This window comes from Pantoea sp. PNT03, assembly GCF_014852515.1.
Classification (GTDB): Bacteria; Pseudomonadota; Gammaproteobacteria; order Enterobacterales; family Enterobacteriaceae; genus Pantoea; species Pantoea leporis.
In genome coordinates this window covers 977,445-1,035,115 of the sequence record NZ_JACVBT010000001.1, presented here as the reverse complement: position 1 = coordinate 1,035,115, position 57,671 = coordinate 977,445, and the positions used below count along the sequence as shown (strand labels likewise).

54 protein-coding genes (2 of these 54 cut by a window edge) are annotated in these 57,671 nt (G+C 56.1%); 26 read left to right on the top strand and 28 right to left on the bottom strand.

Annotation, left to right across the window (positions count from 1 at the left end):
- Positions 1-679, top strand: partial view of a DNA-binding transcriptional regulator YciT gene (locus IB226_RS04870; protein ID WP_192233877.1) — the 3' portion only. It extends 62 nt beyond the left edge of the window; only the last 679 of its 741 coding nucleotides appear in the window; the start codon falls outside the window, past its left edge; its stop codon occupies positions 677-679.
- Between the two features lie 13 nt (positions 680-692).
- Here the strand turns inward: IB226_RS04870 and IB226_RS04865 are convergent, their stop codons facing one another.
- The 6 genes from IB226_RS04865 to IB226_RS04840 form a co-directional block, all read right to left on the bottom strand.
- Positions 693-1,940, bottom strand: coding sequence for a type II toxin-antitoxin system HipA family toxin (locus IB226_RS04865; protein WP_192233875.1), 1,248 nt, complete (start codon positions 1,938-1,940; stop codon positions 693-695).
- Complete coding sequence (locus IB226_RS04860) at positions 1,930-2,277, bottom strand: helix-turn-helix domain-containing protein (RefSeq protein ID WP_192233872.1); 348 nt, start codon at positions 2,275-2,277, stop codon at positions 1,930-1,932. The genes IB226_RS04865 and IB226_RS04860 overlap by 11 nt, the downstream gene beginning before the upstream one ends.
- 165 nt (positions 2,278-2,442) lie before the next feature.
- A complete protein-coding gene (locus IB226_RS04855; protein ID WP_192233870.1) occupies positions 2,443-3,396 on the bottom strand; it encodes a sugar-binding transcriptional regulator in 954 nt (317 codons plus the stop codon).
- Positions 3,397-3,544: 148 nt separating this feature from the next.
- Positions 3,545-4,483, bottom strand: coding sequence for a sugar phosphate isomerase/epimerase (locus IB226_RS04850; RefSeq protein ID WP_192233868.1), 939 nt, complete (start codon positions 4,481-4,483; stop codon positions 3,545-3,547).
- Positions 4,484-4,493: 10 nt separating this feature from the next.
- On the bottom strand, positions 4,494-6,020 hold the full coding sequence (locus tag IB226_RS04845; protein WP_192233867.1) for a glycerol-3-phosphate dehydrogenase: 1,527 nt from the start codon (positions 6,018-6,020) through the stop codon (positions 4,494-4,496).
- 3 nt (positions 6,021-6,023) lie between these two features.
- Positions 6,024-7,577: an FGGY-family carbohydrate kinase gene (locus IB226_RS04840; RefSeq protein WP_192233865.1), complete on the bottom strand. Its 1,554-nt coding sequence runs from the start codon at positions 7,575-7,577 to the stop codon at positions 6,024-6,026.
- A 423-nt stretch (positions 7,578-8,000) separates the two neighbouring features.
- On the opposite strand from IB226_RS04840, the gene IB226_RS04835 reads away from it, so the two are divergent.
- The 8 genes from IB226_RS04835 (at position 8,001) to IB226_RS04800 (ending at position 15,200) form a co-directional block, all read left to right on the top strand.
- Complete coding sequence (locus IB226_RS04835; protein WP_192233863.1) at positions 8,001-8,654, top strand: DUF2291 domain-containing protein; 654 nt, start codon at positions 8,001-8,003, stop codon at positions 8,652-8,654.
- Entirely contained in the window at positions 8,651-10,189 is a 1,539-nt protein-coding gene (locus tag IB226_RS04830) for a sugar ABC transporter ATP-binding protein (protein WP_192233861.1), read from the top strand. The genes IB226_RS04835 and IB226_RS04830 overlap by 4 nt, the downstream gene beginning before the upstream one ends.
- 22 nt (positions 10,190-10,211) lie before the next feature.
- Positions 10,212-11,267 (top strand): ABC transporter permease, encoded by a 1,056-nt coding sequence (locus IB226_RS04825; RefSeq protein WP_192233859.1) that lies wholly within the window; start codon positions 10,212-10,214, stop codon positions 11,265-11,267.
- A 73-nt stretch (positions 11,268-11,340) separates the two neighbouring features.
- Positions 11,341-12,288 carry a D-ribose ABC transporter substrate-binding protein gene (locus tag IB226_RS04820; protein ID WP_101764388.1) on the top strand — a complete coding sequence of 316 codons (948 nt, stop codon included), beginning with the start codon at positions 11,341-11,343 and terminating at the stop codon, positions 12,286-12,288.
- Positions 12,289-12,474: 186 nt separating this feature from the next.
- Entirely contained in the window at positions 12,475-13,335 is an 861-nt protein-coding gene (locus tag IB226_RS04815) for a DeoR/GlpR family DNA-binding transcription regulator (protein WP_101764389.1), read from the top strand.
- Between the two features lie 195 nt (positions 13,336-13,530).
- Positions 13,531-14,262 (top strand): YoaK family protein, encoded by a 732-nt coding sequence (locus IB226_RS04810; RefSeq protein ID WP_192233857.1) that lies wholly within the window; start codon positions 13,531-13,533, stop codon positions 14,260-14,262.
- Positions 14,263-14,464: 202 nt separating this feature from the next.
- Positions 14,465-14,674, top strand: a complete 210-nt coding sequence (locus IB226_RS04805) for a glycine zipper 2TM domain-containing protein (protein ID WP_061718879.1) — start codon at positions 14,465-14,467, stop codon at positions 14,672-14,674.
- 94 nt (positions 14,675-14,768) lie between these two features.
- Positions 14,769-15,200, top strand: coding sequence for a hypothetical protein (locus tag IB226_RS04800; RefSeq protein ID WP_110866155.1), 432 nt, complete (start codon positions 14,769-14,771; stop codon positions 15,198-15,200).
- Positions 15,201-15,228: 28 nt separating this feature from the next.
- Here IB226_RS04800 and idnD read toward each other — a convergent pair whose 3' ends face one another.
- The 4 genes from idnD to IB226_RS04780 all read right to left on the bottom strand — a co-directional run bounded on the left by idnD (position 15,229) and on the right by IB226_RS04780 (position 19,788).
- Entirely contained in the window at positions 15,229-16,269 is a 1,041-nt protein-coding gene (gene idnD, locus IB226_RS04795) for an L-idonate 5-dehydrogenase (RefSeq protein WP_225608153.1), read from the bottom strand.
- Positions 16,270-16,280: 11 nt separating this feature from the next.
- Positions 16,281-17,636 carry an MFS transporter gene (locus IB226_RS04790; RefSeq protein ID WP_192234513.1) on the bottom strand — a complete coding sequence of 452 codons (1,356 nt, stop codon included), beginning with the start codon at positions 17,634-17,636 and terminating at the stop codon, positions 16,281-16,283.
- A gap of 17 nt (positions 17,637-17,653) precedes the next feature.
- Positions 17,654-18,946 carry an MFS transporter gene (locus IB226_RS04785; RefSeq protein ID WP_192233855.1) on the bottom strand — a complete coding sequence of 431 codons (1,293 nt, stop codon included), beginning with the start codon at positions 18,944-18,946 and terminating at the stop codon, positions 17,654-17,656.
- 74 nt (positions 18,947-19,020) lie between these two features.
- A complete protein-coding gene (locus IB226_RS04780) occupies positions 19,021-19,788 on the bottom strand; it encodes an SDR family oxidoreductase (RefSeq protein WP_192233853.1) in 768 nt (255 codons plus the stop codon).
- A 286-nt stretch (positions 19,789-20,074) separates the two neighbouring features.
- On the opposite strand from IB226_RS04780, the gene IB226_RS04775 reads away from it, so the two are divergent.
- Positions 20,075-20,776 carry a FadR/GntR family transcriptional regulator gene (locus IB226_RS04775; protein WP_110866446.1) on the top strand — a complete coding sequence of 234 codons (702 nt, stop codon included), beginning with the start codon at positions 20,075-20,077 and terminating at the stop codon, positions 20,774-20,776.
- A gap of 88 nt (positions 20,777-20,864) precedes the next feature.
- Entirely contained in the window at positions 20,865-22,118 is a 1,254-nt protein-coding gene (locus tag IB226_RS04770; protein ID WP_008104104.1) for an enolase C-terminal domain-like protein, read from the top strand.
- Between the two features lie 343 nt (positions 22,119-22,461).
- Here IB226_RS04770 and IB226_RS04765 read toward each other — a convergent pair whose 3' ends face one another.
- Positions 22,462-22,770 (bottom strand): hypothetical protein, encoded by a 309-nt coding sequence (locus IB226_RS04765; protein ID WP_192233851.1) that lies wholly within the window; start codon positions 22,768-22,770, stop codon positions 22,462-22,464.
- 125 nt (positions 22,771-22,895) lie between these two features.
- Here IB226_RS04765 and IB226_RS04760 point away from each other — a divergent pair, with 125 nt between their 5' ends.
- Entirely contained in the window at positions 22,896-23,177 is a 282-nt protein-coding gene (locus tag IB226_RS04760; protein WP_110866150.1) for a VF530 family DNA-binding protein, read from the top strand.
- A gap of 279 nt (positions 23,178-23,456) precedes the next feature.
- Positions 23,457-24,887, top strand: coding sequence for a cytosine permease (locus IB226_RS04755; RefSeq protein WP_192233849.1), 1,431 nt, complete (start codon positions 23,457-23,459; stop codon positions 24,885-24,887).
- Between the two features lie 156 nt (positions 24,888-25,043).
- On the opposite strand, the gene IB226_RS04750 is transcribed toward IB226_RS04755, so the two are convergent.
- From IB226_RS04750 to IB226_RS04740, 3 genes are read right to left on the bottom strand one after another with little or no spacing between them, the layout of a single operon-like run.
- A complete protein-coding gene (locus IB226_RS04750) occupies positions 25,044-26,162 on the bottom strand; it encodes a beta-propeller fold lactonase family protein (protein WP_192233847.1) in 1,119 nt (372 codons plus the stop codon).
- 9 nt (positions 26,163-26,171) lie between these two features.
- On the bottom strand, positions 26,172-27,515 hold the full coding sequence (locus IB226_RS04745; RefSeq protein WP_192233845.1) for an enolase C-terminal domain-like protein: 1,344 nt from the start codon (positions 27,513-27,515) through the stop codon (positions 26,172-26,174).
- Positions 27,493-28,845 carry an MFS transporter gene (locus IB226_RS04740; protein WP_101764401.1) on the bottom strand — a complete coding sequence of 451 codons (1,353 nt, stop codon included), beginning with the start codon at positions 28,843-28,845 and terminating at the stop codon, positions 27,493-27,495. The genes IB226_RS04745 and IB226_RS04740 overlap by 23 nt, the downstream gene beginning before the upstream one ends.
- A gap of 307 nt (positions 28,846-29,152) precedes the next feature.
- Here IB226_RS04740 and IB226_RS04735 point away from each other — a divergent pair, with 307 nt between their 5' ends.
- The 3 genes from IB226_RS04735 (at position 29,153) to IB226_RS04725 (ending at position 31,967) form a co-directional block, all read left to right on the top strand.
- Positions 29,153-30,178, top strand: coding sequence for an NADP-dependent oxidoreductase (locus IB226_RS04735; protein WP_192233843.1), 1,026 nt, complete (start codon positions 29,153-29,155; stop codon positions 30,176-30,178).
- Positions 30,179-30,320: 142 nt separating this feature from the next.
- Positions 30,321-31,085, top strand: coding sequence for a hypothetical protein (locus IB226_RS04730; protein ID WP_110866144.1), 765 nt, complete (start codon positions 30,321-30,323; stop codon positions 31,083-31,085).
- A 141-nt stretch (positions 31,086-31,226) separates the two neighbouring features.
- Complete coding sequence (locus tag IB226_RS04725; RefSeq protein WP_101764410.1) at positions 31,227-31,967, top strand: nitroreductase family protein; 741 nt, start codon at positions 31,227-31,229, stop codon at positions 31,965-31,967.
- Positions 31,968-32,004: 37 nt separating this feature from the next.
- On the opposite strand, the gene rluF is transcribed toward IB226_RS04725, so the two are convergent.
- Positions 32,005-32,886 (bottom strand): 23S rRNA pseudouridine(2604) synthase RluF, encoded by an 882-nt coding sequence (gene rluF, locus IB226_RS04720; RefSeq protein WP_192233841.1) that lies wholly within the window; start codon positions 32,884-32,886, stop codon positions 32,005-32,007.
- A 179-nt stretch (positions 32,887-33,065) separates the two neighbouring features.
- Here rluF and IB226_RS04715 point away from each other — a divergent pair, with 179 nt between their 5' ends.
- Positions 33,066-33,803, top strand: a complete 738-nt coding sequence (locus IB226_RS04715) for an HPP family protein (RefSeq protein ID WP_101764412.1) — start codon at positions 33,066-33,068, stop codon at positions 33,801-33,803.
- A 146-nt stretch (positions 33,804-33,949) separates the two neighbouring features.
- Here the strand turns inward: IB226_RS04715 and IB226_RS04710 are convergent, their stop codons facing one another.
- The 6 genes from IB226_RS04710 to IB226_RS04685 all read right to left on the bottom strand — a co-directional run bounded on the left by IB226_RS04710 (position 33,950) and on the right by IB226_RS04685 (position 39,794).
- On the bottom strand, positions 33,950-34,858 hold the full coding sequence (locus IB226_RS04710) for a metallophosphoesterase (RefSeq protein WP_192233839.1): 909 nt from the start codon (positions 34,856-34,858) through the stop codon (positions 33,950-33,952).
- Positions 34,859-34,870: 12 nt separating this feature from the next.
- Entirely contained in the window at positions 34,871-35,689 is an 819-nt protein-coding gene (locus IB226_RS04705) for a carbohydrate ABC transporter permease (RefSeq protein WP_154193388.1), read from the bottom strand.
- Entirely contained in the window at positions 35,686-36,600 is a 915-nt protein-coding gene (locus IB226_RS04700) for a carbohydrate ABC transporter permease (RefSeq protein WP_192233837.1), read from the bottom strand. The genes IB226_RS04705 and IB226_RS04700 overlap by 4 nt, the downstream gene beginning before the upstream one ends.
- A complete protein-coding gene (locus tag IB226_RS04695) occupies positions 36,600-37,874 on the bottom strand; it encodes an ABC transporter substrate-binding protein (RefSeq protein ID WP_192233835.1) in 1,275 nt (424 codons plus the stop codon). Before IB226_RS04695 ends, IB226_RS04700 begins: the two co-directional genes overlap by 1 nt.
- Positions 37,875-37,901: 27 nt before the next feature.
- A complete protein-coding gene (locus IB226_RS04690) occupies positions 37,902-39,002 on the bottom strand; it encodes an ABC transporter ATP-binding protein (protein WP_192233833.1) in 1,101 nt (366 codons plus the stop codon).
- A gap of 129 nt (positions 39,003-39,131) precedes the next feature.
- Entirely contained in the window at positions 39,132-39,794 is a 663-nt protein-coding gene (locus tag IB226_RS04685; RefSeq protein ID WP_101764418.1) for a GntR family transcriptional regulator, read from the bottom strand.
- 168 nt (positions 39,795-39,962) lie between these two features.
- On the opposite strand from IB226_RS04685, the gene IB226_RS04680 reads away from it, so the two are divergent.
- The 7 genes from IB226_RS04680 to IB226_RS04650 are packed head-to-tail and all read left to right on the top strand — an operon-like array spanning position 39,963 to position 47,415.
- Positions 39,963-41,453, top strand: coding sequence for an ABC transporter substrate-binding protein (locus IB226_RS04680; RefSeq protein ID WP_192233831.1), 1,491 nt, complete (start codon positions 39,963-39,965; stop codon positions 41,451-41,453).
- Entirely contained in the window at positions 41,450-42,310 is an 861-nt protein-coding gene (locus IB226_RS04675; protein ID WP_101764420.1) for an ABC transporter permease, read from the top strand. Before IB226_RS04680 ends, IB226_RS04675 begins: the two co-directional genes overlap by 4 nt.
- A gap of 1 nt (position 42,311) precedes the next feature.
- On the top strand, positions 42,312-43,226 hold the full coding sequence (locus IB226_RS04670; RefSeq protein WP_064738660.1) for an ABC transporter permease: 915 nt from the start codon (positions 42,312-42,314) through the stop codon (positions 43,224-43,226).
- A complete protein-coding gene (locus IB226_RS04665; protein WP_192233829.1) occupies positions 43,223-44,626 on the top strand; it encodes a M20 family metallopeptidase in 1,404 nt (467 codons plus the stop codon). Before IB226_RS04670 ends, IB226_RS04665 begins: the two co-directional genes overlap by 4 nt.
- Positions 44,626-45,624, top strand: a complete 999-nt coding sequence (locus IB226_RS04660; RefSeq protein WP_192233827.1) for a 1-aminocyclopropane-1-carboxylate deaminase/D-cysteine desulfhydrase — start codon at positions 44,626-44,628, stop codon at positions 45,622-45,624. Before IB226_RS04665 ends, IB226_RS04660 begins: the two co-directional genes overlap by 1 nt.
- Positions 45,624-46,607 (top strand): ornithine cyclodeaminase, encoded by a 984-nt coding sequence (locus IB226_RS04655; protein WP_192233825.1) that lies wholly within the window; start codon positions 45,624-45,626, stop codon positions 46,605-46,607. The genes IB226_RS04660 and IB226_RS04655 overlap by 1 nt, the downstream gene beginning before the upstream one ends.
- Positions 46,597-47,415 carry a sulfurtransferase gene (locus tag IB226_RS04650; RefSeq protein WP_192233823.1) on the top strand — a complete coding sequence of 273 codons (819 nt, stop codon included), beginning with the start codon at positions 46,597-46,599 and terminating at the stop codon, positions 47,413-47,415. The genes IB226_RS04655 and IB226_RS04650 overlap by 11 nt, the downstream gene beginning before the upstream one ends.
- Here IB226_RS04650 and IB226_RS04645 read toward each other — a convergent pair.
- The 7 genes from IB226_RS04645 to IB226_RS04615 all read right to left on the bottom strand — a co-directional run bounded on the left by IB226_RS04645 (position 47,401) and on the right by IB226_RS04615 (position 55,924).
- Positions 47,401-49,008, bottom strand: coding sequence for an ABC transporter ATP-binding protein (locus tag IB226_RS04645; protein ID WP_192233821.1), 1,608 nt, complete (start codon positions 49,006-49,008; stop codon positions 47,401-47,403). The genes IB226_RS04650 and IB226_RS04645 overlap by 15 nt on opposite strands.
- Positions 49,009-49,189: 181 nt before the next feature.
- Positions 49,190-50,164, bottom strand: a complete 975-nt coding sequence (locus tag IB226_RS04640; RefSeq protein WP_110866128.1) for a sugar-binding transcriptional regulator — start codon at positions 50,162-50,164, stop codon at positions 49,190-49,192.
- Positions 50,165-50,394: 230 nt separating this feature from the next.
- Positions 50,395-51,252 (bottom strand): phosphogluconate dehydrogenase C-terminal domain-containing protein, encoded by an 858-nt coding sequence (locus tag IB226_RS04635; RefSeq protein WP_101764427.1) that lies wholly within the window; start codon positions 51,250-51,252, stop codon positions 50,395-50,397.
- A gap of 4 nt (positions 51,253-51,256) precedes the next feature.
- Positions 51,257-52,066, bottom strand: a complete 810-nt coding sequence (locus IB226_RS04630; protein ID WP_110866127.1) for a sugar phosphate isomerase/epimerase — start codon at positions 52,064-52,066, stop codon at positions 51,257-51,259.
- A complete protein-coding gene (locus IB226_RS04625) occupies positions 52,066-52,839 on the bottom strand; it encodes a triose-phosphate isomerase family protein (protein WP_192233819.1) in 774 nt (257 codons plus the stop codon). The genes IB226_RS04630 and IB226_RS04625 overlap by 1 nt, the downstream gene beginning before the upstream one ends.
- Before the next feature lie 3 nt (positions 52,840-52,842).
- Entirely contained in the window at positions 52,843-54,588 is a 1,746-nt protein-coding gene (locus IB226_RS04620) for a dihydroxyacetone kinase family protein (protein WP_192233817.1), read from the bottom strand.
- A 1-nt stretch (position 54,589) separates the two neighbouring features.
- Positions 54,590-55,924 (bottom strand): MFS transporter, encoded by a 1,335-nt coding sequence (locus tag IB226_RS04615; protein ID WP_101764431.1) that lies wholly within the window; start codon positions 55,922-55,924, stop codon positions 54,590-54,592.
- A gap of 446 nt (positions 55,925-56,370) precedes the next feature.
- On the opposite strand from IB226_RS04615, the gene IB226_RS04610 reads away from it, so the two are divergent.
- Positions 56,371-56,829: an RpiB/LacA/LacB family sugar-phosphate isomerase gene (locus IB226_RS04610; RefSeq protein ID WP_101764432.1), complete on the top strand. Its 459-nt coding sequence runs from the start codon at positions 56,371-56,373 to the stop codon at positions 56,827-56,829.
- Between the two features lie 29 nt (positions 56,830-56,858).
- On the top strand, positions 56,859-57,671 hold the beginning of the coding sequence (gene tkt / locus IB226_RS04605) for a transketolase (RefSeq protein ID WP_192233814.1). 1,179 nt of this gene lie beyond the right edge of the window; only the first 813 of its 1,992 coding nucleotides appear in the window; it begins with the start codon at positions 56,859-56,861; its stop codon lies off the right edge, out of view.

Below are 57,671 nucleotides of genomic sequence, written 5' to 3'. Positions count from 1 at the left end.
TGAGCTGGCGCACACCACCGGCGTCTCAGAAGTGACGGTGCGTCAGGATCTCAATCTTCTGGAGAAAGGCGGCTTTCTGCGCCGCGTGCACGGTTCCGCCGTGGCGCCAGAAAGTGATGATGTTGGCGCGCGTATGCAAACCCGCTTCGCGGTGAAAAAGCGTCTGGCCGAGTACGCGGCGTCGCTGGTGAACAGCGGTGAAACGGTGTTTATCGAAGGCGGCAGTACTAACGCCTTGCTGGCGCGTGAACTGAGTGAACGCAACGATATCACCATCATTACCGTGAGCCATTACATCGCCGGATTGCTGCGCGAAAAGGGCGGCGATGTGATCATCCTTGGCGGCCTGTTCCAGAAAAGCAGTGAATCGGTGGTGGGGCCGCTAACGCGTCTGTGTATTCAGCACCTCAATTTCCACAAGGCGTTTATCGGCATTGATGGCTGGGATGCGATCACCGGCTTTACCGGTCGCGATATGCTGCGCTGTGACGTGGTCAACGCCATCATGGAAAAACCTACACACACCATCGCGCTGACGGATTCCTCAAAGTTTGGCCAGATTCATCCGTTTGCGCTGGCACCGCTTCAGCCGTTTAAACAACTGATCACCGATGCCGAACTGGAGTCGAGCTATCAAAAGACGCTGCGTGAGAAGGGCGTTGAAGTGAGTTTGGTCTGATTCACGCGATCAGCTATTCAAGTGAAAAAGGATTGATGAATTGCCTGTGCCATAAACTTTCACGATCCACCTGGCTCAATGCAGCTTCATCACAAACGTGATGCCAATAGGTTTCAATCGACGTTTTTATCAGCATGAAATGCGCATGCGCGTCAGCGCGACTCAAAGCAAAGTGATGAGCGGCATCCAGGCAGCTGCTCATACGACTCAGATTATTGTTGCCACTAATCAGCATCGCCTGCGAGGCTTCATTGCCAGCACGACCTTGCGGGCAAATATCATAAGCAGGCGTGAGACTGAAGCTTTTACCATCCCAAAAGGCGGCATGATTGCGGGCATGGTCATCGGTATTGCCGCAGAGAATATTGAAGCAAAGCCGTTTATACAGCTCCAGCAAAGTCTCTTTGGGCGCGGCAAAACGTTGACGAATAATTTCAGCGAGTGTTTCGTAGCTGGCATAGCGCGCCAGCATATCGTCGAGTTCAAATAGGGTCAGCGCCGAAAGCATCACTTTTCGCGTCCATCCATCGGCTTTATGTTCGCGGTCAAAGCGCTCAATCATAATCACATCGCGTCCAGCTGCTTTGACTAACTTCACCGGAGCGACATGCAATCCTGCCAACTGCGCCAACCGCATCGCCAGGAATTCGCCTTTCACCACGTTCCAGATATCCGCACTGGCAGAAAATTTCGCGATGTATTTTTTTCCCTCGGCCTCGATCAGCGCTTTTGGCCGCGCGCCACCGATCGACGTCCCATGAAAAAGCGCCTGATCCAGTTCGGGTGTTAGCGGCACGCCTTTTTCAACCCGATCAGCCGACTCCAGTAATTCAGGAAGGGTGACATTTGCAGTTGAGCGCGGAATGTATTCCGTCGCCGAGTGCTGGAAATCCAGGGCACCAATGCGATCTGAACCGGACTCAATGAGATACGTCAGCTCATCGAGTATTCCGGTATCGACGTTGGCGCCTTTCCGTCCCATACGACGGTTGATAATGACCCGGCGTCCCCAGGCATCAGGTGCGCTGTCACGGATACATCCCGCAATGTTTAACCCATTCAGCGGCGGAATAACGCCAGTCCGCAGAGGAAGTTCATTGGGATTGAGCGGAATGCGGTTTTCGCGCTGCAGATAACTACGACCATAGTTGAAAAGCAGCGTATCGCCTTCAGCCTCAAGCCTGCCCGCCACCACTGGTGATGTTTCACCAGGCAGCCATATCCATACGTAAGCGTCTCTAAAACGCGCTTCAGAAGTCATCCTTCACCTTCCTGCTACTCTTTTTTTTACTGGTGTGTTTGGGTAACAGCTTGAGCTTTTCTTCAACACGATTTCGATGACTGACCAATGATGGCAAACTCACCTCTGCATCAAACAGGGGAATGCCTAATATGGCCGCAATCTCGAAATAACTGCCAATCTGACATTTCACGTCGCCTTGCTCAATGCGATGTAAAGTCCCACGCGAAATACCGGCTCTTTCTGCTAACTCGGATACTGGAATTTGCTTCTCGATACGTTCAGCACGAATCAAGGAAGCTAATAGGGCAATCGCTTCCTGAGCATAGCGTGAGGTGGGTGAAGTGAAAGAAGCCATAATTTGTTCCATACAGGGTACCAATAAACGTTATATGTACTATATATGGAACATCTTAGCTTGGTGTGAAGGGTTTTATCAACGGCGCATCATGTCAGAGATGTTCACTGTGTAGTACTAATTACGCTTATTGGTATTACACAGAGAACATTTCATCATTATACTTCAATCCACTAATGCCTGCGCGGTGACCTCATCCGTAATCAAACCAGTCACCAGACCGCTGGCCAGCACTGCGCGAATCGCGGCGACTTTACTGGCGCCGCCCGCCAGGGCGACAATCTCTGCGCGATGCGAGAGATCGAGATCCACTGACAACGTGCGGGCCGTTAAGTTGGTGTGAATCATCTGTCCGTTGGCATCGAAGAAGTGGCCCAGCAGCTCGCCGACCGCGCCGGATGAGGAGATATCATTGATCTCCGCTTCATCAATCATGCCGGCTTCAACCAGCTGAGCCGCGGGTTCCACGGTGCCAATTCCCACCAGTTTGACTTCACTCTGCGCCGCCATGGCAAACACCTCGCTCACGCCGCGCTGCGCCAGTAACACTTGGCGATCTTCCTGGGTATTGGCAAAGAAAGGCACGGGCATCATGTAGGCCTGCGCACCGGTTTTCTCGGCGATGCGGTGCATAACGTCGTGAGGATTGAGCGCGTAGTTGCGGGTTAAACAGCCGAGCAGCGAGACAAAGCGCATATGCGGCGCATCAATACGTGGCAATTGATGGATGGCGGCGGAAAGGGTGCGGCCATGCCCCAGACCCAAGGTGGTAGAAGGCGACGCGGTGAGCAGGTTACGCAGGTAATCCGCGCCCGCCATACCCAGCGCGCGCACCGGCAAGCCTTCTTCGCCGAGATCGGGGGCGACATGACAGAAGTTAAGCGCGAATTTCGCGCGCAGACGATCTTCTAGCGCGACGCAGGCGACGATATCACCATCAATCGACACCTTCACTGCGCCTTCCGCCACCATGCGCGCAATCATGCGGTGCGTTTTTACCGACGGCAGCCCGAGTCGTTTCGCCACTTCCGCCTGCGTTAAACCGCCGACGTAGTGCAGCCAGGCGGCGCGCAGCGCCAGAGATTCGTCGCGTTCAGTCGAGGTTGGTGCCGGTTTCATGGGTTGTCCTTTGGTTTATATGGTGCGCTTAAGCCCTCATCCCAACCTTCTCCCACCTGTGGGAGAAGGGGCTGATCGAGCAGCGTGCGCGGACAGTTCCCTCGCCCGCTTGCGGGAGAGGGTTAGGGTGAGGGGGAAACCGCGCCCCTCACTCCGCCAAATGCAGATCCTGCACGCCGGTATCAATATGCCCGGCCCAGAAGGCGACGCTTTCGGCGATCTCCGCCACCACGTTGCTATCGGTTGGCTCGCGCTCTTTAAAGCTCAGCTCAAGGCAGATCTCATTATCCTTCGCTCCGCCGCGCGCCAGCGCGTCCAGCAGCGGCTGCGGCTGAATGCGGCCGCCGGCATTGTACTGCAATGTAAAAGGTCTGTGTCCGCCTTTATCCAGCATGCTCTGTTTAATATGGATAATCGGCGAGTAGCGCGGCACCGCTTCGGCCCACGCATAAGGATCGTAATCGCGCGGATCGGCGGAAGTGACATCGCCGTGATCGATATCCGCCATCATCCACATCGGCAGCGCCATTGGGGCAGCACTCAAACGCTGCTGTAGCGCCAGACAGGCCGGAATGGTTTCGCCAAACTCGCGGCCCACGCTCATGGGTTCCCAAAACAGGTATTTCAATCCGGCGGCTTTAGCGTGTTCGGCAACGTCGGCCCAGCAATCAATGGCGATGTCGATCAGTGCGTCGCGGCGCGCAACATCGTTGAAATCCTGCTGGGTAAAAATGGCGAACTGCGAACCCACCGCGTCGCCGCCCAGCTCGGCGGTGATATCAGCGAAGGTTTTAAACCAGTCAACATAATAGCGGCGCACTTCGACATCAGGATGACCAAAATGGTTGAGGCGACCATAGGGGCCGGTCATGCCGGAGGTCACGCGCACGCCGGTGGCGCGCAGCGCCTGCTGCATCTTGCGCGTCATGCGCGTGAGGGTCGCAGCAGGCCAGCCGGGATTGATAAATTCATGGGTGAGCTGCACATCACGGATGCGGATCTGCTGCGCCACGGTGGTAATCAAATCCTGCGGGTCGGCAAAGCGGTTCACCAACGGATTAGTATTCAGTGACAGCGTTAACGGCATGATTCACCTCTTATCCGGCATGCGCACGCAGCGGCGCGGGAGCAGCAAAGGTGGCGTTGAACCACTGGGTGAAAGCCTGTTGCTGCGCGTCATCAAGGTGCAACTTATGCTTGGTGCGGCGCCACAACACATCCTCGGCCTGCTGCGCCCACTCGTTTTCCACCAGATAACGCACCTCGGCTTCGTACAGCTGCCCACCAAAATGGCGGCCAAGATCGCCCAGCGCATTGGCATGACCGATCAGCTTATCGATACGCGTGCCATACAGCCGCGCATAGTGTTTACGCAGCGCCTGCGGTAGCCACGGCCAGCGCGCTTTGACCTGCTCTAAGAAACTGTCGAAATCGGCGTGTGGCATATCGCCGCCCGGTAAGGTGGCGCCCCGCGTCCAGTCCGCACCCATGTTGGGGAAGAAGGGTGCCAGTTTCTGTATCGCATGTTCAGCAAGCTTGCGGAAGGTGGTGATCTTGCCGCCAAACACATGCAGCAGCGGGGCGTTTTGTTGATCGTCGAGGTCAAACACGTAATCACGCGTCACTGCCGATGGATTGCCTTTGCCGTCATCAAACAGCGGACGCACGCCGGAGAAGCGCGTGATCACATCGCTGGCGCGCAGTTTCACCTTGAAGTAGCGATTCACCACGTCGATCAGGTATTGCTGCTCGCTGTCGTCAGCGGTGACCGCTTCCGCTTTGCCTTGCCACGGAATATCGGTGGTGCCGATCAGCGCTTTATCGCCTTCATACGGGTTGATAAAGATCACCCGCTTGTCGGTGTTCTGCACCAGATACGCCTGCTGACCTTCCCAGAACTTCGGCACGATGATGTGCGAGCCTTTGACCAGTCGCACGTTGCGACTGCTTGTGGTGTGCGTGACCTGATTAACGATATCCAGCACCCACGGTCCGGCGGCGTTGACCAGCACTTTGGCAAACACGGTGCGTGAGGTACCGCTGGCATCCTGCAGGGTGATTTCCCACTTGCCGTTATGACGTGTCGCCGCTACGCAGCGGGTACGCGGCAGAATGGTGGCGCCGCGCTCGGCGGCATCCAGCGCATTCAGCGTCACCAGCCGCGCATCATCCACCCAGCAATCGGAGTACTCGAATCCTTTACTGTAACTGTCCAGCAGCGGCGCACCTTCAGGATCGCGGCGTAAATCCAGCGAACGCGTGCCCGGCAGTTTCTGACGGCCGCCAAGGTGGTCATATAAAAACAGGCCAAGGCGCACCAGCCACGCCGGGCGATCGGTTGGGCTGTGCGGCAAGACAAACCGCATCGGCCAGATGATATGCGGTGCGGCGTTGAGCAGCACTTCGCGCTCGATCAGCGCCTCACGCACCAGTCGAAACTCGTAATACTCCAGATAACGCAGCCCGCCGTGCACCAGCTTGCCGGAGCGCGATGACGTGCCCTGCGCGAGGTCATCTTTCTCACACATCATCACCGACAATCCGCGACCGGCAGCGTCACGCGCGATACCGGCACCGTTGATACCGCCGCCAATCACAAACAGATCCAGCATGTGTTCACTCATGATTTACTCCTTAAACTGTTTTAGCGCGTGCCAGGCGGCAGGAAGATCGTTACGCAGCTGCTGATAGGTGGGGAACAGCTGGTTATAGCGCTGCATCAGTTCGCTCGCTGGCGCTTCGGGCGCATCCAGCAGCGGCATCACCCAGGTTTTGACGCAGCTCTCCATCGACGGATACGCGCCAATCGCCACCGCCGCCATCATCGCGGCACCGGCCGCTCCGGCTTCGTCGCGCTGGCTGATGCGCACCGGCGCACCAATGCAGGCAGATAAAATCTGGCGTAACGGCTGCGAACGCACCGCGCCGCCGGTTAAACGGATTTCTCCCGGCAAACTGCCCATCGCCTGATAGCAATCGCGCGCTGCAAAACCGATGCCTTCAATGATCGCCCGCACCAGATCGCCAAAATTGTGGGTGTAACTCAGGCCGGTAAAGCTGGCGCGCGCCTCGGCATTAACAAACGGCCCGCGCTCACCGGCAATCGAGATATACGGGTGATAGAGCAGGCTGCCGGGCTTCGCCGCGTTGAGCCAGCGATCGATATGGCCCACCAAACGGGCATGATCGATTTCACAGCCAAAGCTATTAAGCAGATCGCTGGCGAGATTCAGTAGCCAGTCAAGATTGAGCGTTGATGCCATATTGGTTTGCACCTGCGTGACATAGCCCGGCCACGGCAGCGGGATCACGTAGCCGGTTTGTGCCGGATTCAGCCACACCTCATCAATGGTGACGCTGCGCAGATGTACGCCGGTCGAGCCAACAATCGAGCAGGCGGTATTGGCTTCGCCAGTGTGCACGCCTGCGCCAAGCGCGGTCATCGCCATATCGACATAACCGAGGCAGATTGGCGTGCCAGCCCGTAAACCGGTGGCCTGCGCGGCCTCAGCTGTCAACGGATGCGTGGTTTCAGTGCCTTCAATGATCTCCGGCAGCAGATGACGATGCTGTTCCAGCCCCAGCGCGGCAATCACCTGATCGTCATAGCGCTGGTGGCGGAAGTTGCCAAAGGTAAAGCTGGCCTCAGAGGGGTCGGTGGCGCGGATGCCGGTGAGATTGAGGTAGAGCCAATCTTTGCAGTGCAGCGCCACTTCGCTGTTAGCTAACAGCTCGGGATAGAGGTGATCCATGTGCGCCAACTGCGATCCCTGCTGACAGGTGTTGAGTCCGGTGCCGGTAGCGCGAAAGCGCGCGGCGGCTAACGGGTGCTGATTGAGTTTTTCAACCGTTGGTGCCGCACGCGCATCCAGCCAGATCCAGGCATCGCCGACCGGCTGATTATTGGCACCCACCAGCCAGCTGCCGTCGCCTTGCGCGGTGACGGCCACGGCAACCACCCGCGCGGCCAGGTTGTCGACACGCTCGCCCAGTTTGCGTATCGCCGTGACTGCATCCTGCCAGGTTTGGCTCATTGACTGCTGCGCTGCGCCGCCTTCGCTGCGGTAATAACGGTTACGCACCGATGCGCATGCCAGTTGCGTGCCTTCCAGATCAAACGCCACCGCTTTAACCACCGAGGTGCCGGAATCCAGACCCAGAATGATATCGCCACTGTCCACATACACCTCCGAAAGAAGAAGAGTTCAATTCATCGCCGCCAAAACCGAAAGGTGTTAACGGGCTGTGATGAATTTGCTAAATAATGTCTTACACCACTTCTCACTTAGATAACATATCGACTGTATTATTTTTCGATAAAACCAATAAATTTCACTTGAAATAGCGATTGTGATCACGAATTAGGCGTCAAAACCTTACAGATTGAAATGAGATAACACGGCGAACAGGCTGATAAGGCGGGGTTTATTGCGCTTTGTGATGGGGCCGACATCAATTAAGCGATCCAGATCGCTCTCCTGAAAAAATTGCGCGTCACCTGTTGACAATTTAGTCACATCAGCACAATTCTCATCACACAAGTTATCACATATATAACATTATCGGCGCGATTATCGCAGCTGATATCAGTGAGAGGTCACGTTATGTCCGATGTCTCAATCCAGGCCCAGCAAATTTCCCGCAAGCGCGTGCGGCGTTACGCCACCTTGGGCGTGGTAGTGATTGCGCTGATCGCGGCGATGGCGCTCGACACCAAGGTGGTAAAAATTGGCTCCGCCGAAGATGCGCAGGAGCAAGGCTTCTCGCCCGAGAGTTACGGCCAGAAAACCTTCCCGACCATCCAGCAGGATGTGGCATCACGCGCAGTAGACGCCAAAACGTTAGCCGATGCGCTGCAAACTAATCAGCAGGAAGCGGTGCAGAAATATGGCGTTGGCGCACCGCTGCCGGTCTTTGCCGTCAAGTTCTCCGGCGTGGTGCAAGCCGGGCAGATGGGCATCTTCCCGATGAAAATCGATGGATTAGCAGGTGATATGCAGGTGCGGCTGCAAACCGGTCCAGCGATCACTGGTACCGATCTGCGTGACGCTAACGGCAAGATCCAGTTCGGTGATTTCACGAACCAAATCGAATATCAAAATGCCGGTTCCGCCATCAATCGTGCGATGAAAAGCGCGGTGCTCGACAAGCTGGATCGTGATGCGTTGCCGGGAAAAACCGTGCAGGTGGTTGGCGTGTTCCGCTTACTCAACGCGAAAAACTGGATGGTGACGCCGGTCAGCATGGAGGTGAAATGAAACCGTTCAACCTCAATCCCGCCTTGCTGAAAGGCGAAGTGATCCTGCAAGCGCGCCACGTCAGCAAAGTGTACGGCTCCACGCACGCGCTGAAGGGCGTCAATTTCGAAATTCGTCGTGGCGAAGTGACCACGCTGTTTGGTGAAAACGGCGCGGGTAAATCGACGCTGATGAAAATTTTGTCTGGTGTGATTACGCCAACAACCGGGGAAATCTTGCTACACGGCGAGGAGAAGACCTTTCGATCCGCCACCGAAGCGCGTGACTGTGGCATCTCGATTATCCATCAGGAGCTGAATCTCGCGCCGAATATGAACGTGCGCGACAACATCTTTATGGGGCGCGAAATCATGAAGCCGGGCGGCGTTGATTATGCCGAAGAGGCGCGCGTGACGGCGCACCTGATGGCGGCGCTGGAGGAGGAGATCGATCCGCTGACGCCGGTGGAAAACCTGCGTCTTGGACAGCAGCAGATTGTGGAGATTGCCCGCGCGCTGTCGGTGAATTCGCAGATTCTGATCATGGATGAACCGACCTCGGCTCTGAGCGCGGCGGAAGTGGCGGTGCTATTTCAGGTGATCCGTGATTTAACCAGCCAGGGCGTCGCGATTGTCTATATCTCGCATCATCTGGAAGAGGCACTGGAGATTACCGATCGGGCGGTGGTGCTGCGCGATGGCGTGATGACCGCCTATGCCAAACGCGGTGAGATCGATCTCGAATGGATCGTGCGCAACATGGTGGGCGATCACTTTGATCTGGGATCGCCGCCGCAGGGCTACGACTTCGGGCTGCCGGCGCTGACGGTGAAAGATCTGACGGTGAAAAGTAAAACCGGCATTCGGCTGGTGGACAACTTATCGCTGGCGGTGCAAGCCGGGGAGATTGTCTGCATTTACGGGCTGATGGGCGCGGGGCGCACCGAGCTGCTGGAGTGCATCGCCGGACGTCTGCAGCAAAGCAGCGGTCACATTCTGCTGCAGGACACCGATATCTCCGCGCTAACCATCTCACAACGCATTCAAATTGGGCTGGCGCTGGTGCCGGAAGATCGGCAGCGCGATGGCCTGGTACAAACCATGTCGGTGGGGGAAAACCTGTCGCTGGCCAGCATCGGCGACTTTGTACGCGGACTGGTGCTCTCCAGAAGCCGGGAAAAACAGCTGGTCAACGACAGCATTCGTAACGTGACGGTGAAAACCGCTGGCGGCGATGCGGCGATTGGATCGCTCTCCGGCGGCAATCAGCAAAAAGTGGTGATCGGCAAAATGCTCGCCACCCGTCCCAAAGTGATTCTGCTGGATGAGCCGAGCCGCGGCATCGACATCGGCGCCAAAGCGGAAGTGTTTCGCCTGCTGGCGGAGAACGCCAAAAAGGGGCTGGCGGTGGTGTATACCACCTCGGAAGTGGGCGAATGCCTGAGTATTGCCCATCGCATTGTGGTGATGAGCAAAGGGCGCATCTCCGCCATCTTCGACGCAAGCGTCAGTAAAGAACGCATTATGGCCGCTTCAGGCGAGTCTCTGGTGGCATGACATGAAAAGTGGAGCAAAAGGTATGACTGACAGAACCCAAACGCTGGACACGCCGCCGGTGGCCAACAAGAAAAAAAGCGACAAGCAGCTGAATGTGGCGCGCCTGCTGCTGGAAGGGCGCGCGTTCATCGCGCTGCTGGTGATTATCGCTACCTTCTCCATGTTGTCGCCCAACTACTTTACCGGCGCTAACTTTCTCACCATGGCGTCGCACGTGGCGATCTTCGGTTTGCCGGCGATCGGCATGCTGCTGGTGATCCTCAACGGTGGCATTGATTTATCGGTGGGCTCCACGCTCGGTCTCGCTGGAGTGATGGCCGGATTTATGATGCAGGGCATCAGCCTGGAAGCGCTCGGCGTGGTGCTCTATCTGCCAGTGTGGGCGGTGGCGATTTTGACGCTGGTGGTGGGCGCGCTGGTGGGATTAGTCAACGGCGTGCTGATCGCCTGGTTCCGCGTTCCGGCCTTCGTCGCCACGCTCGGCACCATGTATGTGGCGCGCGGCATTGCGCTGCTGATCACTAATGGTCTGACCTACAACAAACTCTCCGGCAGCGAAGCGCTGGGGAATACCGGTTTCGACTGGCTCGGTTTTAATCGCCTCTTCAATATCCCGGTTGGCGTGCTGGTGCTGGGCGTGGTGGCGCTGGCGTGTGGTTTCCTGCTTAGCCGCTCAGCGTTTGGTCGCTGGCTGTACGCGTCGGGTGGTAACGAACGTGCGGCCGATCTGTCGGGTGTGCCAGTGAAGCGCATCAAAATCAGCGTCTATGTGTTGTCTGGCGTCTGCGCGGCACTCGCCGGGCTGGTGCTCTCCTCACAGCTTACCTCGGCCGGCCCAACCGCTGGTACCACTTATGAACTGACTGCGATTGCGGCAGTGGTGATTGGTGGCGCGGCCCTGACCGGTGGACGCGGCAACGTGCGCGGCACGCTGCTTGGCGCGTTCGTGATTGGTTTTCTCTCTGATGGCCTGGTGATTATCGGCGTCTCTGCTTACTGGCAGACGGTGTTCACTGGTGCCGTGATCGTGCTGGCGGTATTGCTCAACACCTTGCAATACGGACGACGCGCTCGCTAACTCACGCGCGCTGTTTCAGCAGCGCGCGGATATCCGTAAAACCTGTACCCCAAATAATAACGGAGCACCAACTATGTTCACTAAACGTCTCTTCATCGCGGCTGCGGCTATGGCTATCACCACTTTTGCTGCACCCACCTGGGCAGATAACGGGTTAATGACCATCATCGTTAACGATCCTTCCAACCCTTACTGGCTAACGGAAGGCCAGGTAGCGCAGAAAGCGGCGGAAAAGCTGGGCTACAGCGCCAAAGTCAGTGCGCACAAAGGCGATACCAATACCGAAAGTCAGCTGATTGATACGGCGATCACCAATAAATCGAAGGCGATTATTCTCGATCCGGCGAACGCCGATGGTTCGGTCGGCTCGGTGAAAAAGGCCATCGCCGCCAATATTCCGGTATTTATCATCAATGCCGAACTGAACCAGAGCGGGCTCGCCAAAGCGCAGTTGGTTTCTAACAACGCGCAGGGCGCGGCGGTTGGCGCAATGGAGTGGGTGAAGCAGGTGGGCGATAGTGCGAACTATGTCGAGCTGGTCGGCCCGCCGTCAGATAATAACGCCGCTACCCGCGCCAACGGTTTTGATACGGTGCTGTCGCAATATCCCACGCTGAAGAAAGTCGGTCAGGAAGTGGCTAACTGGGATCGCACACAAGGCTTCAACAAAATGCAGTCACTGCTGCAAGCCAATCCCAACATTAAAGGCGTGATCAGCGGCAACGACGAAATGGCGCTGGGCGCGATCGCTGCGTTGAAAGAAGCTGGCAAGCTGAATCAGATCAAAGTCGGCGGTTTTGACGGTTCACCGGATGCGGTTGACGCTGTGAAAGCCGGTACGCTGGCCTACACTGTGATGCAGCCGGTGGCGCAGTTCGCGCAGAAAGCGGTAGAGCAGGCGGATAGCTTCCTGAAAACCGGTAAGACCGGTGCGGCCTCGGAGAAGCAGCTGTTTGACTGCATCCTGATCACTAAAGAGAACGCCGGTAACTTTGCTTCACCGTTTGTTCTGAAGCAGTAAAAGTTGCGCAATAAATTGCGCCACTACGCTATGTGCGTTTTTTATAACAACCACCTTTGAAACGCACGTATTCGTAGCGGCGCGATTTATCACGCAGTGTAACGTTAGTCGCAATTTGCCAAAATCCGTATTAAACGCTGTAATGAGTGCCGAAAACGCTTCTCGCTTCACTTTCCCGGATGAAATATGGCGCATAACCCGCAGGACTCTTCACTTGGCGTATTTATGGCCGAAACCTTACCCAGCGATAGCCGCCAGGCGCGTCAACTGGCCCGTCGCCAGTTAATCGCCGAAGCGGTGATGGCAGAAGGGGCGATTCGCATCGAAGACATCACCGATCGCTTCGGCATTAGTTTGATGACCGCCCATCGTGATATCGACGAAATGGTTGAGCGCGGCCTGCTGCATAAATCACGCGGCGTGGTGTCCGCGACGCCAACTAGTCTGGTTGAATCCAGCGATATCTATCGCGCCACGCGTCAGCTGGAAGAGAAACAGGCGATTGCCGATGTCGCCGCGACCTACCTCGAACCGGGACAGGCGATTTTCCTCGATGATTCCACCACCGTGCAGCAGATGGCGCGGCTGCTCTCGGCGCGCGCGCCGCTGACGGTGATCACCAACTCCCTGACCCTCATGAACGAGCTGCGCAATGGCCGCGATATCACTTTGATGGGCCTCGGCGGACAGTTCTATCACTGGTGCAATGCTTTTATGGGCCGCATGACGCGGGATGAAATTGCCAGCCTGCGCGCCGACGTGTTTTTCGTCAGCATGTCAGCGATTATCGATGATGCAGTGTTCCACCAATCCGCAGAAACGGTGGAGACCAAACGCGCGATGTTTGATGCCGCGCAGAAGCGCATTCTGATGATGGATAACACCAAGTTTGAACGCCGGGCGCTGCACCGTTTTGCGCATCTGAGTGAATTCGATGTGGTAATTGTTAATCAGGGCACGCCAGTGCCTATTTTGCGGCGTATGCAGGATTTAGGCGTGAATGTGGTGGTCGCCCCGATGAAAATAAATCATTCGGTTAATTCCTGAAAAGGCGGGCATCCTAAATGGCGACCTTTATATGACGTGCCAATCTTTACATTAATTTAAATATATCCCGCTTCGTTGATTTTTTTTACTTTCTTTAATCTGCTCAGCGTCTTATTCGGGGATTTCCTGGTTATGTACGCTGCGTAGTGCTCTATGGTTATTATTCGGCCCTGGTTCAGAATAATGAGGTATCTGATGCTGATTAAACTTAAACGCACACGAACGCATGATGAGGACAGGAATCTGGCAATGTGGCTCGCCACGGCCGCCGGTGTGCTCAATGCAATCGCCTTGGGGGCGTTTGGCTTTTTCCCCTCGCATATGTCAGGTAATACCTCTCAATTATCCAGTGAAGTATCGAACGTTAATTTCCGTGATATCACCTTTTTAGCCACCATCCTGTTTGCCTTTGTTTGTGGTGCGGTCACGGCGAGAATGGTGGTGATCAGCGGATTAGCCAATGGCAATCGCATTATATTCTGCCAAATATTGTGGGTTGAAGGGCTGGCCTTAATAGCGTTATCGCTGTTTGAAATGTTCTTTTATTCGTCGGCCAACAACCGGGAAGTTATTGTCATTCTGGGCTTCCTGATGGGCGTGCATAATTCAACCTCTACGCAGTTATCCAATGGCCGCGTGCGCTCCACCCATATTACCGGCACGTTAACCGATGCCGGAATTTCGCTGGCATCGGTATTAGCCGCGCTGTTCCGCCGCGATCCGTCAAAACAGTTCTCAGGCCAGAAACGTCAGCTGTTGACGCATCTGACCACGATATTTTCCTTCCTGATCGGCGGGATTGTCGGCCTGATGATGTTTAAACATCTAGGTTTTAAAGCCATGTCGATGGTCGGCGGCATACTGCTGATTGTTGCCACATTGGCGATGGTGAGAACGGTGGCACGGGTAAAGCGGGCGGCTTCCTGAAATGATGGAGTGTGTGCAAGGCGGCGACTTTTTCGCCGCCTCGCTAGTGCCAGCCGCAAATAAGAATTTTTACCTTCCGTCTCATCATAAAACACCTTAAATTCACGCCGACGAGCAGTGCCAGTCACAACAGATTGGGTATTTTAACAACAATCAAATAAACACTTTTGCATGCCATCTATTCATGGCAGTGAGGCTTTGTATGCTTTTAAAACGCAGCTGTAATATTGCTATTGTCGTACTGGTCATGTTTTCTGTTACCGCGTGTGGCATGTCGCATCGTGGCAGAAATACCGCGATTGGTGCTGGTGTTGGTGCGGTAGGCGGTGCGGTACTTACCGGTGGTAGCACCTTCGGTACATTGGGTGGCGCGGCGATCGGTGGTTTAATCGGGCACGAAGTTAGCAGGTAAGGCAATATTCTCACGTAACTATGAACTTTATTTCACTCTCATTTATGCTGCATAGGATATCAATACTGTTCCTACCGCAAAAAGAGGTGATGACATGGAGTTCCACCGTAAAAACTGGCATGAGAAAGCCTTCGATTTAGCGAATCGAGGTATTTCACTTGGTTCGCTGGGTGAGCATCAGGCTGCAGCCTGTTCATGGGGTGCAGCCGCTGAATTAGCCAAAGCGCATCTGCGAGATGACGATATCTATTTCTGGATTATGAGCGGCTATGGCGCAATATTAATCCAGTGTCAGCGCTATCAAGAAGCAATTGAAGCGGCGAAAGAAGCCCTCGATTGGGAAGCGCAACAAAACCAAATACTTTCCCGAATGACGCTTGCGCGTGCGCTCTATGCTCTGGGCGCAGTTGATGGCGCAAAATTTTATTTTCAGCAAATTTATGACATGCAAGGTGATGGCATTTTTGCTGCATTACCCGAATTCGAGCACGCCACCCTGAAGGATTTAGTCCGTTTCAGGAAATAACCGGAGAGGCTTTCTCTCCGGTTATCCTTCAGAAAACCAGCTGGACTTTAGCCGCTCGCTCTTTATCCGCTGCCAGCTCCAGCGCGAGTGCAGCATCCTGCATGGGCATTTCGGCTGAAAGCAGCGGCAGCGGATTGATTTTGCCTTGCTCAAGCCAGCGTACTGCGGTGGTGAATTCGCTGGTGAAGCGGAAGGATCCGCGTAACTGTATCTCTTTGACCAGCAACGGCCCGATGGGATAGTTTACCTCTGCCGCGCCCATGCCAAGCTGCACGATAATGCCGCCCGGACGGGTAAAGGCGACCAGCGAAGCCACCGCCGCGCCTGCGCCGGAAGCTTCAAAACAGACATCAAAACTGCCGCCATTTTCTGCCCAGCGCTCAATTTGCTGTTCGTCACGCGGATCCAGCGCCGCGCTGGCCCCCATATTGATCGCCAACTGACGACAACGTTCGCTGATGTCGGTAGCCACCACTTCGGTGGCACCTGAAGCCAGTGCCGCCGCGATGACCAGACAACCGATCGGTCCGGCGCCGGTGACCAGCACGCGCTTGCCGGTCAGATCGCCAGCCTGGCGTACCGCATGAATACACACCGCCAGCGGTTCGGCAAAGGCCATCACTTTGGCATCTGCGCCATCGCTGTACGGTACGCACTGCACGGAATTAACCGCCACATATTGGGCAAATCCGCCGTTAACATGCGGGAAAAACTGCGCGCTGCCCATAAAGCGCATTGAGCGACAAAGATTCTGTTTTCCTTCCTGACACAGCGCGCACAGCTGGCACGGTTGGGAAGGATTGATCGCCACGCGCTGGCCAACCTTCAGGTCGCTGTTTTCTGGCACTTGCTCGATGATGCCAACAAATTCATGGCCTAAAATCATCGGCGCTTTCAGTACCGACATGCCCGCGCGGCCATGCTGGAAATAGTGAATATCCGAGCCACAAATCCCGCCACGCTCAACTTTGACTAACACTTGCTGCGCGTTCCACTCAATTTCCCGCGACTCACAGCGCACATCATGTGCGGCATTGACGATCACCGCGTTCACTGTTTTCTGCTGCATTATGCTTCTCTCTATGCGTTTGAAGGGGTTTCAAATTTCTTCTTATTTTCAGCCGGTTGTTCGCCGGGCGGCGTCATCACTTCAATTTTGCCAACCAGCAGCAGGTAGGCCAAAAAGCCCATCAGTGCGACGGCAGCGATGTACCACATCGCGTATTGGAAGTTGTGAGTGCGCTGCAAAATAACGCCGATGATGATCGGGCTGACAATGCCGGAGAGATTGCCAAAAATATTCAGAAAGCCGCCAATAGTGCCGATTAAGTGGCGCGGAATCACATCGCTGCACACCACCCAGCCGAGATTAGAGAAGGCGTTGGCGAAGAAGGCGATAGAGAGAATAGCGATGGCAATTACTGGGCTGTCCTGGAAGAAATTCACTAGCGCAATCGAACAGGTGAGCAACATCCCCAGCATTACCGGCAGCTTGCGTGCAAAGGTGCGGCTGCGGCCACGCTTGAGCAGGAAATCACTCAGCGTTCCGCCGCACAGCACGCCAGCCATCGCCATCAGATAAGGGAACATTGCGCCAATCCCCGCTTTATCGATCGACAGATGCAGCCCTTTTTCCAGATAGACAATAAACCAGGTCAGGAAAAAGTAGAGCGTCGATGAGGCCGCGAACTGCGCGATAAACAAACCCCAGGTGGTGCGCTGGCGCAGAATGTATTTTACCGACTGCCAGTTAACCTTGCCGTTTCCGGTTTGCTGATTCACTGAACCGTGGCCGCCGCCTTTGCGGATGATATCGAGTTCCGCATCATTCACTTTGCTGCTGTGCTGCGGGTCGCGATAGACAATCAGCCAGTAAATGCCGAACACAATGCCCACCAGGCCAGAGAGATAAAATGACATCTCCCAACCCCATTGAGAGACGATAAACGACAGCACCGGCGTCAGCAGCGCCAGACCAATGTATTGCGCGCTGGAATAGGTTGCCGTTGCACGCGCACGTTCATGGTCGGGAAACCAGGTGGCGATGATTTTGGTGTTGGAGGGAAAAGAGGGCGCTTCTGCTACGCCAATTAGCGCGCGGCACACCAACAGCATCATAAATGACGCGGTGGCGGTGGTGAAAAAGTGATGCGACGCCAATCCCATTAGCAGGGTAAACAGGCTCCACAGCACAATCGCGCTGCCGTACAGCCAGCGCGAACCAATACGGTCAAGCAGATAGCCGACCGGAATCTGGCTCAGAGCATAAAACCAGGTAAACATCGAAAACAGTAAACCTAACTGCGTGGCGGATAAGAAAAACTCGCCCTGAATATGGGAACCGGCTACCGCCAGGTTAGCGCGATCCATATAGTTGATAGCGGTGACAATAAACAGCATGAATAAAACGCTTAAACGCGTGCGCGTGGGTTTCATGGTCATGACTTCATTCTCTATGAGTGTGCAGAGCGGGTTTGTGCCGTTGGCGTGCTCAGGCTACTAAAGGTGGTCAGTGCGGTGAGTAATACCGCCACAACCAGCGATCCGCCCATAAATACATAAGAGGCCGCTGGGCTGCCGGTCAGGCCATTGAGATAGCCCACAATCCACGCGCCGACGAAGGATCCCAGCGCACCGAAGCAGACCACGAAGGACATCGCGCCCGCCACAACATTGCGTGGCAGCATCTCAGGGATCGCAGCGAAGAAGGGCCCGTACGGCGTGTACATCGCACCGCCCGCGATCACCAGCAGCACCCATGAGAGCCAGAAGTGCGTCGCACCGAGCGTAAAGGAAGCAATGAAGCACACCGCGCCCAGCCCAAGGAAAAGCAGCACGATGTTTTTACGCTGCTGGTATTTATCGGAGAACCAGGATGCGGTCAGCATCAGCGGCACGGCGAGCAGATAGGGCGCGGCTGAGAGCCAGCCGGTCCCGACAATACCCATGCCGGACGCGCTCTTCAGCATGGAAGGCAGCCACATGATGAAACCGTACATGCCGATATTCCAGAAGAAGTGGATAAACGCCAGCGCCAGCACTTTAGGCGAGCGGAAAGCTTCACGGTAATTCTTAACCGGTTTGATCGACTGCTGCTCTGCCGCCAGCGCGTTTTCCACCGCACGCTTTTCGGCCTCGTTCAGCCATTTGGCATCACGCGGTCGGTCGGCATAAATTTTCCACCAGATGAACGCCCATAAGATGGCAGGCACGCCTTCAATAATGAACATGCCGCGCCAGCCAAAGGCGTTCACCAGATAGCCGGAGAGAATCGACATCCACAACACGGTAATCGGATTGCCGAGGAACAGAAAGGTGTTGGCTTTGGAACGCTCCGCGCGCGTGAACCAGTGGCTGAGGAAGATCAGCATCGCCGGCATCACCACACTTTCTGCGACGCCGAGCAGGAAGCGGATCACCGCCAGCAACGCCACGCTGTGCACCATGCCGGTGGCGGTGGCCAATGCGCCCCACAGGATCAGGCTCCAGAAAATCAGCTTCTTCGCCGAGTGCTTTTCAGCGTAAATGCCGCCCGGCACCTGGAAACAGAAATAACCGAGGAAAAACAGTGCGCCAAGTAATGCCGAAATGGCGGGCGTGATATTGAGATCTTCAGCCAGACCTGCGGCGGCACCAAAACCGTAGTTGGCACGATCGAGGTAGGCGAGGCTATAGGTAATAAAGGCAATCGGGATGAGTTTTCCCCACCGACTAGCCGGTAAAATCCCTGCAATATTCTGGTTCATGCTATGACCTCAGGTCGCTTGAGTAGGATACAGCTGAGTCTTGGTGCCCAGCTTAGGTCGTTTAAATCAGCCCGTTATAAGGTGGCGAGCCAGCCGCCATCCACGTAAATCATCTGGCCATTGACGTAATCGGAAGCAGAGGACGCCAGATAGATGGCGGTACCAACCAGTTCGTCGGGTTTTCCCCAGCGACCAGAAGGATTACTGCTGCAGACCCATTTGTTGAACTCTTCGTTTTCGACCAGCGCTTCGTTCATATCCGTTAGGATATAGCCCGGCCCAATGCCGTTGGTCTGGATATTGAACGGCGCCCATTCAGCCGCCATCGATTTGGTTAACAGCTTGATGCCGCCTTTTGCCGCAGTGTAGGGCGCGACGGTAGGGCGCGCGGCTTCGCTGGTCAGCGATCCGATATTGATAATTTTCCCACCGCGCTGGCGTTCCACCATGCGTTTGGCTGCAGCACGTGAGACGAGGAACGCGCTGGTGAGATTGACATCCAGCACCCGCTGCCAGTCGCTCAATGCCAGTTCCAGCATCGGTTTGCGGAACTGAATGCCTGCGTTGTTGATCACAATGTCGACGTGAATGTTCTCTTCATCAAGCTGCTGGAATACCGCTTCAATCGCGGCTTCATCTGCCACATTGAACAGAAAGCCTCGGGCATCAAATCCTTGTTGCTGTAATTGCTCCAGCGCCTTATCCATGTGCTCCTGACGCGTGCCATTCAGCAGCACTTTTGCGCCGGCTTGCGCCAGGCCTTGTGCATAAGCAAATCCCAAACCGCGCGTTGAGCCGGTAATCAGGGCGGTTTTCCCGGAGAGGTTAAATAAGGTCTGCATAACAAAACGTCCTTCATGTAACATGACTAACAAGTTGGATGAGTTACTTTTACGTTATGCGCAGAAAGGCAGCAATTGGCAGGCGAGAGATTTGTAAGATATCTCACAATTTTTTAATGTCATCGTCAGAAGGTAATTATCTACTTTTGAAGATTAACCTAATGAAAGTAATAGTTAAATTTTGGGGTTTTGCAGTATCGCTTTTGCTGCGCGAAAAATTGCTGCTTGTGTTGCAAGCAGTGACGCGTTAAAAAGCGTTAGACATGTAGGACAAGTGAGTAAAGCCGTGGCGCTGGAAAGTATCCAAAAACATAATGTGGTTGATGTCATCTACGAGCAGATGAAGCAGAACATTCAGGATGGTCTGTGGGAGCCGGGCTGTAAGTTGCCGTCAGAAGCGGAATTGACCGCAACCTTTCAGGTGAGCCGCGTCAGCGTGCGGAGTGCCGTGCAGAAGCTGCGAGACCTTGGCGTGGTGGTGACGCATCAAGGGAAGGGTACCTATGTTACCCGCGAAGTGGCGCGCTACGGATCGTTCAGCGATAACCAGCCCATTCTGCACCTTTCGCAGGAAGAGTTTGATGATATGCGGGTTTTCCGTCAGACCGTCGAGTTCAAATGTATGGAGCTGGCAGTGCAGAACGCCACCGATGAGGATGTCAAAGTGCTGGAAAGCGCCCTAAATCGCATGCTGGTGAGTAAAGATGACTACAAGAAGTACTCGCTGGCGGACTACGATTTCCATCTGGCGATTGTGAAAGCCTCGCACAACAAAGTGTTCATCCACGTCATGGAATCCCTCAAGGGGATTTATGTGCATTACCTCGAAGAGTTGAACCGCGTATTGGGCATTACGCTGGAAAGCGTTGAAGCCCACATTAAAGTCTTTATGGCGTTGAAAAACCGCGATGCCTCGCTGGCAGCCGAGACGCTTAATAGCGCGATGACACATAACGTGCACGCCATCGAGGATGTACGCCATAACTGAATAACCAAAAGCCCTGCACAGGGCTTTTTAATACACATAACATGTAGGACATCATACAGCATGTTATCCAGATACTGTGAGGATCATGATGAGTAACCTGAAAATTACCGATGTAAAAACCATCCTTACCGCGCCAGGCGGCATCGATTTGGTGGTGGTAAAAATCGAAACCAGCGAACCCGGTTTATACGGTTTGGGCTGCGCCACCTTTACTCAGCGTATCTACGCGGTCGCCGCCGCGATTGAAAACTACATGAAGCCGTTTTTGATCGGCAAAGATCCGGCGCGTATCGAAGACATCTGGCAATCGGCGGCGGTCAGCGGTTACTGGCGTAACGGTCCGGTGATGAATAATGCGCTCTCCGGTGTGGATATGGCGCTGTGGGACCTGAAGGGTAAAGTTGCCGACCTGCCGGTGTATGAACTGCTTGGAGGCAAATGTCGTGATGGCGTGCCGCTTTATCGCCACTGCGACGGTGCCGATGAGATAGAAGTTGAAGACAACATCCGCGCGCGCATGGAGGAGGGCTATCAATATGTGCGCTGTCAGATGGGCATGTATGGCGGCGCGGGTACCGATGATTTGCGTTTGATCGCCGGCAAGCTGGCCAAGGCGCGCAATATCCAGCCGAAGGTGTCACCGCGTAATCCTACTCACGGCATCTATTTCGATCCGGATGCTTATGCGCGTGCCGTACCGCGCCTGTTTGATCATCTGCGCAACAAGCTCGGTTTTGGCGTTGAGTTTATTCACGATGTGCACGAGCGCATCACGCCAATCGCTTCGATTCAGTTGGCGAAATCACTCGAACCGTATCAGCTATTTTTCCTCGAGGATCCGGTTGCGCCAGAAAATATCGACTGGCTGAGTAAATTACGTAGCCAAAGCAGCACGCCAATTGCCATGGGCGAGCTGTTTACGCAAATCAACGAGTGGAAGCCATTAATTCAAAACCAGCTGATCGATTATATTCGCTGCCATGTCAGTACCATTGGCGGCATTACACCGGCGAAGAAGCTGGCAACTTTTGCGGAACTGTTTGGCGTGCGCACCGCGTGGCATGGTCCGGGCGATATCTCACCGATTGGTGTGGCGGCAAACCTGCATATTGATTTGAGCATCACCAATCTTGGCATTCAGGAGTACACGCCGGTGAATGAGGCGCTGCAGGAAGTGTTCCCAGGCTGTCCGGAGATTGATCGCGGTTATGCCTACCTCAGCGATCGTCCGGGGTTGGGCGTGGATATCGATCTGAAAGAGGCGGCGAAATATCCGGTGTCAGGTGGTATTCCGGACTGGACTAACGCGCGTCTGCCAGATGGCACGGCGGCACGTCCGTAAACGTATTGATGATTCGAGAGGAACCACTGATTGGTTCCTCTTTTATTTAGTTTTCAAAACGTCCTGAGGTTGCTTCGAATCGAACGTTTCCGCAAAGGCATCCGCAGGTGAAATGGCTCATGAATTTTCTCCGTAATGATGACGTTGATGAATATAGTCCAAGGCGGATATCCGAATTTAGCCGCTACAACCAAAGGGCGCATAATGTATATTATGTTAAATGAAGTATTTTATTGCGCACTTCAACCATTATCCGCTCATCACCTGCCTTCTTTCACCTCCGTCACCAACAATCCGTAACCCGCGATCATCCCGGCGACGGATTGTTGAACGCACGTTGCCGTTATCTGCGCCCTTTAATCACCGACGCCTTCCAGTTGAAATCACTGACTTCGCTCTCTTTCAACGATTCAGGTTTCTTCCTGCGCGTTGGCGTTTTCTTTGACTTTTCAGCCAGCGCTTTCTCTTTGGCCAGTTTCGTCGTCATAATCAGCTGCCGGGCTTCCGCCGTGAACTCTTTCTCTTTCTTTGCATCCGGCTCTTTGCCAGTGCGCTGGCGATACTTCTCCATCAATCCCTTAAACGCTTCTTCTACTGCAACACGTTCACTGAGATTGAATTGATCGATGGAAATCATTTTCTTGTCGTTCATAGCGTACCGTCCAATAGTGATTTTCTGGCAACAAGTGTACAGCATTTACCGGCAATGACGATCGCACCATTGCCGCTCGCGTGGCTTTCTTGTAACCTTTGCCGTCAACATTTTAAGGATTTCCTATGAACGATCATCGCTCCAAAGATCCCTTGCACGGCGTCACGCTTGAGATGCAAATTAATGCGCTGGTCGCCCATTATGGCTGGGCCGAACTGGGTAAGCTCATTAATATCAACTGCTTCAAAAGCGATCCAAGCGTTAAATCGAGCCTGAAGTTTTTACGCCGCACTCCCTGGGCACGCGCTGAGGTTGAAGCACTGTATCTGGATTCACTGGATGATTTTGCTGCGGATAAGGCAGATGATTCCGCGCCAAATCCCTGGACTATGGGCAAAGATCAGTAATTTCTGGCGACAAAACCGGCAGCGCTACGTGAATTCTCGGCAACTTCCACCCTGCTCTTTTAGCAGAATTCACGTAGCGACGTCATATCAACTCCTCCGTTCTCTCCATTTCATAACTTCCCAACCTTGCCCGCGTCATCACATTTTCCAATGACCGATCGTATTGTAAGTTTCCATGCTGCATGACAATATCGCTACATGTATATACATGTACCACCAAGAGAAGCCACATCACACTAACAATAATTTCCCACCTTTAGCCGCTTCAGCGAGGAAACTATGTCAGCCGAATCACCTGCAGCAGATTACGCCGGCGCAGAGAAAAAGCGCCTCTCAGAAACGCGATCCATTGATTACATTCCTCCGAGCGAACGCCACGGACATCCTTTCAGCCAATTCACCTTGTGGTTTGGTGGCAATTTGCAGATCACCGCCATCGTAACCGGCGCGCTGGCCGTGGTGTTGGGCGGCGATGTGGTGTGGTCGATCATCGGCTTGCTGGTTGGGCAAGTTGTGGGCGCGGCGATTATGTCACTGCATGCCATTCAGGGACCGCGTCTCGGATTGCCGCAAATGATCACCAGCCGCATGCAGTTTGGCGTATATGGTGCGGTGATTCCGTTGGTGTTGGTGTGCATCATGTATGTCGGATTCTCTGCCAGCGGCACGGTGTTGGCCGGACAGGCGCTCGCCAAACTGATTAATACCAGCAATGCGTCAGGCATGATCCTGTTCAGTGCGATTATCGTCGTCATCGCGGTGCTGGGATATCGCGTGATTCACAAGCTCGGTAAAGTAGCCAGCGTGATTGGCGTGCTTGCCTTTGTTTACCTGTTTATCACGCTGCTCTCAACCCATGATCTGTCCGCGGTGTGGCAGAACCAGCATTTCACGGTCGCTAACTTCCTGCTTGCCGTTTCGTTGTCGTCGTCATGGCAGATTGCATTTTGCCCGTATGTTTCTGACTATTCGCGCTATTTACCGGCTAACGTCTCAGCCAAAAAACTTTTCAGCTGCGTTTTCTTCGGCACGGTTTTAGGAACGCAGGCTTCAATGACGTTGGGTGTAATTGTCGCGGCGATTGCCGGTAAGGCTTTCTCTGGCAACGAGGTTGGCTATATTGTCAGTTTAGGCAGCAGCGCTACGATGGCGATGGTGATCTATTTTGCGATCTGCTTCGGCAAAATCACTTTCACCACGCTGAATGCTTACGGCAGCTTTATGTCACTCACCACCATCGTTTCTGGCTTCCGTCAGAAAACCGCATTAAGTCGTGGCGGCCGCATTCTGTTTGTGGTGTTGATGGTGACGATTTCTTGTGTGATTGCGCTGATTAGCGAACCCGCTTTCCTGAAATCATTCACCCATTTCCTGCTGTTTTTACTGGCCTTTTTTGTGCCGTGGAGCGCAATCAGCCTGACCGATTTCTACCTGATCACCAAAGGTAAAGTCGATGTACCGGCACTCTCCCAGCCCAACGGACGTTACGGTCGCTGGAACTGGGCGGGCATAATTGTCTACTTCTGCGGCGTGCTGGTACAGTTGCCGTTCATTGATAATCCACTGCATCACGGTTCGTTAACCTGGATTTTTGCCGGTAATGATGTGTCGTGGATTATTGGCTGGATTGTCACCGCACTGTTGTGGTTAGCCGCAAGAAAGGTCGATCGTCGAGGGACCTTGTCGCACTCTGCTTACCCCAATCAGTGACATTGTCACGTATGTCATATTAATGAATCGCGCTCACAAGTGCTTGCAACTTTGAGCGCATTATCATTCAGCCAGCCCACAGCTACACTTTAACTAACGAGAAATATAAGCAACTGTAAGGCGCACCTGGTCGCCATTAATGGCAATCCTTAGGGATTATTTGTAACTCACCACCGTCACCCAATTGGCGTCACCGCCGGCCGGTGCTTCGCCAACGCGCTTTAGCGCCCCGCTTTCTTGATCAATGGCATAGCTGCCGGTCACCGCACTCTTTTCGCCGCTGGCAATCAACCAACGTCCGTCAGCGGTGATCGCGATGCCGCGCGGCTGTTTCTCGACTTGCCAGCTATCAATCAGCGTCAGTTTGCCGTCTGCTTTGTTAATCCGGTATCCGCTGATGGTGCTGCTGGTCCGCTCGCTGACATAGAGAAAACGGCCATCCGGCGTCAGACGAATATCGGCCGCCCAGATGCGCGGCGTGGTGTCGCTGTAGCCCGGCGGTCGCTCTTTGCCGTGTTGCAGTTGATATTTTTCCGCTACCGCATTTGGCGTCTCCGCTACTTTCACCAGCTCACCGCTGGCTTCACGACGAAACTGCGTAATGATGCCGCCCATTTCACCGATGTTGTAGAGATAGCGATTATCCGGCGACAACACCGAATGGCGCGGTCCGTTTTCTGTCGCCGTTTTAACATAGCCGTTGCCTAACCCCGAAAGCTCTCCCTCGGCGCTCAGTTTCAATTGCAGCACGCGATCGGTGCCGAGATTGCCGACATAAGCCTGCTCGCCGCTCGCATCGACAATGACTGAATGCGCGGCATGTCCAGTTTTGTAACTCCCGACCGGCGGCGCAATCAGCTTGCCGTCGCTATTGAGTCGATAAACGTGCACCACATCGCCATCATAGGAAGCGCCTAGCAGAAAACGACCCTGCGGATCCGTGCTGATGTAGGGATAGCTGGCCGCAGCGGATACGCTATTCAACGGGCTGAGATCGCCCGTTTTGCTGTCGATGTTCCAGCTCACCAGTTGCAGCGGTTTACTGCGAATCGCGGCGTACAGATGTTTATGATCGGCGCTCAACGCCATCGGCATCACTTTGCCGCCGACCTGAGTGCGTCCTAATAGTTGCAATGCACCGGTTTGCTCATTCAGCGCGTAGCGCGCGATGGTGCCATCATCGGCTTCTGAAACGTAGACAAAAGTCTGTGCCAGCAACGGCGCGCTGGCGGCCAACGATGCTAAAAGCGTCGCCGCGCGTAATAGGTTCTTCATGCTGCTTCCTTAGCGTACCAATGACGGACGTTTGGCGTCATAGCGCCAGTTATCGATCAAAAACTGCATCCCCAGCGCATCGTTGCGATTTTTATCCGGCAGCGCGTTATATAGCGCATGCGCCTGTTCGATGCGATCCATATCCAGCTCGATGCCCAATCCCGGCCCCGGCGGTAGCTCCAGATAACCATCGCGGATCTGCGGCGGTTGACATGTAAGCTGCTGACCATCCTGCCAAATCCAGTGCGTATCAAAGGCGGTTTGACGATCGCCAGGCGCGGCGGCACCCAGGTGCGCCACCATCGCCAGCGAAATATCAAAATGGTTATTGGAGTGGCAGCCGGTTGTCAGCCCCCATTCGTTGCACAGCTGCGCCACCACGTTGGCGTTACGCATCGTCCAGAAGTGCGGATCGGCGAGCGGAATATCAATGGCATTCAGTTGCAGCGCATGATGCAGCTGGCGCCAGTCGTTGGCGATCATATTAGTCGCGACCGGCACGCCGGTGGCGCGGCGAAACTCGGCCAGCGTTTCCCGACCGGAATAGCCTTGTTCAGCGCCACAAGGATCTTCCAGATACGGCACCTTTCCCGCCAGCTGCTTGCCAAAGCGAATCGCCTCATCCAGCGACCAGCTGGCGTTAGGATCGACGGTGACGCGTGCTTCAGGGAAGCGCGACAGTAGCGCTTCCACCGTTGCCACTTCCACTTCGCCTGCCTGCACGCCGCCTTTGAGCTTGAAGTCGCGGAAGCCATATTGCTCAACTGCCGCTTCGGCCAGTCGCACCACGGCATCGCTGTCCATCGCCGCTTCATGACGCAGACGGAACCAGCCTTCTTGCTCATGCTCCCCTGATCGATAGTGCATATTGGTGCGCTTGCGATCGGCGATGTAGAACAAATAGCCCAGCACCGGAATGCGATCGCGCTGTTTACCGCTGGCAAGCAGATCCGCCACCGGCAGGTTAAACAGCTTGCCTTGCAGGTCCAGCAGCGCCGCTTCAATGGCGGCGGCGGCGTTATAAAACTTCTCCGGATTCATCTGCGGGATATGAATGTCGTTGGTGTGCGAGGTTTGTTGCTGACGTGCCTCGCTGCTGAATAACTGGCTCAGCGTCGCGTTGAGACGCAGCAGCGAACTGCCTTCTATCAGCGGGCGAAACTGTTCCAGCAACTGCAAGGTGGATGCATGACACGGCGTTTCGCCTACGCCGGTATGTCCGGCGGAATCGGTCAGTATCACGATGATGCGCGTGAAGTAGCAGTTATGGGCGCCGCCAATGTTCAATAACATGCTGTCGTAGCCGGCAACCGGCACGATGCGCATCGATTTAATGACTGGACTGTCTGACATGGTTTCTCTCCGTGTGACCGAAAGCGGGTGGAACAGGTTTGCGACGCAGCAGCAAATAGAGTCCGGTAACCACGGACACGCTGGTTAGCGCGTAAAGTCCGCCGGTGGTGCTGCCGGTGTGCATTTCGAGGTAGCCGAATACCGTGGGCGCAAAGAAGCCACCGAGGTTGCCAATCGAGTTGATCAGCGCAATGCCGGGCGCGGCAATCGAGGCGGGTAATTCACTTTGCGGCATCGGCCAGAAGAACGCCGCGCTCACTTTGGATCCGATGCAGGCCACAATCATCGCCACAAAGCCAAACCATGGCGTTCCCAGCGTGGCCATAAAGGTGCCGCACGCGGCGATCAGCATGGCGATACCGAGCCCTTTGTCCAGTTTATCGCGATAGCGGTCGGTGGCTTTGCCGAGCAGAAACAGCGCGACGATAGCGAACAGCCACGGCACGGCGGTCAGCAATCCGGTTTCAAAGCTGTTGAAGCCCTGAATACGCTGAATGATTTGCGGCAGCCAGAACACTAACGTGTAGCCGGTCATGGTCATGGTGAAGAAGATCAGGCAGTAAGACAAAAGGCTGCGATCGCTGATCAAGCCCCAGCGGCCGTGTTTCACCGCGTGCTCTTCGCGCGCATCATCTTCCAGCGCTAGCTGCTGCGCCAGTGCCTGTTTCTCGGCATCGCTCAACCATTTCGCGCCTTGCGGTTTGGATACCAGCACAAAGGCGGCCAGCAAGCCGATCACCATCGATCCGCCGCCTTCCATAAACATCACCCATTTCCAGCCCGCGATGCCGCCAACATCATGCATCATCAGAATGGCACCGGTGAGCGGACCGGAGAACAGAAAAGCGCTGGCGGTGGCGCTCAACACCATCGCGGTAGCTCGCCCTCGCCACGCATTCGGCACCCATTGACGAAAATAGAACAGCACGCCAGGGAAGAAGCCGGCTTCCGCCACGCCGAGCAGGAAACGCAGCAGATAGAAATGCAGCGGCGTACTCACAAAACCGGTAAGCACCACCACCATGCCCCACGTAATCATGATGCGCGTCAGCCACACGCGTGCGCCGAGTTTCTTCAGCATCATGTTGCTCGGCACTTCAAACAGCGCATAGCCGATAAAGAACAGCCCCGCGCCTAAGCCGAAGGCGGCCGCACTAATGCCCGCATCGGTTTGCAGTTCGGCTTTTACGAAGCCAATGTTAGCCCGGTCAATCTGGTTCACAATTAACATCAGCGCCAGCATCGGTATGATGCGACGGAAGAACTTGCCGATAGCTGAGGCGATATGCGCGTCATGATCGGGCGATAATACGTATTGTTGTTGTGTCATGCGTCACCTGTAGGGAGAAAAGCATCGCTATAGGTATACGCAGCAGAGTGTGGCCAGGTGTATGTGGCATTGCCCGAGACCGCTTAGGCAAATGCCCTATGCTTGTTAAAATTCATGGTGTTATATTAATTCGCGTCGAAAAGTTTACGCTTGGTTTGTGCGCTGGCTCACTGGCATTTTACCAGGTGCGCATAAATGCGCACCCTACAGATATTTCGTAAGGTCGTCATTAATGGCGACCTTACCCTCAAACTTGCCTTTTCCTCGTCTACACTTGCCTCACGTGGAAACGCTAATAGAGGTAAAAATGTCACAATCTACTCAACGTAATCAAGCTTGGCTATTAGCCTCACGCCCGCATGGCGAACCGGTAAAAGAGAATTTCCGCCTGGTAGAGCAGCCCATTCCTGACGTGAAGGACGGCCAAATCCTGCTGCGCACGCTTTATTTGTCGCTTGACCCCTATATGCGCGGGCGCATGGATGACAGCAAATCTTATGCTGCACCTGCTGAACTCGACCAACCGATGGTTGGCGGCACGGTGAGCGAAGTGGTGGAATCTAAACACGCGGATTTCCAGCAAGGCGATGTGGTCCTCGCGCAAAGCGGCTGGCAAAGCTATGCGGTTTCGGACGGAAACGGCGTGGCGAAATTGGGCGATCTGCCCCATCCTTCCTGGGCGCTGGGCATTCTCGGTATGCCGGGCTTTACGGCCTATATGGGCTTGATGGATATCGGCCAGCCAAAACAGGGTGAAACCCTGGTGGTCGCGGCGGCTACCGGCCCGGTCGGTGCAACGGTGGGTCAGCTTGGGAAACTCCAAGGCTGCCATGTCGTCGGCGTTGCGGGGGGCGAAGAGAAGTGTCGCTATGCGATTGAGAAGCTCGGTTTCTCCGCCTGTATCGATCACCATCGTGACGACTTTGCGGAACAACTGGCGGCTGCCTGCCCGGACGGCATTGATATCTACTTCGAAAACGTTGGCGGCAAAGTGTTTGATGCCGTATTCCCGTTGCTGAACACCGCAGCGCGCGTGCCGGTGTGTGGCCTGGTTTCTGGTTACAGCAGCCGCGAATTACCGCCAGGCCCAGATCGCACCCCGCAAATCATGGGCGGCATTCTTAAACGTCGTATTCGCATGCAGGGCTTTATCATCTTCCAGGATTACGGCGATCGTTATCCTGAATTCCTCAAAGCGATGACGCCGCTGGTGGAGCAGCAAAAAATCCACTACCGCGAGCACATGATCGACGGGCTGGAAAATGCCCCGCAGGCGTTTTTCAATATGCTGAAAGGCAAAAACTTCGGTAAAACCGTGGTAAAAGTCGGTTAAGGCTTTACCTGGCGAAAGGGATCTTCGCCTGGTTATGACGAGTTACGTAAAGATACTGGTAATCCATACAGATAAGGTTCAGGATGGTCACTCATCCTGGATTAGCACCCACGGCCATTCACCCTCTATCTGAGGGCTCGTAATGAACTTTTATTCAACTGAAACCGTTTGCGCCATTACCGGTGCCAACCGCGCCAATTTACGTCGCTGGTTGCGCGGTGGATTAATTTCTGAGAATCACGTCAATAAGGATTGGAGCCGACATCAGGTTGATGAAGTGCTCGCCATGATGGCATTGACCTCGGGTGGCGCCACGCTGTGGCAAATCTATCAAGGCCGTCACTGCGGGCTCGATTACTCTTCGTCTGGTTGGGTGGCACGCCGCGGCGATCTGTTACGGCAGCTGGAGTTAGGCTCTGATCGAGAACTAGCGCGTACTGTGCGCAATCTGGCGGGCGATTACAGCAGCGACGATTTCGTCAATGTGCTGATGAAACCGCTCAACCGCTGGCTGCGTGATGATACGCGTCGCGGGGCATCACGCAGGTTAACGCGCTTTCATGAAGCGATCGTTCATCACAGCGACTGTGTAAAACGCGCTTCAGCCCGTCAGCAGCAGATGCCACTGTTACTGGAAGTGGTCAGCACCGGCGATGAAACGGAAGTGTGGCTGGAAGCCATTCGCCTTACCGGACAAGGATTCTGCGTCGAGGTGGATCAAACCTCACAACCGATGCTGTACAGTTCAGAAAGCCGCCACGATCATCACCTGCTGTGGTGCGGTGCCGGGATCAGCCATGAACGCATGACCCAGTTCCAGCGCGGATTACGTTCCGGTAAACCGGTGATGCTGAGCGGACCCGATCGCAGCGTTCATCCGGCTGTCGCTGAAGCCAGAGTCGCTTAGCCGGTGCTTTATGCACCGGTCTCATTGCTTATCCCATTCCGCACTTTGCTTATTCAAAAGAAGTAGTTAGCCACGGCAACAACGGTTAAGTCACATCACTCTCTCTTCTGCTACGCTCTCGCCTCCCAATCAGGAGGATCCATGAGTTCATTAATCGATATTTTCACCAGTCATAAAAGCGATCGCAGTTTTACCGACCTTCCCGTTGCGGATGCGGTGCTGGATCGCATCATTTCGGCCGCGTATCGCGCGCCAACCTCGGTGAACTCGCAGCAGGTCTCTTTGGTGGTGACGCGCGATGCTGAAAGACGCGCACAAATCTCCCAGATTGCTGGCGGTCAGCCGTGGATTGCCAAAGCGCCGGTATTTATTACCCTGGTGCTGGATATGCATAAATCGCGTCTGGCGATGAACGCTATCGACCGCGAGCAGATCGCGCAGCAGAGCATCGAAAGCATTGTGTCGGGCTCAACCGATGTGGGTATTGCGTTGGGTTCTATCATGGCGGCAGCGCGTGCGGAAGGTTTGGGCATTGTGCCGATTGGCGGTATTCGTCGCGATGCGCAGGCGTTAATCCGCTTACTGGATTTGCCGGAATATACTTTCCCGGTGGCGGGCGTGGTGATTGGCCATGTCGATCAGCCTGCGCATCAGAAGCCGCGTCTGCCGCTGGCCACCTTCCGCCATGAAGAGCGCTATCAACGTGATGGACTGGAGCAACACATCGCTGCCTACAATCAGGAGATGGTGCAGCACTGGAAAAATACCGGACGTGAGGATGGCGAAAGCTGGAGTGAAAGCGTTAGCGGTTATTATCACAAGATTTACTTCCCGCACGTGCTGGACGCGCTAAAGAAGCAAGGGTTTGGCAACGACAAGTGACGGTTTTTCCCCGCGCGCTGTGCGCGGGGAAAGAAAATTAACGCCCTTTCTTCTTACGACCTGGCTGGGCGAAACGCTGGCGATTAGCCGGTTTTGCCCCCGCTTTCTCACCCGGTTTAGCGCTAACCGTCGCGGGCTTTTTCGCCGCGCTGGCGGGTTTCTTTTTCGCCTGCGTCTTCTGCGTTTTTTGATCTTCGGATGATGAGTCTTCAATCAGTTTGAACAGATCAATCAGCTCGTCATCGGTCAAATCGCGCCACTCGCCGAGCGGAATGCCTTTCAGGCTGACGTTCATGATGCGCGTACGTTCAAGCTTGGTCACTTCAAAGCCGAAGTGTTTGGTCATTCGACGAATCTGACGATTCAGCCCCTGAACCAGAATGATGCGGAAGACAAAGGTCGACTCTTTTTTAACTTTGCACTTTTTGGTGACGGTGCCGAGCATCGGTACGCCCGCGCCCATTCCGGCAATAAATTCATCGGTGATCGGTTTATCAACGGTGACCACATACTCTTTTTCGTGGTTATTACCGGCACGCAGGATTTTATTCACCAGATCGCCGTGGTTGGTGAGGAAAATCAGTCCCTGCGAATCTTTATCCAGGCGACCAATCGGGAACACGCGCTTGCTGTGATTAACGAAATCACCAATGTTGTCACGCTCACCCTCTTCCATGGTGGTGATGATGCCCACCGGTTTGTTCAGCGCAATCAGCACTAAATCTTCTTCGTCACGCGGCTCAATCAGCTGCCCGTTCACTTTGACTTCATCCCCTGCAAACACCTGCGCACCGACGGCAGCGCGTTTACCGTTAATGAACACGTTGCCTTGCTCGATGTAACGATCGGCATCGCGGCGTGAGCAGATTCCGCTCTCGCTGATGTATTTGTTCAGGCGTGTGGATGAGTTAGGCAGCATGGTTCCTCCGAAAAAAAACGGACTATACAGCAACCTTAGGCGTTGGTTAAGCCTCGCGACAATCATCAGCATTTCTCTCACCACGATATAACAGCACACTAACAATGTGGTTGTTGTCAGCGGATCGATCAGCGACAATTCGCACCCATCGTTTTTTCTTATGACAGAGTGATTCCCTCATGACAAATCAGCCATCGGTGACGTGGATAACCTCCGTGCGCACCTTTCTGGCCCGCCTTTGGCCCCATCCGTTACCGGGAGGCAGAAAGCAGATGGTCATCGCCAGCATTGGCGCGGGATTGGGTTTAATGATGACCAGCCTGACCAGCCACTGGCTGCTGGGTGGAGTGAATCTGTGGTTTGTCGCGCCGATGGGCGCTTCAGCGGTATTACTGTTTGGTCTGCCGAACAGTCCGCTGGCGCAGCCGTGGTCAATTGTCGGCGGCAATTTGGTGGCGGGCGTTGTTGGCGTCACCACCGCGCTGTGGGTTCCCCATCCCGCGCTGGCGTGTGGTATCGCGGCCTGTGTGACGATCGCGTTGATGTTTCAACTGCGCTGTTTGCATCCACCGAGCGGCGCGGTGGCGCTGACCGCAATTTTGGGCGGTAACGGCGTCCAGCAACTGGGTTACCACTTTATTCTGACGCCGGTGCTGTTGAACTCGGTTTGCCTCGCGCTGCTGGCGTTGCTGTTTAACAATCTCGCCGGACGTCGTTACCCGCATCCGCTGGCGGCAACGGAAACCAAAGCGCCGCCTGTGGTGATCGACGTAGCGATTACGCGTGAAGACCTGCATCAGGCGCTGGAGAGCGGTGAAGTGCTGGATATCGATGAGGATGATTTGCAGCAGTTGCTGCAACGCGCCGAAGAGATTGCGACACATCGTCAGCGCGGGCAGATGCCGGCATCATCATGAGTGGTCGCCATAAATGGCGTAATGTTTGTCAGTTGAGAGATAAAAACACATATTATTGCGCGCACAAATCGTAGCGGCGCAATTCATTGCGCGATAAATCGCGCCGCTACGAAATGTGCCGTGATGTGATGCTTAACTGATCGGCATTACGCCATAAATGGCGACGCTACACCGTATTCTTTCACAATGACTTCATCGCCCTCAATTTCAACCACCGCAAACGGCACCTCTTCTGCCCCATCCAGCATCCCTTTGAGCGTATAGAAGCCTGTTCGACGGATGCGCGCAAAGCCGCCGCGATGATCGTGTCCAGAGAAACAGCATAGTATGTTGTAACTAGAAAGCAGCTCTGCCAGCGCGCTGCCGTTGAGTAAGTTGTGGCTGTTATGCGGCGCCAGCGGATAATGCCCAAACACCACCACTTTCTCCTCTTGCTGGCGGGCTTGCTGCAACTGCTGCTCAATCCACGCCATTTGCAGCGTTCCTACCGCACCGTTCCAGGGTTTCGCCTGCGGCTGCTGGCGCGCGGTCAGGTCCACCAGCATTGCCTCCGCCTGCGCACGATCGTCACCGTTCTGCGAGTTGCAATAGAGGCTGATGTCGTTGCCGTCATAAACAATAAAACGCCAGCCCTGCAGCCCAAAGGCGTAATGGCTTTTGGGTAGCGCAGCGGCTTCGTTGAGATGCTGCGCGATGGTCTGCGCATCGTGATTACCCAGCACCACCGCATGTGGATGTTCGAGGCGATCGTAAATCGGCAATATCGCCGCGTAGCTGTTCCAGTCGCGATCGACTAAATCCCCCAGCGTAACGACAAAATCCAGCGGCTGCTGATTCAGCACCGCAATCGCCTGCGGCAGCTTACGCAGCGCGTGACGATAGTAGAGATTTTTCGCCATATCGGCGTCGATGTCGGCATATTGCGGATCGGCAATCAAACCAAAACGCAGCGTGCTGCTCAGCGGCGCGGAACGCACATCGGGCAAGGCATAGAGCTCGGCGACATCGCCCAGCAGTTCACGCTGCAGTTCAGTCAGCGGATGCGGATAAGACACGAAAAGCACTCCTTAGCGAATACCAGCACGCATAAAAGATTGAATAAACTGACGCTGGAAAATCAGGAACAGCACCAACAGCGGCAAGGTGGTCATCAAAGTGGCTGCACCAATCAGCGCCCATTGCACGCCCTGCTCCGGCGCCGAGAACAGCTGCAGGCCAACGGTAAGCGGCCGCACGTTGACGGAATCGGTGATCACCAGCGGCCAGAGGAAATCATTCCAGTGGAAGCTGATCGACACCAGCGCAAACGCCACATAAATCGGCTTCGCCAGCGGAATATAAATCTTGCGCAGAATGTAAAAGCGGCTGGCACCTTCCACAATCGCCGCCTCTTCCAATACCAGCGGAATACTTTTAAAGGTCTGGCGTAGCAGAAAGATGGCGAAGGCCGAGGAGAAATACGGCAGCGCGATGCCGGTCAGCGTATCGCGGAAACCCAGCGCGCCGATGGTTTTGTAGTTATTCAGAATCAGCACGTCGGGGCTGATCATCAGCTGCAGCAGGATCAGCGCGAAGATCGCGCCGGAAAATTTCAGGCGGAAGCGCACTAACGCGTAAGCGGCCATGGTCGCCAGAATCAGTTGCACCACCACAATCATCAGCACCAGCAAGCTGGTATTGAGGAAGTAGCGACCAAAGGGCGCGGCGTGCCAGGCATTAACAAAGTTCTGCAAGGTCAGCGGCGAAAAAAGCGAAAAGCTCGCCTGATCGGATGCCGGATGAATCGCCACCCAAAACGCTACCAGAATCGGTAAAAACCACAGCAACGCGGCAAGCCCAATTGCCGTATTCAGACACAGGCGACCAAACGTGATTGTCGGCTTCATTGGTAATGGGCTCGCTTGTCCAGCAGATTGAATTTAAGCAGCGCAATTGCGGCGAGAATCAACAGCAGCACCACCGTCATTGCCGCCGCGGCGGGCATATCCCAGAAGCTGAAAGCGGTGCGATAGATGTAGAACAGCAGCAGGCTACTGCTGTTATTCGGCCCGCCGTTGGTCATCGCGATCACCTGATCGACGATGCGAAACGCATTCATCGAGGCATTGATCAGCACAAACAGCGTGGTGGGCATCAGCAGCGGCCACTGTACGCGGCGGAAGAAATAGCGGCGTGACGCCCCTTCTATCTGCGCGGCTTCGCTCAGGCGCGGATCGATCTGCTGCAAAGCGGCGAGATAAAAGATCATAAAGAAGCCCGCTTCGCGCCATACCGATACCGCCATCAAACAGTACAACGCACTACCCGGTTCGCCGAGCCAGTTAATCGCCGGCAAGGAAAACAGCGCCAGCAGCTTATTCAGCAAACCCAGCTGCGGCGTGTAGAAGAACAGCCACAGATTGGCGATGGCGATCATCGGCAGCAGCGAAGGAATAAAGAACGCAGTGCGCACCAGCGCATTGGCACGCATGTGACGATTGACCGCCAGCGCCATCAGCAGCGCCAGCGTTACCGCCAGCGGAATGGTGATCAACGCATACAGCAGGTTATTCCACAGCGACTGAATGAAGATGTCGTCATCCAGCAGCGCAAGATAGTTATCCAGCCCAACAAAATGGGCTGGACGACCGTTACGTGCTGCGCTGAACAGGCTTTCCCATACGGTCGCAACCGCCGGATAGTGGGTGAACAGCAGTAAAAAGCTCAGTGCCGGCAAAATCAGCAGATAGCCATACAGCTGCATCGACCATAACCGGGGACGACGAACCGGCGCAACGGTGAGCATCGTGCTCGTCATTATTGATAAGACTTCAGCAGACGATCGGCTTGCTTCTGCGCACCTTCGAGTGCTTCGGCTGGCGTTTTCGCCTGCGTCACTGCAGCTTCTACCGCGTGATTGAGCGCATCCTGAATCTGCACGCTGTTGTAAGTCGAGAGTTCTGGCTGCGCATACTTCAGCTGTTCACGCGCCACCAATGCCTGAGGAACCTCTTTAACGTAATCCTTCATCACCGTGTTATCCCATGCCGCCGGAGAGGTCGCTACATAACCGGTGGCGATGCTCCAGCGCGCCGCCTGCTCGGGTGAGGTTACCCAACGGATAAACTCCATCGCCGCTTTCTGCTGTTCTGGTGAGGTATTTTTGAAGACATACAGGTTACCGCCGCCGGTTGGGCTGCCGCGCTGGGTTTTCTCCGGCAGCATCGCCACACCGAACGGGAATTTCGCATTATCACGCACGTTGGTCAGGTTGCCGGTGGTGGTCACCATCATGGCAGTTTTGCCGCTGATGAAGTCCTGCGGCGTGGTGCCCCACGCAATGGCACCCTTCGGCGACACCTCCTCTTTCTGGCCGAGATCGGTCAGCCACTGCAGCGTTTCCACGTTGCCCGGCGTATTGAAGTGCACCGCGGTGCCTTTGCCGTTATCCAGACGACCGCCGTTGGTGGCGGACAAGCCCTGGAAGTTCCAGTAGCCGTTTGGCGTGGACGGAATCTCGATGCCCCATTGGCTGACGCCGTTAGCATCTTTGATCGTGAGTTTCTTACTGAATTCGACCACCTGCTGCCAGTTGGCCGGTGGCGTATCGGCGTTTAAACCGGCTTTCTCGAACGCCTGTTTGTTCCAGTACATCACCACAGTTGAACGCTGGAACGGTACGCCCCACACTTTGCCGTCAATATGACGCAGAAACGCCGGATAGAAACCGTCGATCCATTTTTTGCCTTCCTCACCCTGCGCTAAATCGCTGGCCGCCACAATCGCACCGGCATCAATCAGTGAATACGCTTCGATATCGCCGATCACCGCCAGCTGCGGTGCGTTGCCACCACGAAAGGCGGTCAGCGCTTTGGTCACAGTGGTGGCGTAGTCACCGGTATACACCGGCTGAATGCTCACGTCCGGATGCACTTTCTGGAAATCCGCCACCAGCGAATCCACGGTGTGGCTCGCTTTGCCGCCCACCGCGATCGGGTAATACATTTGCAGCTTGACCGGTTCAGCCGCAAAAGCTGAGGTGGTGATGGCGAGGACTAATGCAGAAAGACGTGAATAACGAATCGCAGACATGATTTTCCCTTGGGCAAATGACAACGGTTAAACAGCGTATTTTTTCTGTGAAGCAAACATTTGTTGTTCGGCTGGTGCGCAGCGCTTACCGCTCTCGCGATGAAACAGATATTGCCGCGCGGCGGACCACTGCAATCCCACTTCACTGCCATCGGTGAAGCGCTGCATGCCCGGCACTTTAATGGTCAGCGGTTCGCTGATGCCAGCAAGCAGGCACACCAGCAAGGTATCAGCGCCCATATATTCAGAACCGATCACCCGCGCGGTCAGCGCCGCCTGTTCTGCGGCGATAAGATGGATATCCTCGGCACGTAATCCGAGGCTCAGCGGCGCGTCGCGGTATTCCACTACCGGCGCGGTGAGATGCAGCAGATAGTGATGCGCGCCATTGCGCTGCAGCGGCAGGATGTTCATCGGCGGTGCGCCAATGAACTGTGCGGCAAACACGCTGGCGGGATTGTTGTAGAGATCGTCTGGCGTGCCGTGCTGTTCAATGTGGCCATCGTTGAGCAGGATAATGCTATCGGCCATGCTCATCGCTTCAGTCTGATCGTGCGTGACGTACAGCATGGTCAAACCGAGTTTTTTCTGAAGCGCGCGGATTTCACGGCGCATGCTTTGCCGCAGCCTGGCGTCGAGGTTCGACAGCGGCTCATCCATTAAACACAGCGTGTTATTGGCGATCACCGCACGGCCCAGCGCCACGCGCTGCTGCTGTCCGCCGGAGAGCTGCGATGGCAAACGATCCAGCAGCTTATCCAGCTCCATTAGCTTGCTGACATTATCCAGGCGTGCAGCAAACGACTGTTTCTCCTCGCCGCGCGCTTTCAAACCAAACAGCAGGTTTTCACGCACGTTAAGGTGGGGAAACAGCGCGTAAGATTGAAACACCATCGATAGCTTGCGTTGCGACGGCGGCAGATGGGTGATGTCGGCGTGTTTAAAGTGGATCGCCCCGCGATCGGCTGTTTCCAGCCCGGCGATGGTACGCAGCAGCGTCGATTTACCGCAGCCCGATGGACCGAGCAGCGCGACAAACGCGCCTTCTGCCGCGTCGAAGCTGATGTCGTCCAGGGCGGTTTTCTCGCCCCAGGCTTTAGTGATGTGGTGAAGCGAAAGGTGGCTCATGCATCCGCAATCCAGAAATCAGAATGGCGGTAAGCTAGCGGAAGGAAATGAAGTTTTTATGTCATTGCGGTGACCGCGCGGTTAAAGGCCACCGAAGGGTCATCATTAATGACGACCTTCAAACATGAATCACTGATTAAAATAATGCTGATGCAAAATCGCAGCCCCATCATCAATCGCTTTCATCAATATCTTTTCACTGGTGACCGCATCGCCGGCTTGTAACGCTTCCAGCAGGTGATCATAGTTATGATGCCCATTCACCACCTCGGCTGGCTGCGGATAAAGATAATTAAAGCACGGACCGATCTGCACCCAAAGCTGTTCGATCAGCGCCTCCAGCGTAGGCATTTGCGCATAGCCATAGAGCGTAAAACGGAACGCGCGATTGGCTTCTAACGCCGCCTCGGCATCACCGCTTTGTTTGGCTTGCATAAAGCGCGCGCAGAGTTTTTTCAGCTCAGAAATCTGTTTTTTTCCCAAAAATGGCGTCGCCGCCCTCACCGCTAAACCTTCAAGCTGCTTACGAATCAGCGTAATCTCATCAAAGCGCTGGCGCGTCATTTCCGGGACCAGAAACGCCGCAGCTGGCGTGGCATCTAATGCTCCGGCAGAAACCAGTCGCAACAAGGCTTCACGCACCGGCGTGATGCTGGTACCCAATTGAGCCGCCAAATCGCGCGTCACCAGCCGTGCGCCAGGTTTTAACTTGCCAACAATCAGCGCGCTGCGCAGTGACGATTCCACCTGCGCGGTCAAACTCATGCGCTGCGCTTTATCCATTTCGATCATACGTTGAGGGCCTTCTACTGAATTTCGCAAATGGTAAGTTATTTTTAATGTTTTATTGCCAACTCGCCAGATTATAGGATATATCATGTATTACAAATAAGCACAGTCTTGATTCTGGCAGTATCCACTCTTTTCACTACCTTGCCGTTGGCAATTTTGGGAAACGTTATGAGATTACCTGCAGTGAAGTTTGCCACCACCGCGTTGCTATTTGCTCTGATGCCAGCCGTACAGGCAGCGGAACTGACCATTGGCCAACCCACGTCTGCCACGGCGATGGATCCCGGCTTTCTCAAAGAATCTGCCACCTTAGTCGACAACATCTTCGATACCTTAGTACGCCGTGCCGATGACATGTCATTACAGCCGGGCTTAGCCACTGAGTGGAAAGCGATTAACGAAACCACCTGGCAATTTACCCTGCGCCAGGGCGTGAAATTTACCGATGGCGAGCCGGTGAACGCCGAAGCGGTGAAATTCTCCATCGATCGTATTTTAGACCCCGCTAATCACGCACCGACCATTTCCTATATCCGCACCATCAAATCGGTGGACGTGATCAACGACTATCAGGTGCAGATCCACACCAACGGCCCGGATCCTCTGCTGCCCACGCGCATGAGCCGCTACCCGGCTTACATTGTGCCGCCAGCGTACGTGAAGAAAGTCGGCGCCAGCGAGTTCGCACGCAAACCGGTAGGCAGCGGCGCTTACAAGCTGGATAGCTTTATCCCGGATGAAAAAGTGGTGATGGTCGCCAATGAAACTTACTGGCGCGGCAAACCGGCGATTGACCGCGTTACCTGGCGTCCGATTCCCGAAGCCACCGCACGCCTCACCGCACTGCTGACCGGCGAAGTGCAGCTGATTGAAAGCGTGCCAGCCGATTTAGTCCCCGCGCTGAAAAATCGCCCCAACGTCGAACTGGAACAGGTGAAAGGCGGCGGACTGACGATTTATCTCGGCCTTAAAGATGATGAGAAACCGCTGAGTGATGTGCGCGTCCGTCAGGCGCTTTCGCTGGCGTTAAACCGTCAGGCTTATACCCAACAGCTGCTGCACGGTTTCGGTACGCCAACCGGCACCATGGCCGGTGCTAATGACTTTGGTTATCTGGCGGTTCCGGCCACCGCGCAGGATGTGGCGAAAGCCAAGTCGCTGCTAGCTGCAGCCGGTTACGCAAACGGCTTTAGCCTGCGCTTCCAGGCGCCGCGCCGCTATATTGCCAGCGCCGATGTAGCCCAAGCCATCGTGCAGGATTTAGCCGCCATTGGCGTGAAAGCCGAGCTGGAAGTGCCGGAATGGTCGGTTTACACCCAGCAGGTCGCGTCTCAGAAACAGGCTCCGATGTATATGCTGGCGTGGGGATCCACGCAGACGCTGGATGCCGATGCCGCGCTGTTCCCCATCCTGCGCAGCGGCGAGCCCTATTCCACCGTGCATGATGCAGAGCTGGATAAGCTGCTCGACCAAAGCCGTCAGATTGTCGATCCCGTTGCGCGCAAAAAAGTGTTAGAGCAGATTCAGCAACGCGTCGCGGAACAACAGCCGCTGCTGCCGCTGTACCGTGAAGATACCTTGTATGCGCACAGCACGTCGCTCAACTTCAAAGGCCGCGTCGATGCCCGCATCCCGCTGTTTGATCTGAGGCTGAAATGATTTCACCGGGCACCGTGCTGCAGCGCCGTCCACGCCGCCTGATTTACGGCGATGCGGTAATCGGCAGCCTTTTGCTGATCGTGGTGATTGCCGCGGCGCTGCTCTCTCCGTGGCTGCCGTTGCCCGATGCCTTAAGTAACAATCTCAATGAGATGTTCCTGCCGCCGGGTTCGCCCGGTGCGCAAGCTACGCATTGGCTCGGCACCGATCAACTGGGGCGTGATCTGCTGGCGCGCATTCTCTCCGGCACGCGCTTGTCGCTGCTGGTGGTGTTGGTCGCGGCGGCGATTGGCGCGGTGATTGGCGTCGCGCTCGGTATGATCGCCGGTTACGCCGGCGGTTGGGTTGATGCGCTGATCATGCGCCTGATCGACATCCAGCTGGCGGTGCCGTTTATTCTGTTGATTCTGCTAGTGATTGCGCTGATGGGTGCGTCACTGACCAACATCATTGTGATTATGGGCTGCACCAGTTGGGCGATTTATGCCCGCGTGGCGCGCGCCAAAACCTTAGAGATTCGGGAACTTGAATATATTCAGGCGGTGCGCGCCATGGGCTTTTCGCCGCTGCGCATACTGCTACGGCATATCCTGCCCAATCTGCTGACGCCGCTGGTGGTGTTGCTAACGCTGGATATCCCACGCCTGATCGTGCTCGAAGCCTCAGTGGGTTTTCTCGGCATGGGCATTCAGCCACCCACGCCAACGCTGGGCAACCTGATTGGCGAAGGTCGCTCTTACATGCTGCTGTCGCAATGGCTGGTGCTCTATCCCGGTTTGGTGATTGCGGCGCTGGTGATTGGCTGCAACCTGCTCGGCGATGCGCTGCTACGTCGCACGCATACAAGGCTGGATTAAGATGCTGAACATTCTGCTCAATCGCCTTGGCCAATCGGTATTAGTGCTGCTCGGCGTGTCGCTGCTGATTTTCTTTAGCCTGCACATGACGGGCGATCCGGCGGCGCTGATGATGCCGCCCGGCTCCAGCCAGCAGGAGATCGCTACTTTTCGTCATAGCATGGGCTTTGATCGTCCGCTGCTGTGGCAATACAGCCACTATCTTGGCGGCGTGCTGCACGGGGATTTTGGTGAATCGCTGCGCTACAGCCAGCCGGTATTGGCGTTGATTGCCGAACGTCTGCCGGCGACGGCGCTGCTGGCGGTGAGTGCGCTGGCATGGAGTTCGCTGCTCGGTCTGCTGCTCGGCATTATCAGCGCCCTGAGACCGCACAGCCTGTGGGATTTGTTATGTCGCCTGTTGGCCTTCTCCGGCCAGGCGATTCCGGTGTTCTGGCTCGGGCTGCTGCTGATTCTGCTGTTCAGCCTGAAGTTACAGTGGCTGCCCTCCAGCGGTTACGGCACTTTCGCCGCGCTGGTAATGCCGGCGCTCAGTCTGGGTGCGTTTTACATGAGCGCCGTGGCACGCCTGACGCGCGCCAGCCTGCTGGATGTGCTGCAACAGGATTATATCCGCACCGCGCGCGCCAAAGGGCTCAGCGCCTGGCGCATCGTGGTACGCCACGGTTTGCGTAACGCACTGATTCCGGTGATCACCGTACAGGGCATGTATTTCGCCTCGCTGCTCGGCGGCGCACTGGTGACTGAGATTATTTTTGCCTGGCCGGGCATTGGTCGTCTGGCGATTCAGGCGATTCAAAACCGCGATTTCCCGCTGGTGCAGGCGATTGTGTTGCTCGCCGCCGTGGTGTTTGTGGCGATCAATTTGCTGATCGACCTGCTCTATCTGGTGCTGAACCCGAGGATTCGTTTATGAGTCGCCTTGACGCCACGCTTGAACTGCTGAGTGAACTGACGCGCTGGCCAAGCGTGGCCGGTCAGTTATCCTCGCAGCGCGGGTTGGCTGCCTGGCTGGAACAGTGGATGGTGGCGCAGCTGAATGCCGCGATCGTCTATCCGGTGGCGTCTCAAACCGATGATGTCCCGCCGCTGGTCCATGTACGCATCGATAACGGCAGCAGCAAAACCGTGGTGCTGTACAACATGTATGACGTAATGCCTGCGGATGATGCCGGCTGGGATGTGCCGCCGTTTGTCGGTGGCGTGTGTCACTGGGACGATCTCGGCGCGGTATTTGTCGGACGCGGTGCAGAGAACAATAAAGGCCCGGTCGCCGCCCTGCTGATTCTGCTACGCGAACTGCAGCAGAGCCAGCAGCTCGATTTTAATATCGAAATCCTGCTTGAAGGTGAAGAGGAAGTGGGCAGCGGCGCGCTGCGGCGTTATCTGGCGCAACAGCCTTGCCCGATTGCTCCCGCTGAAGCGGTGCTGTTTCCGTCACTGTGTGAATACGGTGGCGGCGCACCGCGCGTCTATCTCGGCTTTACCGGACTGGCCAGCGGACGCCTCAGCGTCACCGGCGGCGCATGGGGCGGACCGTCCTCCGCGATTCATGCCAGCAATGCCGGTTGGATCGCCAATCCGGCGTGGCGCTTAGTACAGGCATTAGATGCCATCGCGCCAGCAGAACACAGCGGCGTATTGGCGTGTCACGCCACGGACGATGAGGCGAATCAATTATTGGCGACCTTAGCCGCCGAATTCAGCATCGATGACGAACTGCAGTTCCGTCGCAGTCAGCGCCTGATGATCGCCGGCGATACGCTGAGCTGCCTGCAAACGCTGCTTGGCAGCGCGGTCTTGACGCTGGCAGAACTGCACAGCGATCCGCCAGGCGGACGCGGCGTCATCCCGTTCCGTGCCAGCGCGGAGCTGGCGTTTCGCATCCCGCCGGGTTTCGATCAGGACGCGATGATTGCCGACGTGCAGCAGCGGCTGGCACAAGCCGATTTAGCTGGCAGCGAGCTGCACCTGTTTGATCGCTATCCCGGCGTGCGCTTTAGTCGCAGCGCCAGCGGCGTCGATGCCCTGATCGCCAGCTATCAAACGCTGGGCGCGGCACCGCAAATCTGGCCGTGGGCGCCGGGCTGTGCGCCCGCCTACGCTTTCGCGGCCGTTGCGCCCGCCTTTCTGATTGGCGGATTAGGCCACGGCGGCAACGCGCACGCCGTCAATGAGTTTGTCACGCTGGCGGGACTCGAACGCTTCCAGCAATCCATGAGCTTATGGCTCAACGCATTCAATGATTCGGCCATTGGCCGGGTCGCGCCTCACCAGGGAAACACCGCAGTACACAAAAATAAAGGTAGTAAATAATGAAATCAGTAGAAGAGTTTGAACGCGTTCCGCTCGGCTTCTTCCCCACTCCTCACGAGCCGCTGCCGCGGCTCAGTGAGGCACTTGGGATTACGCTGACGATCAAACGTGATGACTACAGTGGCTTCGGCGGCGGCGGCAACAAAGTCCGCAAGCTGGAGTATCTGATGGCGGAGGCCTGCAAAACAGGCGTGAATGTGGTGATCACCACCGGCGGGCATCAGTCGAACCACGCCCGCATGGTGGCTGCCGCCGCACGCAAGTTTGGTATGCGTCCGGTGCTGGTGTTGCGAGGCAATCCGCCCGCAAGCTGGCAGGGTAATCTGCTGCTGGATAAGCTGTTCGGGGCCGAGGTGCAGTTCCTCGATCCCGACGGCTATTTCAGCCAGATTGAAGGTGCGATGCAGGCGCACGCGGATGCGGCTCTCGCGCAAGGTGAAACCCCCATGATTATTCCGCTGGGTGGCGCAACGCCACTCGGCGCATTGGGTTATGTACGCGCAGTGGAAGAGTTAGCGGCGCAGCTGGCACCCAGCCAGATGCCCGCACCCGATTTCATCGTCGCGCCCACCGGTTCCGGCGGCACGCTGGCGGGATTGCATGTGGGCACGCGTCGCTATTGGCCCAATACTAAGGTGATTGGCGTGAGCGTCAGCGCCAAAGCCGACTGGTTCCAGCCACGCATTGCCAGCATGGCGCAGGATTGTGCCGATCTGCTGCAATGGCCGCAGCAGTGGCAGCCGGAGGATATCTGGATTGAGGATGGTTATGTCGGTCAGGCGTACGGCGTGCCATCGGACGGCGGCATCGCTGCCATCTATCAACTCGCCCAACTGGAAGGCGTGCTGCTGGATCCGGTCTACACCGGTAAAGCGATGCACGGCCTGTTCTCGCTGGTCGAACAGGGGCGCATTCCGCAGGGATCGCGCGTCACCTTCGTGCATTGTGGCGGTTCTCCGGCGCTTTATCCCTTCGCCGATCGCCTGCTGGAGGCGTAATGGAAGCCTTATTGCGTGTACTGGATGAAGCCACCGTCGCGCAATTAGGCGGCGGGGATGTCGCTTTGGCGCTGGAAGACGTCAAAGCGGTGATTCAGCTGATGCGTCTCGGCGAGGCGCAGATGCCCGCCGAAAATCACATCGACCTCGGTACGCCGCTCGGTAAAGCGTATGCCTTACCGGCGCTCGTTGGCGGCAGCTACAATGCCGCAGGCGTGAAGTGGACGGCACATCGTCCACAGCGACCAGATGCGTTGCCCGCCGCCTTAGCCTTAACCCTGATTAACGATGCGCAGAGCGGCATTCCGCGCGGCTTGCTGGCCAGCGGGGCACTCACCGCGGCGCGCACTGCGGCGGTGAGCGCACTGGCGTTACAGCTGGCCGCACCGCGTCCGGTAAAGCGCGTGCTGCTGCTCGGCGCCGGTTTACATGCTCAGGCACATCTGCGCATGCTGCAGCAGTTGTTTCCGCAGCTGGAACAGATTGGCGTGTGGAATCGCTCTCCTTTTAAACTCAGTGCGTTGCGCGAAGTGCAAATCGAAACCGATCTGCCGCTCGCTCTGGCGCAGCCTTATGACGCCGTGCTGACCTGTACCAGCGCCGACCAGCCGATTGTCGACGCCGCAGCGGTACGTCCCGGTAGGATCATTGTGCAGGTCGGTTATCACGAAGTGAGTTTTGCCGCCATCAAAGCCAGCAGCAAGGTGGTGGTGGATGCGTGGGGCGATTTTGCCCAGCGCAGCGCCAAAAGCCTGTTCCAGATGTTCCGCGCCGGGGAGTTTGCTGAGCAGGATGTGGCGGCCGATCTCGCCGCGCTGCTGCTGGATCACTGGCGTCCACAGCCCGATAACAGCGTCTATTTTTCCTCGTTTGGACTCAATGTATTTGATATCGCCCTCGCCGCCCGCGTGCTACAGGCCGCCGAGCACGACGAACTCGGTTCGTTGCAGTCGCTGTTTTCAGGAGTCCTGCATGATCATTGATGTGCTTTCACTGCATCAGCGCCAGGCGCGCGGCGAAGCGTTTCTGCTGATCGATGTCCGCGAATTTGCCGACTGGCAACGCGCCACCTTGCCTGGCGCGCAGCACTGTAACGTCTACGACTATTTTATTGAGGATTGCAGCGAGGCAGGTTTAGCGGTGATGGCAGCCGAAGCCGCCACCGCGCTGCAGCCGATGTTTACCGCATATCCCAACGCCACGCCGGTGTTTTTCGAGCAGCAGGTTGGCATGCGTTCACCGCGCGGCGCCTGGTTCGCCTGGCTGCTCAAGCGTGATGATGCGCTGATTCTGGATGGCGGCGTGGATGCCTGGATTGCGGCAGGCTATGAACTCGCGCCGGGATTGGGATTAAGCCGCACCGTGGCGCATCCACCGGCAGCCATCGCACCCGCGTGGAATCGCGAGCTGGTGTGCAGCCGGGAACAGGTTTTAGCAGCGGATGGCGTGGCGGTGATCAACGTGGATGCCCGTCGCCCCAGCGAGTTTGACGGCAGCTTTGCGCATGCCTGCTGCCAGCGCGCGGGACGGATTCCGCATTCTCAGCTGCTGTTCTGGGAAGATGTCATCGCCAACGGCCATTTCTTATCAGCGCAGCAGATTGCCGCACGCGCCGAGGCGGCAGGACTGAGTAAAAACGCGAAGTTGCAGGTTTATTGCCATCGTGGTGCCCGCGCCGCCACGGTGTTGGCGGCGTTAAAACTGGCGGGCTATCCCCATGTTTCGGTGTACGTCGGTTCCTGGCACGAATGGGCCGAACATCACGAACTGCCACTGTTACACGGCGGCTGATCGCAGCGCCAGCGCCTGCTGCACGTCCGGCGCAGCGGCGAGCAGTTGGCGGGTGTAATTGTCCTGTGGATGGTTAATCACGCTGGCGGTCGCGCCCGATTCCACAATCCTGCCGTGATACATCACCACCACGCGATCGCACAACTGACGCACCGCGCCGAGATCGTGGCTGATAAACAGCACCGATAATCCCAGCTTGTGGCGCAGCGTATTAAACAGCGCCAGAATCTGCCCGCGCACCGATAAATCCAGCGCCGCTACCGCTTCATCCGCCACCAGCAGCTTCGGCTCCATCGCCAGCGCGCGCGCAATGGCAATACGCTGACGCTGGCCGCCCGAGAACGCGCCCGGCAGACGGGTGGCATGTTCGGCTTTCAATCCCACCAACGCCAGCAGCTCTTTGACTCGCGCATCCACCGCCGCGCCTTTGCGCAGTTGCCAGACGCGCAGCGGTTCGGCGATCTGCTCACCAACCGGGATTTTCGGATTCAGGCTGGCATAAGGATCCTGGAAAATAATCTGCGTGTGGCGACGTAAGCTATGCAGCTGACGTCCTTGCAAATGCTGCCCCTGAAAATGCACTTCGCCGCCATCCGCCGTAATCAGGCCAATCGCCGCGCTGCCCAATGTGGTTTTACCGGAGCCGGATTCGCCAATCAGTCCGACAATTTCGCCCTGCGCAATCGACAGATTCGCCGGATGCAACACGGTTTGCCGTTTGGCCGGCCACAGCGGCATGCGGCGCGGCAGCGGATAGCTTTTACTGATGTCGCGCAGCACCAGCAGCGGCGGCTGTGCAACCGGCGCAGTCGCCTCGGGGATTTGCGCTGCCGAAGCAGCAATCAATTTGCGCGTGTAAGGATGCGTTGGCGCGCCGAGCGTACTCAGCACCGCACCCTGTTCAACCAGCTGCCCTTGCTGCATCACGCAGACGCGGTCGGCGTAGCGCGCCACCACCGAGAGATCGTGGGTGATCAACAAGATCCCCATGCCCATCTCCTGCTGCAGTTCCTGCAACAGTGCCAGAATCTGCGCCTGAATAGTCACGTCCAGCGCGGTGGTAGGCTCATCGGCAATCAATAACTCCGGCTGACCGCTGATGGCGCTGGCGATCATCACCCGTTGCCGCATGCCACCCGACAGCTGATGGATATACTGCCGCGCGCGCTGCGCCGGATTGACGATGCCGACGCGATCCAGCAGCGCTATCGCTTCCTGCTGCGCCTGTTTCCAGCCAAACTGACGATGCCGCACCAGCACTTCGGCAATCTGTTCACCAATACGCAGCGTGGGATTCATGCTGGTCATCGGCTCCTGAAACACCGTGGCGATGCGGCAACCACGCAATTGCTGGGTTGTGCGCGCATCCAGCGGCTCGCCATTGAACACCACGCGGCCGCCACTCTGCTGCACGCCCGCCGGCAACAAACTCATCAGCGCCAGCGAGGTCAAGGTTTTGCCAGATCCCGATTCGCCAACTAACGCCAGGATTTCCTTGCGATCGAGATGAAAAGAGATGTTATCCACCAGCAAGCGCTGATCGTGAGTGTGCAGCGAGAGATTTTCAACCGAGAGCAAGCGCGCGTTAGTCATCAGGCAGGGATTCTCAACAAGGAAAAATACAGGATATATCCTGAACATAGCACGAACAAGACCGTTACGTTATGGCACTGCGCGTGGCGGCATAAGGCTGTACGCCAGGTTTAAAATACGCCGTATTAACGGCGATGATCGCCGGTGATGTCCTAATGAATAAACCCAGTGAAGCGTTTAACTAAATCTTCTCCTGCGACAAACTCAGAATGGTGCGAATGTTCTGTGCGGTGGTGGCGATAATATCGATCGCGCCAGTGCGCAGTGCGCCGAGGATCGCCATCGCTTTGGTATTTTCCGCGGCAATGGCAATCACGCAGGGAATCTTGCGTAGTTCATCAATGCTCAGCCCAATGACGCGATCGTTCATCACGGTATCCACGTGCTGGCCCTGCGAATTAAAGAAGTCGTAGCCGGCGACATCGCCCGTCACGCCCTGATTAACGCTGGCGTCGATGATTTCGTGCGGTGTGAACCAGCCGAGTTTCACCATATAGCTGTTTTCGTTCATGTCGCCGATGCCCACCAGCGCCACGTCGGCTTTACGCGCGCGGTCCAGCGTCTCTTTGATGGTGCCGTTTTGCATAAACGCATCGCGCAACGCGCGGTTCTCAACATAAGCGGGCGCGTAAAGCGTTTCGCTGATGCCGCCGAACTTCTTCGCCAGACGACGGCTGATATGGTCGGCGTTAATGGCATCACCGGGACGATGCGTGCCGCCAATACCGCTGATAAACAGACAATTACGCGTCGGCACCTGGCCGGGATAATCGGCGACAGCGGCCACGTTGCGTCCTTGACCAACGGCAACAATGGCGTCGTCTTTCAGCGACTGCGCTAAATGTGACGACACCAGCGCGGCGACCTGACGTCGCTGCTCTTCCTGATCGGGCTGATCGAGCGCTATCAGCGCACGTTGCAGTTGTGGGAAGCGATTTTGCAGCTGTTGTTCGAGGCGGGTGCTGAAGACTGGATGGTAACGCACGTTGATTTCGACGATGCCCTCTTCGCGTGCGCGTTTGAGCAACCGGCCGACTTTAATGCGGGAAATACCAAACTTACGCGCGATCTCCTCCTGGGTGATTTCGTCCTGATAATAGGCAACAGCTATTTCCGTCAGCAGCTCGGAGTCCTGAGAAAGCGTGTTTTTTTCCATCCGTAACCTGTCTTATTTGAGATCGTGTATTAATGCCATTCGGTTAAGTACTGATTGCAATAACCGCACCTACTGTAGCGGCGCGATTCATCGCGCAACAAATTGCGCCGCTACAGTAGGTGCGTGCTGTTTGGTCTTAACTGACATGATTACACCAAAGGAAGGAGTTATATCATTGATACGACTCGCTTCGCCAGACCACAGCGCCGCGAGTCGATCGAGCGTCACGCTTAGCGCTTGATGGCGTCGATTTTCAGCATACGGGCAATCACGATATCCAGCTCTTTCTGATCGAAGATCTGTTTCCAGTCAGGTTTCACAATCTTCTCACGACCGTACTCCATGGCGATCATGCAGGCATCCGAGAACGGGTTGGTCGCGCGGAACGCCACGGCGAGCGCGATCTGAATATGGCCGTACAACATCGCTTTAGCCGCTTCTTCCGGCACGCCGCTGTGCTTCACGGTTTCATCCAGCGCCTCTTTCATAAACGCACCCACCATGCAGGCTACGGTTTCCACCAGCGTCGGTTCCAGATACGCCAGCTGCGTCACGGTGACCCAATGCACCTGCTCCACCGGGCCGTACATCACGCTGATCACCTTGCTCAGCTCGGCTTTCTGCTCATCAGAACCAGTTTCATAGGAAGCCGCCACGTGCTGAATCGCCGCGATACCGCCAAAGGCATCGGCATGTTCTTCTTTGGTGTAACGCTCAAGGAATACCGACGGATGGCAAGGATGCGCCACCGCGTATTCAATGCCATCACGATGGGCGATCAGATTGGCGTAGGCCGCCGCCGGATCCAGCGTCAGCAGAATCGCGCCCGGTTTCATCTGTGGCACCACGCCTTCAGACACTTTGCCCAGCACGATATCCGGCACCGCCAGAATCACCACGTCGCTCAATGGCACCACGGAGGCGGCATCAGAAAGTTCGCGCCCCTGCGCGCTCACCTGCTCTTGCGCCTTGGGGGAGTTCTCACAGTAAAACACCTGGTAATCGCTTTTCTGGAAGTTGGCAGAAATACGCATACCCATTTTGCCGCCCGCGCCAATCACGGTGATGGTTTTCAGTTGCACGCTCATGTTGTTACTCCTGATCTTGTTTACTACGTAAGAATTCAACGGTGCGGCGAGTCCATTCGGCTTCTCGCTCGCAGGTTACGGCGGCATCGTCTTGCCACGGCAACCAATGTTCGACGATTTGGTTAATGCCTTTATCCGCCGGGCGCACGCTGGCGATCATCCGGTCGTAATCCAGCAAGCCTTCGCCCATCGGGCAGCCGGCAAAGGTAAAGCCGATCCAGCCATCACGGCGCGTGAAGGCAAAGTCTTTGATGTGCAGATTGCCGACGCGCGCGGCGGTGTTGGCAATCACCTGCTCTGGCAGTTCGAGTCCGGCGACACAATTGGCGGGGTCGAGACACACGCCGAGCCACGGCGACAGAAACTTGTTGATCACTGACATCATCGCGCCGCTGTTCACCTGCTCGTATGTCTCCAGACAGAGACGCACCTGCTGGCGGGCAAAATCCGGCAACACTTTGCCAATCAGCTCGGCGGCTTCGTCGAGCGTGGGACGGTGATCGGCGGTGTAGAACATCGAACGAATGACGCGCGCATCAAGGATTTCCGCCATGTGCAGATAACGACGCAGATGCGCAGTCCCGAGGCCGCGCGTGCCGAGTTCCAGCGTGATGCCGAGCGCATCAGCCTGCTGACGCAGCGTCAGCAGTTGTGCGTCAGTCCAGCTTTCAATCGCCGGGTAGTCGCAGATTTGAAACACCGACACATCCAGTTCGGCGGTCTGTTGCAGCATCTGCTCCAGCGTCAGCGGATGAGGGACTTTCGATGACATGCGCCAGAAAAAGGCGTAGGTACTGAGTCCAATACGGCTCATTAACAGCGCTCCTGAGCCAGCTCACTGGCTTCATCAATAATTTGTGCCAACGCTTTGGGATCGTGGGCAAAGCGCCCCAGAAACAGGCCATTTACATCCGCGCCAAGGCGCTGAATCAGTCCCGGACCGGCACTGCCGCCGTAAATGATTTTCAAGGTGATGCCGGGCGGCGTGGCGAGTTGCTGCAATCCGGCGCACACGGCGCGGATGTAGCTGTCCGGTGCCGGTTGCGGCGCACCAATCGCCCACTGCGGTTCGTAGGCAAAGAACACTTCGCCCTTTAAGCCCTGCTGCGCAGACTCGGCCAGCGCTTCGGCCAGCTGCTGCTGACACAGTGCGATTGCCTGCTGCGGTTCTGCCTGCACTTCTTCACCGATACACAGCACCGGCGTGATGCCATGACGCAGCGACATCGCCACTTTGGCAGCAATTTGCACTTTATCTTCGTGGAAATGACGACGGCGCTCAGCGTGACCAATTTCGGCCAGCGAGCAGCCTAACTCCTGCAACATACTGGCGCTGACTTCGCCGGTCCAGGCTCCGTTCTCAGCCTGGCAAACATCCTGAGCGCCGAAGCGCACCGGCGTGTCAGCGAAGATGGCTGCAACCGCCGGAATCGCCGGATAAGCCGGTAACACAAACAAGCCCACGTCGCCGTTTTTCACCGCAGCATGGTCGGCTAATGCCGCTACATCACGACACCATTGCAAGGTTTGCTGATAGCCGAAGTACATTTTTAAACTGACGCCGAGCCAGATTTTTGGCTGAGACATGCTTCAAGCTCCTTGTTCAGAGGCACTGTGTTCTTTTAGCAGATCGCCGACGGTATTGACGATCAATGCCAGCGAAATGGCTCCGGCATCCGGCGTGCCAACGCTTTTTTCTGCCAGCGGACGCGCACGCCCCATTTTTGGCACCAGCTGCGCGGTGTCCTGCGCAGCTTTATCGGCCACCTGCGCCGCCTTCAGCCAGGCGTCCGTTAACGACGCACCGGCGGCAACCGCCTCATTCAGGCTGTCGCTGAACGGCACCAGCACATCCACCATGGTTTTATCGCCAACGTGCGCTTTACCAAAGTGCATAATGCCTTCTTTTGCTTCACGTACGCCGGTGGCCACACGCTGTGCATCTGGTGTCTGACGATCGCCAAGCGCGGTACCCAATGCAGTGAGCGCCACGCCCCACAACGCGCCGGACGTGCCACCCGCTTTATCCGCCCAGGCATCTGCCGCGCGGCACAGCAAGCTGCCCGCCCCGGCACCGCGCGCAGCGACTTCACGCGCTTTCTCAACCGCGCCCAGCACGCCGCGCTCCATGCCGATACCGTGATCGCCGTCACCGGCCACCGCATCGATATCGCCAAGGCGTTCAGCGTTACGCTGTAACATTCCCGCCACGGATTCGAGTAACTGAAGTACGCGTTTCGCGCTCTCTTGCGATTCCGCGGTGGCTGCTGGCAAGGCTTCTTCCGTGCTTTCAACGCGCTCAGCGGCGCTTAACGGTTCGGCCACCAATACGCTGCCTTTGCGGTACGCTGGCGTATTGGTCGGCGCGCGCCACAAGGTTTCCAGCTGATCGTCCAGCCACATCAGCGTCAGTGACGCACCGGCCATATTGAAGCTGGTGACAAACTCGCCGACGTCCGGCTCAACCACCTGCAGGTTGGCGGCCTCCAGCAGTTGCGCGACGCGACGATAGACAACAAACAGCTCTTCATATTTCACCGAGCCCAGACCGTTGAGGATCACCGCCACGCGCTGACCGTCAGCTTGCGGGATGTCGGCTGGCAGTTCATTGAGCAAGCGCTCCACGAAGATCTCGGCCAGCTCATCCGCACTCGGCATGTCGGTCTCTTTGATCCCCGGCTCGCCGTGAATGCCCAGTCCCAGCGCCATGCGCCCTTTTTCCACTTCGAACAGCGGATGCGAAGCGCCCGGCAGGCTGCAACCGGAAAACGCCACGCCAAACGTACGCGTGCGTTGATTCGCGTGCTGTGCCAGCTGCAGGACCTGTGATAAATCGTGACCTGCTTCAGCCGCGGCGCAGGCGGCTTTGAACACACACAGATCGCCAGCCACACCGCGACGCTTCTCCAGCTCATCTTTACCCGCGCTGGAGATATCGTCGGTCACCGCCAGCACTTCGCAGGCGATACCTTCCGCCCGCAAACGCTCGCACGCCTGGCCGAAGTGCAGCACATCCCCGGCGTAGTTACCGAACATCAGCAACACGCCCGCGCCGTTATGGGCCGCACGCGCTACGTTGTAGATCTGCTGCGCCGACGGCGAAGCGAATAAGTTACCCATCGCCGCGCCGTGTGCCAGACCTTGTCCAACCAACCCGGCGAACGCCGGATAGTGACCGGACCCGCCGCCCACAATCACCGCCACCGTATTCGGCTGGCTGCGGGTGCTGCGCACCACGCCTCCGGCGACCTGACGGACTTTATCGGCGTTGGCGGCGACAAAGCCTTCGATAAGCTCAGCGGCAAAGGCTGAAGGTTGGTTAAACAGGTACGTCATATTAATGCTCCTGAGCTAAAGAGGTCGGCTGAGACGGCGAGCGACGGCGATTAAGTAACAGCATGAGGAACGCGGACAGCAGCATGAATCCACCCACCACAAACATCGGCAAGGCGTAGCTGTTGGTGGCGTCATGCAGCGCGCCGGTGATGTAGCCCGCGGAGAAGCCCGCTACGTTTCCTAAGGTATTGATCAAGGCAATGGCTGCGGCGGCAGACGCGCCGGTCAGGAACTGCGTGGGTAAGGTCCAGAAATTCGGCAGTGCAGCGAAGATGGAGCTGGCGGTGATCGCAATCACCATAATGGTGGTGAACGGCGAATCCATATACAGCGCCAGCGGCACGCTGATGCCGCCTGCCAGCGCTGGAATGGCGATATGCCAGGTTTTGCAACCGCGACGCGTGGCATCTTTCGACCAGAAGAACATCACCACCGCCGCAATCAGATACGGCACGCCGGTAATCAGCCCTTTCTGCATCACGTTAAAAGTGGTACCGAACTGCTGCTGGAAGCCCGCGATAATGGTTGGCAGGAAAAACGCCAGCGCATACAGGCCATAAATAAAGCCGAAGTAAATCAGGCACAGCATCCAGACGCGGCCGTTGCCCATCACCGAGCGCAGGCTGTGTTTTTGATGGCCCTGCTTCTGTTGATGCTCGGCTTCCAGTTCGGTGGTCAGCCAGGTTTTCTCTTCGGCGGTCAGCCACTTGGCCTGACGCGGCGAATCCACCAACCAGAACAGCGCGACGATACCAATCAGAATCGCGGGAATCGATACGCCCATAAACATCACGCGCCAGCCTTCCATGCCAAACAGGCCGTGCTGCTGAATCAGGGATGCGGCTAATGGCGCACCGAACACCACCGTCAGCGGCTGGGCAAGGTAGAACAGCGACAGAATTTTGCTGCGATGACGTCCCGGCACCCACATGCTGAGATAGAGAATCGCGCCTGGGAAGAAGCCAGCTTCGGCGATACCCAGCAGCAAACGCAGCGTATACAAGCCTTCTACACTGCTCACCCAGGTAAACAGCAGCGAGACAATGCCCCAGCTGATCATGATGCGCGCCAGCCAGCGACGCGCGCCGAACTTATGCAGCGCCAGGTTGCTTGGCACTTCCAGCAGAATGTAGCCAATAAAGAAGATGCCCGACGCCAGGCCAAACTGCAGCGCGGTGAGGCCGAGGTCTTGCGTCATGCCGTTGGGGCCGGCAAACGAAATCGCGGTGCGATCGAGGAAGTTGATAAAGAACATCAGCGCCACGAACGGCACTAAGCGCCAGGAGATTTTTCTGATGGTGGATTGTTCCACCGCTGTCATTGATGGTTGGTTCATAACGCACCTCCACGACGTGCGTGAGTGATCATTTCTTTATGTGGTGTTGACCAATCGCCAAACAGGCGCTGGCTGCAGGAGTACTGAGAGGTACGGTGTAAATGACACATGTTCGAGTCCTCGATGGGTCTTCTTGTACATTGGTATAGTCATGCGAACATATGAACACTACACGGATAATTGTGCATCTCTCAACTGCAACACGCGAAAGTGTGAGCGGCTTCATGAGATCTGATTTTGGTCAATTTATCGGATTACTGCGCCCATACGGCTCGGCACAGGCGGTTTAACAGGGTTTTCTGAGGCATTCAGGCGCGATCCTGAAGGCAATTCATATGAACAACCATTGAACATATGATTGATTTTGTGGCAGGCTAACTATGAACATCTTCTCGCCTGCTGAACAAACGTGCAGGCGTCATTGCACACCCTGCTGGAGAACGACGATGAAAACTATCGCAATTGGCGCCGATGATGCGGCTATCGAATTGAAAAATGTGATTAAAAAGCTGCTGGAAGAGAAAGAATATGTGGTGACGGATTACACCAATGACGCGCAAAACGACCGTCCGATGTATCCGGATGTGGCATTTGCGCTCGCCACCGCTATCCAGAAGAACGAATTTGAGCGCGGCATTCTGCTGTGCGGCACCGGCATCGGCGTGGCGATTGTCGCCAACAAGGTGGAAGGCGTGCGCGCGGCTCAGTGTCATGACACCTTCTCTGCTGAGCGTGCTCGCAAGAGCAACAACGCGCAGATCATGACCATGGGCGCGCGCGTCATTGGTCCTGAGCTGGCGAAGAACATTGTTAATGCCTGGCTGGCATCGGAATTTGAAGGTGGCGGCTCAACCGCCAAAGTTGACAAGATCGGTTACTACGAACAAGTATCCCACGCTAAATAAGCGCCGACGTCGCACCTCTGGAGAACCTTATGTCGACACACCGGGAAAGAGCCAACGCCATCCGCGCTTTGAGTATGGATGGCGTACAACAAGCCAATTCGGGACATCCGGGCGCCCCGCTGGGCATGGCGGATATCGCTGAAGTGTTGTGGCTCGACTTTTTGCAGCACAATCCACGCAATCCTCACTGGGCTAACCGCGACCGCTTCGTTTTATCGAACGGTCACGGCTCAATGCTGATTTACAGCCTGTTGCACCTGAGCGGTTACGATTTGCCGCTCAGTGAATTAAAAAATTTTCGTCAGCTGCACTCCAAAACGCCGGGGCATCCCGAATACGGCTACACACCCGGCGTTGAAACCACCACCGGCCCGCTGGGTCAGGGCATCGCTAACGCAGTGGGTTTTGCCATTGCCGAGCGCACGCTGGCGGCGCAGTTCAACCGTCCGGGACATGACATCGTAGACCATAACACCTACGTGTTTATGGGCGACGGCTGCATGATGGAAGGCATCTCACACGAAGTCTGCTCCATCGCCGGCACCCTGAAGCTGGGCAAACTGGTTGCCTTCTACGATGACAACGGCATCTCCATCGACGGTCACGTTGACGGCTGGTTCACCGACGACACCGCCAAACGTTTCGAAGCCTACGGCTGGCACGTAGTGCGCGGCGTGGACGGTCACAATGCGGACGCGATTAAAAAAGCGGTGGAAGAAGCCAAAGCGGTTTCCGACAAGCCTTCACTGCTGATGTGCAAAACCGTTATCGGTTTTGGTTCGCCGAACAAAGCCGGTACGCACGACTCGCACGGCGCGCCGCTGGGTGCCGATGAAATCGCG

Excerpts from the sequence above, each read along its gene's own strand:
- IB226_RS04865 (WP_192233875.1), bottom strand. The coding sequence starts at position 1,940 with ATGACTTCTGAAGCGCGTTTTAGAGACGCTTACGTATGGATATGGCTG.
- IB226_RS04860 (WP_192233872.1), bottom strand. The coding sequence starts at position 2,277 with ATGGCTTCTTTCACTTCACCCACCTCACGCTATGCTCAGGAAGCGATT.
- IB226_RS04855 (WP_192233870.1), bottom strand. The coding sequence starts at position 3,396 with ATGAAACCGGCACCAACCTCGACTGAACGCGACGAATCTCTGGCGCTG.
- IB226_RS04850 (WP_192233868.1), bottom strand. The coding sequence starts at position 4,483 with ATGCCGTTAACGCTGTCACTGAATACTAATCCGTTGGTGAACCGCTTT.
- IB226_RS04845 (WP_192233867.1), bottom strand. The coding sequence starts at position 6,020 with ATGAGTGAACACATGCTGGATCTGTTTGTGATTGGCGGCGGTATCAAC.
- IB226_RS04835 (WP_192233863.1), top strand. The coding sequence starts at position 8,001 with ATGTCCGATGTCTCAATCCAGGCCCAGCAAATTTCCCGCAAGCGCGTG.
- IB226_RS04830 (WP_192233861.1), top strand. The coding sequence starts at position 8,651 with ATGAAACCGTTCAACCTCAATCCCGCCTTGCTGAAAGGCGAAGTGATC.
- IB226_RS04825 (WP_192233859.1), top strand. The coding sequence starts at position 10,212 with ATGACTGACAGAACCCAAACGCTGGACACGCCGCCGGTGGCCAACAAG.
- IB226_RS04820 (WP_101764388.1), top strand. The coding sequence starts at position 11,341 with ATGTTCACTAAACGTCTCTTCATCGCGGCTGCGGCTATGGCTATCACC.
- IB226_RS04815 (WP_101764389.1), top strand. The coding sequence starts at position 12,475 with ATGGCGCATAACCCGCAGGACTCTTCACTTGGCGTATTTATGGCCGAA.
- IB226_RS04810 (WP_192233857.1), top strand. The coding sequence starts at position 13,531 with ATGCTGATTAAACTTAAACGCACACGAACGCATGATGAGGACAGGAAT.
- IB226_RS04805 (WP_061718879.1), top strand. The coding sequence starts at position 14,465 with ATGCTTTTAAAACGCAGCTGTAATATTGCTATTGTCGTACTGGTCATG.
- IB226_RS04800 (WP_110866155.1), top strand. The coding sequence starts at position 14,769 with ATGGAGTTCCACCGTAAAAACTGGCATGAGAAAGCCTTCGATTTAGCG.
- idnD (WP_225608153.1), bottom strand. The coding sequence starts at position 16,269 with ATGCAGCAGAAAACAGTGAACGCGGTGATCGTCAATGCCGCACATGAT.
- IB226_RS04790 (WP_192234513.1), bottom strand. The coding sequence starts at position 17,636 with ATGAAACCCACGCGCACGCGTTTAAGCGTTTTATTCATGCTGTTTATT.
- IB226_RS04785 (WP_192233855.1), bottom strand. The coding sequence starts at position 18,946 with ATGAACCAGAATATTGCAGGGATTTTACCGGCTAGTCGGTGGGGAAAA.
- IB226_RS04780 (WP_192233853.1), bottom strand. The coding sequence starts at position 19,788 with ATGCAGACCTTATTTAACCTCTCCGGGAAAACCGCCCTGATTACCGGC.
- IB226_RS04770 (WP_008104104.1), top strand. The coding sequence starts at position 20,865 with ATGAGTAACCTGAAAATTACCGATGTAAAAACCATCCTTACCGCGCCA.
- IB226_RS04765 (WP_192233851.1), bottom strand. The coding sequence starts at position 22,770 with ATGAACGACAAGAAAATGATTTCCATCGATCAATTCAATCTCAGTGAA.
- IB226_RS04760 (WP_110866150.1), top strand. The coding sequence starts at position 22,896 with ATGAACGATCATCGCTCCAAAGATCCCTTGCACGGCGTCACGCTTGAG.
- IB226_RS04755 (WP_192233849.1), top strand. The coding sequence starts at position 23,457 with ATGTCAGCCGAATCACCTGCAGCAGATTACGCCGGCGCAGAGAAAAAG.
- IB226_RS04750 (WP_192233847.1), bottom strand. The coding sequence starts at position 26,162 with ATGAAGAACCTATTACGCGCGGCGACGCTTTTAGCATCGTTGGCCGCC.
- IB226_RS04745 (WP_192233845.1), bottom strand. The coding sequence starts at position 27,515 with ATGTCAGACAGTCCAGTCATTAAATCGATGCGCATCGTGCCGGTTGCC.
- IB226_RS04740 (WP_101764401.1), bottom strand. The coding sequence starts at position 28,845 with ATGACACAACAACAATACGTATTATCGCCCGATCATGACGCGCATATC.
- IB226_RS04735 (WP_192233843.1), top strand. The coding sequence starts at position 29,153 with ATGTCACAATCTACTCAACGTAATCAAGCTTGGCTATTAGCCTCACGC.
- IB226_RS04730 (WP_110866144.1), top strand. The coding sequence starts at position 30,321 with ATGAACTTTTATTCAACTGAAACCGTTTGCGCCATTACCGGTGCCAAC.
- IB226_RS04725 (WP_101764410.1), top strand. The coding sequence starts at position 31,227 with ATGAGTTCATTAATCGATATTTTCACCAGTCATAAAAGCGATCGCAGT.
- rluF (WP_192233841.1), bottom strand. The coding sequence starts at position 32,886 with ATGCTGCCTAACTCATCCACACGCCTGAACAAATACATCAGCGAGAGC.
- IB226_RS04715 (WP_101764412.1), top strand. The coding sequence starts at position 33,066 with ATGACAAATCAGCCATCGGTGACGTGGATAACCTCCGTGCGCACCTTT.
- IB226_RS04705 (WP_154193388.1), bottom strand. The coding sequence starts at position 35,689 with ATGAAGCCGACAATCACGTTTGGTCGCCTGTGTCTGAATACGGCAATT.
- IB226_RS04700 (WP_192233837.1), bottom strand. The coding sequence starts at position 36,600 with ATGACGAGCACGATGCTCACCGTTGCGCCGGTTCGTCGTCCCCGGTTA.
- IB226_RS04695 (WP_192233835.1), bottom strand. The coding sequence starts at position 37,874 with ATGTCTGCGATTCGTTATTCACGTCTTTCTGCATTAGTCCTCGCCATC.
- IB226_RS04690 (WP_192233833.1), bottom strand. The coding sequence starts at position 39,002 with ATGAGCCACCTTTCGCTTCACCACATCACTAAAGCCTGGGGCGAGAAA.
- IB226_RS04685 (WP_101764418.1), bottom strand. The coding sequence starts at position 39,794 with ATGATCGAAATGGATAAAGCGCAGCGCATGAGTTTGACCGCGCAGGTG.
- IB226_RS04680 (WP_192233831.1), top strand. The coding sequence starts at position 39,963 with ATGAGATTACCTGCAGTGAAGTTTGCCACCACCGCGTTGCTATTTGCT.
- IB226_RS04675 (WP_101764420.1), top strand. The coding sequence starts at position 41,450 with ATGATTTCACCGGGCACCGTGCTGCAGCGCCGTCCACGCCGCCTGATT.
- IB226_RS04670 (WP_064738660.1), top strand. The coding sequence starts at position 42,312 with ATGCTGAACATTCTGCTCAATCGCCTTGGCCAATCGGTATTAGTGCTG.
- IB226_RS04665 (WP_192233829.1), top strand. The coding sequence starts at position 43,223 with ATGAGTCGCCTTGACGCCACGCTTGAACTGCTGAGTGAACTGACGCGC.
- IB226_RS04660 (WP_192233827.1), top strand. The coding sequence starts at position 44,626 with ATGAAATCAGTAGAAGAGTTTGAACGCGTTCCGCTCGGCTTCTTCCCC.
- IB226_RS04655 (WP_192233825.1), top strand. The coding sequence starts at position 45,624 with ATGGAAGCCTTATTGCGTGTACTGGATGAAGCCACCGTCGCGCAATTA.
- IB226_RS04650 (WP_192233823.1), top strand. The coding sequence starts at position 46,597 with ATGATCATTGATGTGCTTTCACTGCATCAGCGCCAGGCGCGCGGCGAA.
- IB226_RS04645 (WP_192233821.1), bottom strand. The coding sequence starts at position 49,008 with ATGACTAACGCGCGCTTGCTCTCGGTTGAAAATCTCTCGCTGCACACT.
- IB226_RS04640 (WP_110866128.1), bottom strand. The coding sequence starts at position 50,164 with ATGGAAAAAAACACGCTTTCTCAGGACTCCGAGCTGCTGACGGAAATA.
- IB226_RS04635 (WP_101764427.1), bottom strand. The coding sequence starts at position 51,252 with ATGAGCGTGCAACTGAAAACCATCACCGTGATTGGCGCGGGCGGCAAA.
- IB226_RS04630 (WP_110866127.1), bottom strand. The coding sequence starts at position 52,066 with ATGAGCCGTATTGGACTCAGTACCTACGCCTTTTTCTGGCGCATGTCA.
- IB226_RS04625 (WP_192233819.1), bottom strand. The coding sequence starts at position 52,839 with ATGTCTCAGCCAAAAATCTGGCTCGGCGTCAGTTTAAAAATGTACTTC.
- IB226_RS04620 (WP_192233817.1), bottom strand. The coding sequence starts at position 54,588 with ATGACGTACCTGTTTAACCAACCTTCAGCCTTTGCCGCTGAGCTTATC.
- IB226_RS04615 (WP_101764431.1), bottom strand. The coding sequence starts at position 55,924 with ATGAACCAACCATCAATGACAGCGGTGGAACAATCCACCATCAGAAAA.
- IB226_RS04610 (WP_101764432.1), top strand. The coding sequence starts at position 56,371 with ATGAAAACTATCGCAATTGGCGCCGATGATGCGGCTATCGAATTGAAA.